70 protein-coding genes (2 of these 70 cut by a window edge) are annotated in these 53675 nt (G+C 69.3%); 61 read left to right on the top strand and 9 right to left on the bottom strand.

Annotated elements, in window-relative coordinates:
• The 30 genes from ACFOYY_RS08775 to ACFOYY_RS08630 form a co-directional block, all read left to right on the top strand.
• Window positions 1-130 carry the 3' portion of a hypothetical protein gene (locus tag ACFOYY_RS08775; RefSeq protein ID WP_386189207.1) on the top strand. It extends 44 nt beyond the left edge of the window, so the window shows 130 of its 174 coding nt (coding positions 45-174); the start codon falls outside the window, past its left edge; it ends in the stop codon at window positions 128-130.
• Window positions 131-216: 86 nt separating this feature from the next.
• Window positions 217-822, top strand: a complete 606-nt coding sequence (locus tag ACFOYY_RS08770; RefSeq protein ID WP_386189205.1) for a hypothetical protein — start codon at window positions 217-219, stop codon at window positions 820-822.
• On the top strand, window positions 819-1067 hold the full coding sequence (locus tag ACFOYY_RS08765) for a hypothetical protein (protein ID WP_386189203.1): 249 nt from the start codon (window positions 819-821) through the stop codon (window positions 1065-1067). Before ACFOYY_RS08770 ends, ACFOYY_RS08765 begins: the two co-directional genes overlap by 4 nt.
• A gap of 1 nt (window position 1068) precedes the next feature.
• The gene (locus ACFOYY_RS08760; protein ID WP_386189201.1) at window positions 1069-1263 is read left to right on the top strand and encodes a BldC family transcriptional regulator; all 195 of its coding nucleotides are present in this window, start codon (window positions 1069-1071) and stop codon (window positions 1261-1263) included.
• On the top strand, window positions 1263-1688 hold the full coding sequence (locus tag ACFOYY_RS08755; RefSeq protein ID WP_386189199.1) for a hypothetical protein: 426 nt from the start codon (window positions 1263-1265) through the stop codon (window positions 1686-1688). Before ACFOYY_RS08760 ends, ACFOYY_RS08755 begins: the two co-directional genes overlap by 1 nt.
• Window positions 1685-1906 carry a hypothetical protein gene (locus tag ACFOYY_RS08750; protein WP_386189197.1) on the top strand — a complete coding sequence of 74 codons (222 nt, stop codon included), beginning with the start codon at window positions 1685-1687 and terminating at the stop codon, window positions 1904-1906. Before ACFOYY_RS08755 ends, ACFOYY_RS08750 begins: the two co-directional genes overlap by 4 nt.
• Window positions 1903-2088, top strand: coding sequence for a hypothetical protein (locus ACFOYY_RS08745; protein WP_386189195.1), 186 nt, complete (start codon window positions 1903-1905; stop codon window positions 2086-2088). Before ACFOYY_RS08750 ends, ACFOYY_RS08745 begins: the two co-directional genes overlap by 4 nt.
• Window positions 2081-2521 (top strand): hypothetical protein, encoded by a 441-nt coding sequence (locus ACFOYY_RS08740; protein ID WP_386189193.1) that lies wholly within the window; start codon window positions 2081-2083, stop codon window positions 2519-2521. Before ACFOYY_RS08745 ends, ACFOYY_RS08740 begins: the two co-directional genes overlap by 8 nt.
• Window positions 2518-2940: a hypothetical protein gene (locus tag ACFOYY_RS08735; protein WP_386189191.1), complete on the top strand. Its 423-nt coding sequence runs from the start codon at window positions 2518-2520 to the stop codon at window positions 2938-2940. Before ACFOYY_RS08740 ends, ACFOYY_RS08735 begins: the two co-directional genes overlap by 4 nt.
• Complete coding sequence (locus tag ACFOYY_RS08730) at window positions 2937-3371, top strand: hypothetical protein (protein ID WP_386189189.1); 435 nt, start codon at window positions 2937-2939, stop codon at window positions 3369-3371. Before ACFOYY_RS08735 ends, ACFOYY_RS08730 begins: the two co-directional genes overlap by 4 nt.
• Window positions 3368-3700 (top strand): hypothetical protein, encoded by a 333-nt coding sequence (locus ACFOYY_RS08725; protein ID WP_386189187.1) that lies wholly within the window; start codon window positions 3368-3370, stop codon window positions 3698-3700. The genes ACFOYY_RS08730 and ACFOYY_RS08725 overlap by 4 nt, the downstream gene beginning before the upstream one ends.
• Window positions 3697-4053, top strand: coding sequence for a hypothetical protein (locus ACFOYY_RS08720; protein ID WP_386189185.1), 357 nt, complete (start codon window positions 3697-3699; stop codon window positions 4051-4053). The genes ACFOYY_RS08725 and ACFOYY_RS08720 overlap by 4 nt, the downstream gene beginning before the upstream one ends.
• Window positions 4050-4880 carry a DUF2303 family protein gene (locus ACFOYY_RS08715; RefSeq protein WP_386189183.1) on the top strand — a complete coding sequence of 277 codons (831 nt, stop codon included), beginning with the start codon at window positions 4050-4052 and terminating at the stop codon, window positions 4878-4880. Before ACFOYY_RS08720 ends, ACFOYY_RS08715 begins: the two co-directional genes overlap by 4 nt.
• 165 nt (window positions 4881-5045) lie before the next feature.
• Window positions 5046-5285, top strand: coding sequence for a hypothetical protein (locus ACFOYY_RS08710; protein WP_386189181.1), 240 nt, complete (start codon window positions 5046-5048; stop codon window positions 5283-5285).
• Window positions 5286-5531: 246 nt separating this feature from the next.
• Complete coding sequence (locus ACFOYY_RS08705; RefSeq protein ID WP_352009295.1) at window positions 5532-5831, top strand: hypothetical protein; 300 nt, start codon at window positions 5532-5534, stop codon at window positions 5829-5831.
• A 95-nt stretch (window positions 5832-5926) separates the two neighbouring features.
• Entirely contained in the window at window positions 5927-6505 is a 579-nt protein-coding gene (locus ACFOYY_RS08700) for a hypothetical protein (RefSeq protein WP_386189179.1), read from the top strand.
• An 11-nt stretch (window positions 6506-6516) separates the two neighbouring features.
• Window positions 6517-6732 carry a hypothetical protein gene (locus ACFOYY_RS08695; RefSeq protein WP_386189177.1) on the top strand — a complete coding sequence of 72 codons (216 nt, stop codon included), beginning with the start codon at window positions 6517-6519 and terminating at the stop codon, window positions 6730-6732.
• Window positions 6729-7526 (top strand): hypothetical protein, encoded by a 798-nt coding sequence (locus ACFOYY_RS08690; RefSeq protein WP_386189175.1) that lies wholly within the window; start codon window positions 6729-6731, stop codon window positions 7524-7526. Before ACFOYY_RS08695 ends, ACFOYY_RS08690 begins: the two co-directional genes overlap by 4 nt.
• Window positions 7527-7550: 24 nt before the next feature.
• Window positions 7551-8210: a hypothetical protein gene (locus tag ACFOYY_RS08685; RefSeq protein WP_386189173.1), complete on the top strand. Its 660-nt coding sequence runs from the start codon at window positions 7551-7553 to the stop codon at window positions 8208-8210.
• An 88-nt stretch (window positions 8211-8298) separates the two neighbouring features.
• The gene (locus ACFOYY_RS08680) at window positions 8299-8451 is read left to right on the top strand and encodes a hypothetical protein (protein WP_386189171.1); all 153 of its coding nucleotides are present in this window, start codon (window positions 8299-8301) and stop codon (window positions 8449-8451) included.
• Between the two features lie 192 nt (window positions 8452-8643).
• Window positions 8644-11391 (top strand): AAA family ATPase, encoded by a 2748-nt coding sequence (locus ACFOYY_RS08675; RefSeq protein ID WP_386189169.1) that lies wholly within the window; start codon window positions 8644-8646, stop codon window positions 11389-11391.
• Window positions 11388-11759 (top strand): hypothetical protein, encoded by a 372-nt coding sequence (locus tag ACFOYY_RS08670; RefSeq protein ID WP_386189167.1) that lies wholly within the window; start codon window positions 11388-11390, stop codon window positions 11757-11759. Before ACFOYY_RS08675 ends, ACFOYY_RS08670 begins: the two co-directional genes overlap by 4 nt.
• A 96-nt stretch (window positions 11760-11855) precedes the next feature.
• Complete coding sequence (locus tag ACFOYY_RS08665) at window positions 11856-12554, top strand: hypothetical protein (protein ID WP_386189165.1); 699 nt, start codon at window positions 11856-11858, stop codon at window positions 12552-12554.
• A 55-nt stretch (window positions 12555-12609) separates the two neighbouring features.
• The gene (locus ACFOYY_RS08660) at window positions 12610-12984 is read left to right on the top strand and encodes a PadR family transcriptional regulator (protein ID WP_386189163.1); all 375 of its coding nucleotides are present in this window, start codon (window positions 12610-12612) and stop codon (window positions 12982-12984) included.
• On the top strand, window positions 12981-13457 hold the full coding sequence (locus ACFOYY_RS08655; protein WP_386189161.1) for a hypothetical protein: 477 nt from the start codon (window positions 12981-12983) through the stop codon (window positions 13455-13457). Before ACFOYY_RS08660 ends, ACFOYY_RS08655 begins: the two co-directional genes overlap by 4 nt.
• Window positions 13458-13583: 126 nt before the next feature.
• A complete protein-coding gene (locus ACFOYY_RS08650; protein WP_386189159.1) occupies window positions 13584-14087 on the top strand; it encodes a hypothetical protein in 504 nt (167 codons plus the stop codon).
• Complete coding sequence (locus ACFOYY_RS08645) at window positions 14080-15339, top strand: PBSX family phage terminase large subunit (protein ID WP_386189157.1); 1260 nt, start codon at window positions 14080-14082, stop codon at window positions 15337-15339. Before ACFOYY_RS08650 ends, ACFOYY_RS08645 begins: the two co-directional genes overlap by 8 nt.
• An 84-nt stretch (window positions 15340-15423) precedes the next feature.
• The gene (locus tag ACFOYY_RS08640) at window positions 15424-16005 is read left to right on the top strand and encodes a WDGH domain-containing protein (RefSeq protein WP_386189155.1); all 582 of its coding nucleotides are present in this window, start codon (window positions 15424-15426) and stop codon (window positions 16003-16005) included.
• A gap of 3 nt (window positions 16006-16008) precedes the next feature.
• A complete protein-coding gene (locus tag ACFOYY_RS08635; RefSeq protein ID WP_386189153.1) occupies window positions 16009-16236 on the top strand; it encodes a hypothetical protein in 228 nt (75 codons plus the stop codon).
• Between the two features lie 318 nt (window positions 16237-16554).
• Window positions 16555-18132, top strand: coding sequence for a hypothetical protein (locus ACFOYY_RS08630; RefSeq protein ID WP_386189151.1), 1578 nt, complete (start codon window positions 16555-16557; stop codon window positions 18130-18132).
• A 23-nt stretch (window positions 18133-18155) separates the two neighbouring features.
• Here ACFOYY_RS08630 and ACFOYY_RS08625 read toward each other — a convergent pair whose 3' ends face one another.
• Entirely contained in the window at window positions 18156-18557 is a 402-nt protein-coding gene (locus ACFOYY_RS08625) for a hypothetical protein (RefSeq protein ID WP_386189149.1), read from the bottom strand.
• A gap of 162 nt (window positions 18558-18719) precedes the next feature.
• On the opposite strand from ACFOYY_RS08625, the gene ACFOYY_RS08620 reads away from it, so the two are divergent.
• From ACFOYY_RS08620 to ACFOYY_RS08610, 3 genes are all read left to right on the top strand, one after another.
• On the top strand, window positions 18720-18992 hold the full coding sequence (locus ACFOYY_RS08620; protein WP_386189147.1) for a hypothetical protein: 273 nt from the start codon (window positions 18720-18722) through the stop codon (window positions 18990-18992).
• A gap of 124 nt (window positions 18993-19116) precedes the next feature.
• Window positions 19117-20892: a phage minor capsid protein gene (locus ACFOYY_RS08615; protein ID WP_386189145.1), complete on the top strand. Its 1776-nt coding sequence runs from the start codon at window positions 19117-19119 to the stop codon at window positions 20890-20892.
• Window positions 20889-21029, top strand: coding sequence for a hypothetical protein (locus ACFOYY_RS08610; protein WP_386189143.1), 141 nt, complete (start codon window positions 20889-20891; stop codon window positions 21027-21029). Before ACFOYY_RS08615 ends, ACFOYY_RS08610 begins: the two co-directional genes overlap by 4 nt.
• On the opposite strand, the gene ACFOYY_RS08605 is transcribed toward ACFOYY_RS08610, so the two are convergent.
• The gene (locus tag ACFOYY_RS08605) at window positions 21026-21391 is read right to left on the bottom strand and encodes a DUF732 domain-containing protein (protein ID WP_386189142.1); all 366 of its coding nucleotides are present in this window, start codon (window positions 21389-21391) and stop codon (window positions 21026-21028) included. The two genes, ACFOYY_RS08610 and ACFOYY_RS08605, sit on opposite strands and share 4 nt — an antisense overlap.
• 251 nt (window positions 21392-21642) lie before the next feature.
• Here ACFOYY_RS08605 and ACFOYY_RS08600 point away from each other — a divergent pair, with 251 nt between their 5' ends.
• From ACFOYY_RS08600 to ACFOYY_RS08480, 25 genes are all read left to right on the top strand, one after another.
• Complete coding sequence (locus tag ACFOYY_RS08600) at window positions 21643-22281, top strand: hypothetical protein (protein ID WP_386189140.1); 639 nt, start codon at window positions 21643-21645, stop codon at window positions 22279-22281.
• Window positions 22282-22299: 18 nt separating this feature from the next.
• On the top strand, window positions 22300-23505 hold the full coding sequence (locus tag ACFOYY_RS08595; protein ID WP_386189138.1) for an SU10 major capsid protein: 1206 nt from the start codon (window positions 22300-22302) through the stop codon (window positions 23503-23505).
• On the top strand, window positions 23505-23816 hold the full coding sequence (locus ACFOYY_RS08590; RefSeq protein WP_386189136.1) for a hypothetical protein: 312 nt from the start codon (window positions 23505-23507) through the stop codon (window positions 23814-23816). Before ACFOYY_RS08595 ends, ACFOYY_RS08590 begins: the two co-directional genes overlap by 1 nt.
• A complete protein-coding gene (locus tag ACFOYY_RS08585; protein ID WP_386189134.1) occupies window positions 23816-24172 on the top strand; it encodes a hypothetical protein in 357 nt (118 codons plus the stop codon). Before ACFOYY_RS08590 ends, ACFOYY_RS08585 begins: the two co-directional genes overlap by 1 nt.
• A gap of 92 nt (window positions 24173-24264) precedes the next feature.
• The gene (locus ACFOYY_RS08580; protein ID WP_386189132.1) at window positions 24265-24531 is read left to right on the top strand and encodes a hypothetical protein; all 267 of its coding nucleotides are present in this window, start codon (window positions 24265-24267) and stop codon (window positions 24529-24531) included.
• A gap of 20 nt (window positions 24532-24551) precedes the next feature.
• Window positions 24552-26042, top strand: a complete 1491-nt coding sequence (locus tag ACFOYY_RS08575; RefSeq protein WP_386189130.1) for a hypothetical protein — start codon at window positions 24552-24554, stop codon at window positions 26040-26042.
• Window positions 26042-26425 carry a hypothetical protein gene (locus ACFOYY_RS08570; protein WP_386189128.1) on the top strand — a complete coding sequence of 128 codons (384 nt, stop codon included), beginning with the start codon at window positions 26042-26044 and terminating at the stop codon, window positions 26423-26425. The genes ACFOYY_RS08575 and ACFOYY_RS08570 overlap by 1 nt, the downstream gene beginning before the upstream one ends.
• Window positions 26425-26739, top strand: a complete 315-nt coding sequence (locus ACFOYY_RS08565) for a hypothetical protein (protein WP_386189126.1) — start codon at window positions 26425-26427, stop codon at window positions 26737-26739. Before ACFOYY_RS08570 ends, ACFOYY_RS08565 begins: the two co-directional genes overlap by 1 nt.
• Before the next feature lie 11 nt (window positions 26740-26750).
• Window positions 26751-27104 carry a hypothetical protein gene (locus ACFOYY_RS08560; RefSeq protein ID WP_386189124.1) on the top strand — a complete coding sequence of 118 codons (354 nt, stop codon included), beginning with the start codon at window positions 26751-26753 and terminating at the stop codon, window positions 27102-27104.
• A complete protein-coding gene (locus ACFOYY_RS08555; RefSeq protein WP_386189122.1) occupies window positions 27101-27538 on the top strand; it encodes a phage tail terminator protein in 438 nt (145 codons plus the stop codon). Before ACFOYY_RS08560 ends, ACFOYY_RS08555 begins: the two co-directional genes overlap by 4 nt.
• A gap of 16 nt (window positions 27539-27554) precedes the next feature.
• A complete protein-coding gene (locus ACFOYY_RS08550) occupies window positions 27555-28025 on the top strand; it encodes a phage tail tube protein (RefSeq protein WP_386189120.1) in 471 nt (156 codons plus the stop codon).
• Window positions 28026-28040: 15 nt separating this feature from the next.
• Entirely contained in the window at window positions 28041-28553 is a 513-nt protein-coding gene (locus ACFOYY_RS08545; RefSeq protein WP_386189118.1) for a DUF7426 family protein, read from the top strand.
• A 355-nt stretch (window positions 28554-28908) separates the two neighbouring features.
• Window positions 28909-32190 (top strand): phage tail tape measure protein, encoded by a 3282-nt coding sequence (locus ACFOYY_RS08540; RefSeq protein WP_449343613.1) that lies wholly within the window; start codon window positions 28909-28911, stop codon window positions 32188-32190.
• A 20-nt stretch (window positions 32191-32210) separates the two neighbouring features.
• Window positions 32211-32471, top strand: a complete 261-nt coding sequence (locus ACFOYY_RS08535) for a hypothetical protein (protein WP_386189114.1) — start codon at window positions 32211-32213, stop codon at window positions 32469-32471.
• Window positions 32472-32473: 2 nt separating this feature from the next.
• Window positions 32474-32902, top strand: coding sequence for a hypothetical protein (locus ACFOYY_RS08530; RefSeq protein WP_386189111.1), 429 nt, complete (start codon window positions 32474-32476; stop codon window positions 32900-32902).
• A 28-nt stretch (window positions 32903-32930) separates the two neighbouring features.
• Window positions 32931-33335: a hypothetical protein gene (locus ACFOYY_RS08525; protein WP_386189109.1), complete on the top strand. Its 405-nt coding sequence runs from the start codon at window positions 32931-32933 to the stop codon at window positions 33333-33335.
• A 49-nt stretch (window positions 33336-33384) separates the two neighbouring features.
• Window positions 33385-35217 carry a phage distal tail protein gene (locus ACFOYY_RS08520; RefSeq protein WP_386189107.1) on the top strand — a complete coding sequence of 611 codons (1833 nt, stop codon included), beginning with the start codon at window positions 33385-33387 and terminating at the stop codon, window positions 35215-35217.
• A 528-nt stretch (window positions 35218-35745) separates the two neighbouring features.
• Entirely contained in the window at window positions 35746-37050 is a 1305-nt protein-coding gene (locus ACFOYY_RS08515; RefSeq protein WP_386189105.1) for a hypothetical protein, read from the top strand.
• The gene (locus ACFOYY_RS08510) at window positions 37047-37457 is read left to right on the top strand and encodes a hypothetical protein (protein ID WP_386189103.1); all 411 of its coding nucleotides are present in this window, start codon (window positions 37047-37049) and stop codon (window positions 37455-37457) included. Before ACFOYY_RS08515 ends, ACFOYY_RS08510 begins: the two co-directional genes overlap by 4 nt.
• Before the next feature lie 323 nt (window positions 37458-37780).
• Window positions 37781-38101: a hypothetical protein gene (locus tag ACFOYY_RS08505; RefSeq protein ID WP_386189101.1), complete on the top strand. Its 321-nt coding sequence runs from the start codon at window positions 37781-37783 to the stop codon at window positions 38099-38101.
• 126 nt (window positions 38102-38227) lie between these two features.
• The gene (locus tag ACFOYY_RS08500; protein WP_386189099.1) at window positions 38228-38881 is read left to right on the top strand and encodes a peptidoglycan recognition protein family protein; all 654 of its coding nucleotides are present in this window, start codon (window positions 38228-38230) and stop codon (window positions 38879-38881) included.
• 52 nt (window positions 38882-38933) lie between these two features.
• Window positions 38934-39200 (top strand): hypothetical protein, encoded by a 267-nt coding sequence (locus tag ACFOYY_RS08495; RefSeq protein ID WP_386189097.1) that lies wholly within the window; start codon window positions 38934-38936, stop codon window positions 39198-39200.
• A gap of 435 nt (window positions 39201-39635) precedes the next feature.
• A complete protein-coding gene (locus ACFOYY_RS08490; protein WP_386189095.1) occupies window positions 39636-40004 on the top strand; it encodes a hypothetical protein in 369 nt (122 codons plus the stop codon).
• Window positions 39988-40530, top strand: a complete 543-nt coding sequence (locus ACFOYY_RS08485) for a DUF6879 family protein (protein ID WP_386189093.1) — start codon at window positions 39988-39990, stop codon at window positions 40528-40530. The genes ACFOYY_RS08490 and ACFOYY_RS08485 overlap by 17 nt, the downstream gene beginning before the upstream one ends.
• A gap of 5 nt (window positions 40531-40535) precedes the next feature.
• On the top strand, window positions 40536-41375 hold the full coding sequence (locus tag ACFOYY_RS08480; protein ID WP_386189091.1) for a helix-turn-helix domain-containing protein: 840 nt from the start codon (window positions 40536-40538) through the stop codon (window positions 41373-41375).
• Window positions 41376-42657: 1282 nt separating this feature from the next.
• On the opposite strand, the gene ACFOYY_RS08475 is transcribed toward ACFOYY_RS08480, so the two are convergent.
• Both ACFOYY_RS08475 and ACFOYY_RS08470 read right to left on the bottom strand, forming a co-directional pair.
• On the bottom strand, window positions 42658-43005 hold the full coding sequence (locus ACFOYY_RS08475; protein ID WP_352012623.1) for a hypothetical protein: 348 nt from the start codon (window positions 43003-43005) through the stop codon (window positions 42658-42660).
• Window positions 43006-43249: 244 nt separating this feature from the next.
• Complete coding sequence (locus tag ACFOYY_RS08470; protein ID WP_352012624.1) at window positions 43250-44212, bottom strand: LysR family transcriptional regulator; 963 nt, start codon at window positions 44210-44212, stop codon at window positions 43250-43252.
• A 451-nt stretch (window positions 44213-44663) separates the two neighbouring features.
• Between ACFOYY_RS08470 and ACFOYY_RS08465 the strand changes: the two genes are divergently transcribed.
• Entirely contained in the window at window positions 44664-45323 is a 660-nt protein-coding gene (locus tag ACFOYY_RS08465; RefSeq protein WP_352012625.1) for a restriction endonuclease, read from the top strand.
• A 176-nt stretch (window positions 45324-45499) separates the two neighbouring features.
• Complete coding sequence (locus tag ACFOYY_RS08460) at window positions 45500-46126, top strand: response regulator transcription factor (RefSeq protein ID WP_352012626.1); 627 nt, start codon at window positions 45500-45502, stop codon at window positions 46124-46126.
• A 389-nt stretch (window positions 46127-46515) separates the two neighbouring features.
• Here the strand turns inward: ACFOYY_RS08460 and ACFOYY_RS08455 are convergent, their stop codons facing one another.
• Entirely contained in the window at window positions 46516-47862 is a 1347-nt protein-coding gene (locus tag ACFOYY_RS08455; protein WP_352012627.1) for a sensor histidine kinase, read from the bottom strand.
• A 207-nt stretch (window positions 47863-48069) separates the two neighbouring features.
• Window positions 48070-49629 (bottom strand): 4-hydroxyphenylacetate 3-hydroxylase family protein, encoded by a 1560-nt coding sequence (locus tag ACFOYY_RS08450; RefSeq protein ID WP_362772130.1) that lies wholly within the window; start codon window positions 49627-49629, stop codon window positions 48070-48072.
• Window positions 49630-50221: 592 nt separating this feature from the next.
• Here ACFOYY_RS08450 and ACFOYY_RS08445 point away from each other — a divergent pair.
• Window positions 50222-50632: an SgcJ/EcaC family oxidoreductase gene (locus tag ACFOYY_RS08445; RefSeq protein WP_352012629.1), complete on the top strand. Its 411-nt coding sequence runs from the start codon at window positions 50222-50224 to the stop codon at window positions 50630-50632.
• 60 nt (window positions 50633-50692) lie between these two features.
• On the opposite strand, the gene ACFOYY_RS08440 is transcribed toward ACFOYY_RS08445, so the two are convergent.
• The 3 genes in view from ACFOYY_RS08440 to pdhA are tightly spaced (at most 27 nt apart) and all read right to left on the bottom strand, a layout consistent with a single transcriptional unit that may run on beyond the window.
• On the bottom strand, window positions 50693-51946 hold the full coding sequence (locus ACFOYY_RS08440; RefSeq protein ID WP_386189088.1) for a dihydrolipoamide acetyltransferase family protein: 1254 nt from the start codon (window positions 51944-51946) through the stop codon (window positions 50693-50695).
• 2 nt (window positions 51947-51948) lie between these two features.
• Window positions 51949-52926: an alpha-ketoacid dehydrogenase subunit beta gene (locus ACFOYY_RS08435; protein ID WP_362772126.1), complete on the bottom strand. Its 978-nt coding sequence runs from the start codon at window positions 52924-52926 to the stop codon at window positions 51949-51951.
• Window positions 52927-52953: 27 nt separating this feature from the next.
• On the bottom strand, window positions 52954-53675 hold the 3' portion of the coding sequence (pdhA, locus tag ACFOYY_RS08430) for a pyruvate dehydrogenase (acetyl-transferring) E1 component subunit alpha (protein ID WP_386189085.1). The gene runs 412 nt beyond the window's last position; the window shows 722 of its 1134 coding nt (coding positions 413-1134); the start codon falls outside the window, past its right edge; it ends in the stop codon at window positions 52954-52956.

Below are 53675 nucleotides of genomic sequence, written 5' to 3'. Positions count from 1 at the left end.
GGTCCGGAAGCAGGACATCCCGGCAGCGGCGGAGAACGCCCACACCGCGTACATGACGCAGATGTCGCTGAAGGCGGCAGCCGCGCGTAGCAGGAAGGCCGCCGAGCGCAGCGTGCGCCGGTCGGCGTAACCGGGCGGCCCGGGCCGGGCCAACGGCCGGGCGCCCGTAGACCCAACCCCACCAATCCGATTCCACGAAAAACGAAGGGTCAGGCCATGCCTGAACACTACAGAACTGATGAGCTCGTCCGCGTCATCGTCGAGGGCCGCGTCACCCACTTCGTCGCCGACGAGGCCCCGGGCGAGCTGACCGTCGCATTGCAGACCGCGACCGGCCTGTACGACGTGACCGTCCCGACCGACGTCGCGACCATCGAGCGGTTGGTCCCGGCCGACGGCGTCCCCCGGCTCGGGGAGATCTGGCGAGACCGTTACGGCTGCGACTGGTTCGCTCGCCGAGACGCAAACACGGTCGCCCTGCAGGCCGCGACCGGCCCGGCAGAGCCTTGGGTGCACGTCAACCAGACGTGCGGCCCGTTGACGAAGGTCTACCCGGTGTCCGTCATCGTGCTTGACGGCGGTCAGCCTGTCGAACCGGAGCAGCCCGCCGTCGAGGTGGCCGCCGACGTCGAGACGCCCGAGCTGCGTGTCGGCGACCGGTGGCGGGACCGGGAGAGTTGCGTGTGGCGGGTAGTCGAGACCTACGGCCAGCTGATGCTCGCCTGCGACTACACCGGAGAGCAGCAGTGGTGGGAGGGCGTCAGCGCGGGATACGGCCCCTTGGAGCGCGTCACCGACACCACCCCCGGCGGTGAGGGATGACGTTCGGCGACCTCACCCCCGGCCTCCTCGCCCGGATCCCGGCCCCGCCGGACACCCTCACGCCCGACAGCGTCCTGCCGCCCGCGGTGCAGATCCTGACCCACCCCACCCCCTGCCGCCGCCGCGGCTGCCGGGCGGTGGAGGTGATGGCGCGGCTGCAGGACGGCGGCCGCCCCCGCCTGTACCACCGGCTCCCCGGACGGCCGGTCGTCCTCATCACCATCGCGCAGACCGAGGAGGTCTGACATGTCCGACACCCCTGACCGCCTGCTCACCCCGGCCGAGGTCGCCCGAATGTTCCACGTCGACCCGAAGACCGTCGCCCGGTGGGCGCTGGCGGGAAAGCTCACGTCCTTCCGCACGATCGGCGGCCACCGCCGGTTCCGCGAGGCCGAGATCCTCGCCCACATCGCCTCCACCCAGCAGACCAAGGAGTCCTGATGTTCTCCCCCCACACCATCACCCGCATGACCGAGCAGCTGCGTCAGCTGCAGGACGAGGTGAGCGCCACCGAGCAGGAGCTGGAGAAGAAGAAGGCTGCTGTGTCCGAGTGGTCGGAGTTGCTCGCGTACGCCGAGCAGCACCCGGCGCTGCTCCCGCCTTCGGTTGACCGGTGGAAGGAGGCGTTGCACGGGGGTACCACTCCCCCGGCTGCCCCCGGCCCGGACGACCAGCTCGTCGCGCCCCAGCAGCGGGGAGGACCGTGGTGCGCGTGCGGCCTCCCCGGGCTGCCCGGCATGCGGCACACCGACGGGGCCGAGTGCGTCCCGCTCGCCCCGCGGCTGCCCGCGACCGCGGTCCTCCCCACCCCGGGGCGGGCGCCGTTCGAGCCGTACGTCCCGTCGGCTGACCGGGAGCAGGCGTGACCACCCCGAAGATGCCCGGCCGCCGCCCGCTGGCGTGGCTGCTCGCGACCGTCATGGTGCACCTGCTCGCGGCCTGGGCCCTGACCCGGCTGACCCGTGCGCTGCACGACTGGTCCCACGCGATCCCCCCGATCGGGTACGGCGCGGCCCTCCTGGTGCTGGTGCTGCCGGTGCTCACCCTCGCCGCCGTGGCCTACACGTCCAAGGACGCGTCGTGACTGCCGCCCTCCCCCTCATGCTCGCGCTGGCCGCCGCCCTCCTCGGGGTGGCGGCGGCCCGCCGCGGCCACTGGCTCCACGCCACCCTGTGCGGCACCGCCTGCCTGCTCGCCGTGTACGTCGTCCTGCTCGTCGGCCTGCCGGTGCTCGCCTTCGCTGCCGAGGAGGTTGGTCGTGGCTGACCTGTCTCCTGTCGAGCAGATCCGCGCTGCCGCCGCCTGGCTCCGCGCGCAGGACCAGCAGCTTCCGGGCGGCCGGTGGGACTTGCACGAGGACCTCATCCTGACCGGCATCACTTCGCGAAGCGTCGTCCTCACCGACGCCGCCGACCGCGACGGCATGGACGCGCTCGTGCTGTCCGGGGAGTGGACCGGGGAGGAGCTCGCCACCATCCGTCTGCTGACCGTCTTGCGCGGCGCGCTCGACCCGTTCGGCGAGGTGCTGGGGCAGATCGCTGACGGCATGGACGACTACGGCGCTTACGAGCGGTACGCCGGGACCGGCCTCACTGGCCCGGACCGGCAGCGGGTCGTCGCCGACGAGAACGGCAGGGTTCGCCACGACTGGACCGCTGCTCTCGCTGTGGCCCGGACGATCCTCGGGACCACCCGATGACCGCCGCCGACCTCACCACAGGCCCGGCGGCGGGCGCCCGCACCTGGACCATCACCCTCCCCGCAGGGCTGCAAGTCATGAACGCCAACAAGCGGATCCACCACATGCAACGGGTGAAGCTCACCCGCACCCTGCGGGAAGCCGGAAAAGCCGCGGCCGAAGCCGCCCAGATCCCGCAGCTCGCGCGCGCCCACGTGTTCGGTGTCTTCTCCCCGCCGGACCGGCGGCGCCGCGACGTCGGCAACCTCTACCCGTCCTTCAAGGCCATGATCGACGGCCTGGTCGACGCCGGGGTCCTGCCGGACGACGACGACCGGCACCTGGTCGGCCCGGACATGAGGATCGGGCCCGTCGTGAAAGGCGGCCAGCTGCAGCTGCTCGTCATCGAGCTGCCTGCCCCCGAGGCGGTGGACCAGTGATCCCCCTCATTGCCGACCTCGTCGCCCTACGCCGTACAGCACAGATCCAAGGCCAGGAGCTCGCGCACACCCTCGGGTTGGGGGCGAGTGCCGGTCCGTCGATGGTCAGCCGGTGGGAGTCCGGGCAGGCGATTCCTGTCGTCGGCCACGTCATCGGGTACGCGCACGCCGTCGGCCACCAGCTCGTCGTCGTGCGTGACGGCGAACCGGCAGGCGCCCTCGACGAGGTGCTGTCCGACCTGGCCGGGCTGCGTACGGCGGCCGGCCTGTCGCGGGCTGTCGTGGCTGAGTGCCTGTGGATCACCGCCCCGTCGGTGGCCCATCTGGAGCGTACGGCCGGGCCGCGCACTCAGCTCACCTCTCTCCTGCGGTACCTCGGCGCGCTCGGCTGCACTCTCGCCCTGGTGCCGTTCGAGGCGGTGGAACGGTGAGACGCCCACCACGCATTATCACCTGCGTCTGCTGCGGTCAGCAGGGTCCCTCGCAGGGCCGCGGCCTGATCCGGGCGTGCTACCAGCGCCACCGCAGCACCGGCGTCCTCGACCGGTTCCCCATGCTCGGCAAACCGCCGGTCCAGGCCGGGAAGGCGGCTCGGGAGGCGCGGCTCGCCCGGCTGGAGGACTACGCGGACCTCCTCGCCTGGGGTGCCTCATGGAAGGAAGCGGCCGCCCGTGTCGGGGTGTGCCGCCGTACCGCTGAGCGGTACAACGCCGCCCTCCGAACCCTCGAATCCGAATCCCCCGAAAGGAAATCAGCGTGACCACACCCGAGCAGGTCAGGCCGTTCGCCGACGTCCTGCGTGACATCCGGAACGGGCAGGTCTCCGACGAGGCCGCGGCCGCGATGCAGCAGCTCGTCGCCGCGGTCCGCGAGCACGGCAAGAAGGGCACCGTGACCCTCACTCTCACCGTGGAGCCGATGAAGGGCAACGAGGCGGCGCTCATGGTGGTCGGCGAGGTCACGGTGAAAGCCCCCAAGGCACCTCCGCGGGCGGCCGTCTTCTTCGCCGACACCGCCGGAAACCTGCTGCGCGACGACCCCCGGCAGGCCGCGATCCCGGGCCTGCGCGTACTCGACAAGACCACCGACCAGCCGAAGGACATCGCCAAGTGACCACCCGTACGGAGAACGACGCCCTCATCGACGCCCTGACCGACGCGCAGATCTCCGAGCAGCTGAACCCCGGCGGGTTCTACGCCTTCAAGCTGCGCGACCGGGTCGAGACCATCGACCTGCGTGACCCCGACGAGACGCGGCCCGCCCGGAAGAAGGGCACCGTCCGCGTCGACGACCTGGCCAGCTTCGTCCACTACTACCGCAAGCACTGCGACGCCCAGTCCGAGGTGTACGTCGACATTCAGGCTGGGGTCATCACTGCCGTCCTCGACGCCCACGAGGGGTGGGTCAGCGAGGAAGAGCGCGGTTACATGCCGCGATGGGGTGAGCACCGCCTCACCCTGCGCCTGGCCGAGACGGACGCGTGGCGGAGGTGGGCCGGCCTGGACCGGCAGTTCCTCAAGCAGGCCGCGTTCGCGGACTTCATCGACGACAACCGCGCCGACATCCGCAAGCCGACGGCGGCGGACATGTTGGAGCTCGTTCAGCAGTTCCAGGCCAAGACCAAGGTGACGTTCTCCTCGGCGACTCTCCTGGCCAGCGGGGACAGGCGCCTGACGTTCGAGGAGGAGACCACCGCGGGCGGCGGCGCGAAGGGCTCCATCGAGGTGCCCTCGACGCTGGAGCTCGGGATCGCGCCGTTCGAGGACAGCGAGCCCTACGTGGTCACCGCGCGGTTCCGGTACCGGATCCAGGGCGGTGCTCTCTACATGGGCATCTGGCTCGACAACGCGACCGACGTGCGGCGTGACGCGATCCGGACCGTCGTGGCGAAGCTCCAGGAGGAGCTCGGCATCGTCGTGATGCGGGGCACGCCCGCGTGATGAGCACCACCAGCACTCTGCCCCCCACCGGCCTGCTCGGTGGGGGGCTTCCTCCTGCTCTACCCAGAGACGCGCAAATCACTGTCGCGACTCGCGTCGGCACCCGGGTCACGACGACCACGTGGCCGGTGTGCGTCGGTGTCGCGGACTTCATCACACGCTTGCTTGGAAAACCTGGAGACCCTGATGATTCGTGACTGGTTCCGCACCCGGGCCGCCCTGATCCGCCGCCTCGACGCGGCCGACCGCCTCCTGGAAGAGGCGCGCGAGGAGGCTGCCAAGGAGGCCTCCGTCTCGGGCTCGCATCGGAAGACGGTCCTGATGCAGGCGGCCACGATCCGCACCTTGGAGGCCCGGCTCGACCTCTTGCAGCGGGCGAACATGGCACGCGACCGTGTCCGGTAGGTGTTGGCCGTTCAGGCACCGGTGGGTGTCGGTCCCGATCGTGGCCGGTGGCCGGCCAGTGCAGCAGCGGTGCGCGCGGTGCGGCAAGACGAGGGTCCGCGTCCAGTAGTGCCCGGTTTCGCACATCCATCCGTGTAGCAGGATGTAGCAAGTTGTAGCGTCTTGAATCGTGTTGGAGCGTGATGTAGCGTGTTTCCTGCAGGCGCCGATCAGCGCCTCCCTTCCCCCGGATCCCAGGAGCCCGCCATGCTCGCGCAGCGTCTCACCGTCCCCCAGCTGCTCGCCTCCGCGCCTGTCAGTCGGTACGCCGCCGAGCTGACGGGATGCGCCGAGTACGGCGTCAAGGGCATCTTCCGCGACGGCGACGGAGTGCTGGAGGTGCGGGTCTACACCGCCCCCACCGGCGCCACCCCCTGGCGTCGTGAGCAGGCCGTCCAGCAGGTGGAGACGGCGCTCCAGCACCAGCGGGCCCGGGGCCTGCTCGACGACGCGCAGCTCGTCACCCGGGTGCAGGGCGGCCCGTGGCGGCCCGCGATCGCTATGTGACCCCACCTTTGGCACGGGGGGTTTCCGGGGAGCACGAGACCCCGCCCCGCAGACCCCCGCCCCCCTTCTTCAGCGAACCCAGGAGCCCAGAAGCAATGACCACCACGACCAGCGGGTTGGAGTACGCGGCCCGCTACACCCACACCTACCGGGACGGCCGCACCGTCACCATCACCAGCATCCACCACGAGACCCCCGACGACCAGGAGTGGGCGCTTGAGCGGGTCGCCGAGATGGTGCGCGCGCAGCAGGCGCTCGGCCACCCCGTGAACGCGCACCTGCTCGTGCGGCGCGCGGCGACCGACTGGAAGCCCGCGCAGATCACGCCGATCAGCATCGCGGACCTCACGAAGTCGCAGCACGACGGGTGGGCGTGCGTCACCTGCGGAAAGCAGCGCGTCGTCGAGGAGCCGATGGTGCCCGCCGGGCAGGTCCCGGCCGTGGACGGCGGCCCGTCGTGGACGTTGTTCCGGTGTGTGGACTGCCCTCCGCGTGAGGTCATCGGCACGCTCCCCACCCCGACGGCTGTCGACCCGGCGAGCGTCCCTGACGAGCTCGTCGAGGTGGTTCTCCGGCAGCGCGGCCTGGCCGCGCTGTTCGCCGACACGGGGAAGATCCGCGTCGAGCTCGCCGAGATCCTGACCGTCGCCCACCGTACGGCCGGTGTCCGATGACTGCCCGCAGCATGATCACCCTGACGGAGATGCAGCCCGACGGGTCCGGAGTCGTGGTGACGTGGCTGATCTCGACGCACGACAAGGAGGGGTTCAGCACCGTTCTCCGGGACCTCCTCGGCGCCCCGGACGCTGAGACGATCGTCTCCGCAGAGTCGGCGGCGACGTACGCGAAGACCGTGCAGACCACGCCGGGCACCATCACCACGTTCCGGGACCCGGCGTGAGCATCCCGCCGCGCGTTCAGGCGCTCGCCAACGAGCTCGACGGCCTCATCGAGGGTGCCATCAACAACCAGCCACGCACCCTGCAGACCCGCATCGGCCCCAGCGAGTTGGGCATCCCCTGCGACCTGCGCATCGGCTACAAGCTCGCCGGGCACCCGGCCGTCAACACGAACCAGCCTCTGAGCTGGAAGGCGTGGATCGGCACGAACGTCCACAACGGTCTGCAGGAGCTGCTGGAGCGCGCGAACTGGGCGTTGCCGAACTGGCACACCGACGGCCAGTCCCGGTACGCGCTGGAGGAGCGCGTCACCGTCGGCCAGATCAACGGCGACGACATCTCCGGCAACTCGGATCTGTACCTCGACGGGGTCGTGTGGGACTGGAAGGTGCCGGGCGGCAACACCCTTCGCGAGTACAAGAAGCGCGGCCCCGGCGAGCAGTACCGCGTCCAGGCGCACACGTACGGCCTCGGGTGGGAGCGTCTCGGCTTCCCCGTGACCGACGTCGCCATCTACTTCCTGCCCCGCGACCAGGAGTGGAAGCAACGCTTCCTCTGGTCGGAGCCGTACGACCGGACGGTCGCGGAGGCGGCCCTGTCCCGCGCGGACGGCATCGCCAAGCTCGTCCAGGCCCTGGGCCCGGCCGCGTTCCCGCTGTTGAAGCGCCGCGAGGCCTGGTGCCGGTCCTGCCCCTGGTTCCGGCCCGGGGCCATGAACCTCCCGGACGGCTGTCCGGGTGACCCCGACGCCCTCACCGAAGCCGCGTCGGAACTGCAAGACCTCATCGCTCAGTAGCAACGAATCCAAGGAGCACAGATCATGACGACCCCGTTCACGATGGACGCCAACGCCTTCCTCATGGGAGGCGGCATCCCGTCCGCGCAGTTCCCCAACCAGGCGTTCGGCACCACCGTCAGCGGCCCCATCACCACCCCGCCGACCGTTGAGCAGCAGAAGGACCTCGACAGCGGCGAGCCGAAGGTCTGGTCGGACGGCAAGCCCATGATGCAGATGGTCGTCACCGTTCAGACGTCCCTGCGTGACCCGCAGATCGTCGACGACGACGGCCAGCGGAAGTTCTACATCAAGGCCAAGCTCCTCGACGCGGTGCGTACCGCTGTCCGCCAGTCGGGCGCCCGGGGCCTGGAGGTCGGGGGCGTTCTGTCCATCACCTACGTCGCTGACGGTGAGGTGAAGAAGCGCGGCCACAACCCGCCGAAGATCTACACCGCGACGTACATGCCGCCGTCGGCCGTGCAGGCAAGCGACTTCCTTCAGGGTGCCCCGCAGGCTCCGGCTCCGGCTCCGCAGTACGCGGCCCCGGCGCCCGCGCCCGCCGTTCCGGCCCAGCCCGCCCAGCCCGCGCCCACCCCGGCGGCGGGCGCCGCGTGGACGCCGCCGCCCGGCCTGGCCCCCGAGCAGGCCGCCGCGCTGGCCGCGCTCGACCCGCAGCAGCGGGCCGCGCTCGGCTTCGCCTGACCCTCCTGAAACCCCGGTGCCCGCCCTTGTGGCGCGCGAGGCCGCGGGGCGGGCACCGGCCCCTCCCTTTACAAAGAAAGGTTCCACCGTGAGCGACGTCCCTGAGTGGGTGGCTGGCCTGACTCCTGAGGAGCTCGAGGCGGTCCACGCCGAGGAGGAACACGACGAGTGGGCGGAACGCGGCGAGGACATCGAGGTCGACGACTTCAACGACGACTACTACGACCGGCACGCCTCCTGACCCTCCTGATCAGCCCCCGCGCGCCGAAAGGGGAAGCGGCGCGCGGGGGCCTCTCCGCATCTCTCCCCTGCCCGACCAGCAGACGCCCAGGGTGCGAGTCCCTGGGGCGGGCACTCAGCACCACCCGCACGACCGAGAGGGGCCCACCATGCGCACCACCCACAGGACACCTCTCCACGGCGAGGCGACCGCGTGACCACACCTCCCCCTCTCCTCACCACCGCCCAGGCCGCGCACACCGCAGGGCTGTGCGTCATCCCCACCGCAGTCGACGGCACGAAGCGGCCGTACCCAGGCGGCGGATCCTGGGAGCACTACAAGACCACCCGGCCCACCCCGGAGCAGCTCGCCGAGTGGTTCGGACAGCCAGGCCTGTATGACGGTCTCGGCTACGTGTGCGGCACCATCTCCAGCGGCCTCGAGCTCCTCGAGCTCGAGGGGCGGGCCGTGCAGGAGGGCTACCTCGGCCGGTACGCGCGCCTCCTCGAAGACCACGGCCTGGCCGAGCTGTGGGAGCGCATCACCGGCGGATACCTGGAGATGACCCCGTCCGGAGGGCTCCACATCCTTCTGCGCGTCGACGGCGCCCCGAGGAAGAACACCCGGCTCGCCCGTCGGCCGGCCACCCCTGCGGAGCTCGCCGCGTGGCGGGTCGAGCAGCAGGCCAGCGTCGACGCCGAGCAGGACCTGCAGGTGCGGGCCAAGCGGCAGGCCCGCCTCGACACCGTCACGCGGGGCGAGCAGGTCCCCCAGGTCCTCATCGAGACCCGCGGTGAGGGAGGGTTCGTCGTGGCCGCGCCCAGCGCGGGCCGGACGCACTCGAGCGGCCGCCCGTGGGTGCTCGCCCGGGGCGGCCCCGCGACGATCGCGGTCGTGACCGAGGACGAGCGGGACGCGCTGCACGCGGTCGCGGCCATGCTCGACGAGATGCCCGTCGCAGCCCCGACCGCACCCGCGGCCTCCTCTGCGGGCGTGAACCGTACTGCGGACCACGGTGATGTGGTGCGGCCCGGCGACGACTTCAACGCCAAGGCGTCGTGGCGGGAAATCCTCGAACCGCACGGGTGGAGGCACACCCGCAACTTCGGGCGGTCGCTCGGCTGGACCCGGCCCGGCAAGTCCCGCGGCATCTCGGCGACGACCGGGACTAACGACGGCGACAACCTGTACGTGTTTTCCTCGTCGACGGAGTTCGACACGGAGACGCCGTACTCGAAGTTCTCCGCGTACGCGCTCCTCGAGCACGGAGGGAACCACGCGGCCGCGGCGTCCGCGCTGCGCGCGCAGGGGTACGGCGGAGCGATGCCGGAACGGGACGAGACGGCCGAGCTGTACGCGCTGATCGCCCCCACCACGCCGAGTGCCTCGGGGCCGCCCCCTTTCGCAGGGGGCGCTGAGGGGGCGCTGGCCACCGTCCACCACCTCCCCGGCGCGGCCCCGGAGCAGGAGGAGCCGATCACCGCCGAACAGGCCCAGGCGCTCGCGTTCGAGCGGGAAGTCGAGGCCGAGCTCCGGCGGCTCCGCGTCCGCGAGGAAGCTGCCCGGCGGGCCAAGCGTGCCCGCGCGGGCACCGTAGCCCGGCCTCCCATCGTCGCCCTGGACGAGTTCCTCTCCGTCCCAGACGAGCCCGCCCAATACCGCCTCGACGGCCTGTGGCCGATCGGCGGCCGCGTCGTGCTCGCCGCCCAGTACAAGGCGGGCAAGACGACCATGATCGGTAACATCCTGCGGTCCCTCGCCGACGGCGTGCCGTTCCTCGGCCGCTTCCCCGTGCAGCCGGTCACCGGCCGCATCGTGCTCCTGGACGACGAGCTCGACGAGCGCATGGTCCGCCTGTGGTTGCGTCGCCAGGGCATCGAGAACACCGCGGCGGCCGCGGTCGTGTCTCTCCGCGGCCGCCTCTCCTCGTTCGACATCCTCGACCCCGAGACCCGCTCCGAATGGGCGGCCGACCTCCGCGCCTTCGGGGCGTCCGTCGTGGTGCTCGACTGCCTCGCCCCGATCCTCGACGCCCTCGGCCTCTCCGAGGACAAGGAGGCCGGTCGATTCCTCGTGGCTTTCGACGAGCTTTTGAAAGAGGCGGGCGTTTCTGAGGCCATTGTTGTGCACCACATGGGGCATTCCGGTGAGAGGTCCCGGGGAGCTTCCCGGTTGCGTGACTGGCCGGATGTGGAATGGCGTCTCGTCCGCGAGAAAGGCGATGACGGGGAAATGGATCCGGCGGCGCCCCGGTATTTCTCGGCGTATGGCCGGGATGTTGAGGTGCCTGAATCTCTGCTCGCCTACGACCCGTCGACGAAGCGCCTGGAGCTCGCCAGTGGCAACCGGCGTGACGCCAAGACCCGGGGCACCTCGGACGCCATCATCGAGGTTCTGACGCTCTCCCCGGGCTCCTCCGGGCGGCAGATCGAGGACGCGATCGCGGGTGAGGAGCACCCGCAGAAAACGATCCGTGAGGCGCTCAAGGCGCTCGTCTCCGCGGGCCGGGTGCGTAAGTCTCCGGGTGCGCGCGGTGCTCATCTCCACTGGCTTACGGCCGGTTCGAGCGCGTCACAAGATCACCAATCCGGGTCTTCGGCATCGAGTGTCAATAGTGTTTCCGCAGGTCAATCCCAGTGCGTCAGCGCGTTGATCTTCGATGCGTCAATAAGCGAAAACGATCTTCCCTCCAAAACGAGTGCGTCACAAGATCAACGCACTAAAACCGCAGGTCACAACGCCAGTGCGTCAAGCGCGTCAGCAGTGCGTCACACACTGGGCGGTGAGTGCGTCAGTGCGTCCCCCCTAAAGGGGGACGACGCACTGACGCACACTCCACCGCCCGCCCCCGATCCCCGAGACCCCAGCGACCTCCTCGCCCAACCCGCCTGGGTCCTCATCGACGGGCAACGCGTCAACCCCACCACCGGCGAGATCCTCAACCCCGAGGAGCGCCCGTGATCCCGGCCTGGCTCCTCGCCCGCTCCGGCGGCCAGCTGCGCACCGCGGGCATCACCCAGTGCCCACGGTGCTTCGCCCCGGTCCTCCGAGGCCTCGACGCCGAAAAATGCGCACTCCCCGTCCGAGCCGATATCGGCCCGATCGACGAAATGGGCGAAGCGATCGCGCTTCTCCAAGGCCGCGCGACGTACGACCTTGTCGGCAACGCGCAGAAAAAGGAGCTCGAGCACCGCTATGAGTGGCACATAAGAAATCCCCGCCGATATCCGGTACTCGCCGCACATAAATGCGGCTCACCCCTGCCCGCTATTCCTGCCCGCGCGCCTGAAATCCTCACGGAGGCCGAAAGCAATGACGCCCCCTTCTGAACCCCCACCACCCCGACGGTCGTAGGACGCGACGTTAACCACCGCCGCCCGCCACCATCGCTCCCGTCCGATCCGAACCATCCAGGGGGACCTCCCGTGCACCACCTGCCGACCGTCGTCGCCACCGACCTCGAATGGGCCTCCTTCTACGCGGCCGACCTCGTCGAGGCACGCTTCCCCGGCACCCCCAGGCCACCCCGCCCCAACCTCATGACCGCCGAGGCCCGAGAGCTCCGCGACCAGCTCGCCCGCGTCGAGCGCATCGAGCGCGTCGCCGTCATGCCCGGCGAGCACCCCGCCCCTGTCGACCTCGACGTGGTGACAGCGCTCAACAACCTCGCCATCGAGGCCTACACGTGCGCCGCCATGGTCGCCCAGGCCATCATGTGCCCCAGGCCCGCGCCGCCGGCCACCCTGCAGACCAACGTCGGGCCGCTGCTCGACTTCGCCGCCCGCCACCTCGTCGAGGCCGACTTCGTCGACCCGGGCCTGGCCGAAGACCTCGCCCCCCGAGCCCGCCGCATCGTCAACACGCTCGCCCACCACCTCGACCTCTGGCCCGACGGACACGTCCTGCGCATCACCTGCCCCTGGTGCCCCAAAGACGGCCCCCAGGCGGTCGGAGACGGCCAGTGGACGCTGCGGGTGCGGATCATGCCCGGCGATCAGATCGCGATCGTCTGCGAGGGTTCCTGCGAGCCTCCGGGCAAGGACGTGACGACCTGGTGGGGCGGGCGGCCGTGCTGGCCGTTGTGGGACTGGGCGTGGCTCGCCAAGCGACTCCAGGCCGCCTGAAATCAGATCCCCGAACCCCGCACACTCCTTATCCGACCTAGGTAAGGTAAGGGGTGTGGAAGGAACCAGCGGACCCGTCCGCGTCACCAAACCCCTGCTCGACGTCCTCGAAGCCCTGATACAAGCCCACCGTCAGGGCTACGAACTGCACGGCTGGGCCATCATCAAGGCCACCGGCCGAACCGGCCCCACGATCTACGGCGTCCTCGACCGCCTCGAAGACCTGAGGTGGATCGAAGGCCACTGGGAAGACAAGAACCCCGACCCCACGAAGCCGCCCCGCCGCTTCTACACCCTCACCGGAATCGGCGCCCCCGCCGCCCGCGCACTGCTCGCCGAGCGACGCCCTGAAGCCCTCCAACCGCGACCCGCAACTGGCAGCGTTTTCCGCGGCCTACTCGGCACGATTTTCACTGGAGGAACCCGGTGAGCGGCTGGGAAATCTTCCTCGGCATCGCCCTAGGCCTCATCGTCAACGAAGCCTGCGAACTGTCTCCCTGGGCGGCCCGGAGACTGGTTCAGTGGTCCGCCCGCGTGCGCTACCCCAACCCCGAGCGCGCCGAGACGCGCGCAGCCGAACTAGTGTCATTGATCGAGGAGCGCCCTGGAAAGCTTTTTAAGCTTTGTACAGCCCTCGGGTTTTTCGCCCAAGCAATAATCGCACTAACCCGCCAAACGAAAGCAAAAAACATCCCCCTTGCCATAATTGCAATTACATTAAAGAGGTTTCCATTTATCCTAATGGTCCTACCAAAAAGGCTCGAAAAGCGCACAATAGATAGAGTAATTACACACGTTATCACCACCTCTCTAGAAAGGTTCCCAATAGAAGAAGCGAGCAAGGAATACTTTGCCTACCGGAAGATTTTTATAAAATACTCCAAGCTAAGGGAAATTCGCTAAGCGTCGATGGCCAAACAGGCTTGACACCATGCCTGGGGATAACCCATGATCGGAGGCACGCGCAGCATGCGCACACACGGCCCCGCCACCACACGGGGCCTTCGTCATGTCCGGGGGTGAGCACGTGTGCCCCCACCCATCGACCCCACCACCCGCGCCGCCATCCTCAACGACATCCGTGCAGGCGAGAAGTCCTGCCGAGGCATCGCCCGCCAACACGGCGTCAGCGATGCCACCGTCCGCAAGATCGCCAAAGACGAACAGATCGTAGACGCGTTCTCGCGCGCGCAGACGGAAAAAGCTACGCGTGCGCGCACGGCCGACATGAAGACCCGCCGCGCCGAGCTCGCCGAGACACTCCTCGCTGACGTCGACCGGCTCCGGGCCCGCGCCTGGTCGAGCTACCGGTACTACGAACGAGGCCCCGAAGGCCCCGAACTCGTCACCCTCGACCTGCCGCCGCTCCGGGAAACCCGGGAGGCGTACACCGCGCTCGGCATCGCGATCGACAAGCACGACAAGCTGATCAAGATGGACTTCGATAACGGCGCGTCCGAAGCCCGCAGCATGCTGGGCGCCCTCGCTGAAGGCCTCCGCATCGCCTACGAACAACTCCCGGCCGATGAGTGACATCGACCTGACCCAAGTCACCAGCGCACTGTCGCCGAAGCAGATCCGCTCCGTCGTCGAGGCCGAGGCCCGCATCAACCTGTGGGAAGGCTCAGTTCGGTCCGGTAAGACGATCGCGTCCCTGCTGAAGTGGCTGATGTTCGTCGCGAACCCGCCCCGCGGCGGCGAACTCGTCATGGTCGGCCGCACCCGCGACTCCATCTTCCGGAACGCCTTCGGGCCCCTCACCAACCCCGACATCTTCGGCACCCTCGCCTCCCAGGTGCACTACAACAACGGCGCCCCCACCGCCACGATCCTCGGCCGCACCGTCCACGTCCTCGGCGCCAACGACGCCAAGGCCGAACCGAAAGTCCGCGGCATGACCGGGGCCGGCGCCTACGTCGACGAAGGCACCACGATTCCGAAGGACTTCTTCGACCAGCTCAACGCCCGCTGCTCGGTGCCCGGCGCGCGCCTGTTCGTCACCACGAACCCCGACAACCCCGCCCACTGGCTCCGCAAGCAGTACATGCTCCGCCCCACGGAGACGAGCCTGCGGTCCTGGCATTTCCAGCTGGACGACAACCCGCACCTGCCCGCCGAGTACGTCGCCACCCTCAAGTCGACGTATGTCGGCCTGTGGTACCGGCGGTTCATCCTCGGCCACTGGGTGCAGGCCGAAGGAGCCGTCTACGACATGTGGGACGAGCAGCGCCACGTGGTCGACGTCCTGCCGCAGATCGTGCAGTGGATCAGCGTGGGCGTGGACTACGGCACGACGAACCCCTTCGCCGCGCTCATGCTCGCCCTGGGCGTCGATGGCCGCCTGTACCTGACCCGTGAGTACCGGTACGACTCCAAGCTCGCTCACCGCAGCCTGACCGACGCCGAGTACTCCCAACGCCTCCGGGCCTGGCTCGCCCAGGGCGAGCACCCGCAGTACGTCGTGGTCGACCCCTCCGCGAAGAGCTTCCGCGTGCAGCTGCACAACGACGGGATCGTCTCGACGCTCGGCAACAACGACGTCGTCGACGGCATCCGCACCGTCGCCAGTCTCTTGGCGACTGGCCAGCTGCTCGTTCACCGCTCGTGTGAGGGGTGGATCGAGGAGGTCGCCGGGTACGCGTGGGACGACGAGAAGGCCGAGGACGGCGAGGACGTTCCGATCAAGGCGGACGACCACAGTCTGGACGCGGGCCGGTACGGGATCTTCACGACGCGCGCGGTCTGGCAGCACCAGTTGCGCGAGCCGGTCCTGCCCGCAGCGTGAGCACTGCTCTACTCAGCCGTAACTTGTGGGAATGTCCATTCCCGTGGCTTTACTTTTCCATCCCCCTTCACTGATGGAGCACCCATGAGTCAGACGCCGACCGTCGGCCAGACCGTTCACTACGTCAGCTACGGCACTCCGGGTGGCGAGTACCCGAGCGTCTGCCGGGCCGCGATCGTCACCGAGGTCTCCAGCTACGCACCGCCCCAGCACGCCGACGACGACATGCAGGCGCGCTGCCACCTCGCCGTGATGAACCCGACGGGCATGTTCTTCAACGAGGTGGACTACGGCCCGCAGAACGTACCGGGCACGTGGCACTGGCCGGAGAGCGTCGACGAGCCGGGCCAGGTCGAGCCGGAGCCCGAGGTGTGGAATCCGTACCGGGAGCGGGCCGCGCTCGTCGCCTACCTCGCAGCCGTCTACCCCTCGGCCATCGTGCCCAACGCCGACCCGGACGAGCCGAACTGGCCTGTCATCTACGTCACCACCCCGCAAGGCCAACTGTCCTGGCATCTGTCCAGCGACGATCTCGACCTGTTCCCCCACGTCCCCGTACTGGACGCTGATCAGTCCCCGGCCTGGGACGGTCACACGACGGCGGAGAAGTACGAGCGCCTGGCGCGCCTCGTCGAGGCCGTGTCGAACGTCCCAGGCAAGGCCTGAGAGATGGCACCCGACTGGGCTTCCCTCGGCGAACCCACTGAGCTCACCGACCTCCCACCCGAAGTGCGCGCCCTGGTCCACGCCGTCGACCAGATGCGTGCCCAGTGGGCCGAGGCTGACGACACCGTCCGGTACGAGCTGTGGCGGACCGTGCACGAGGCGAACGACGTCGTGTGGGATCGTGGGGCACACCGCCGTGAGCGCGACGGCGTACCCCACGACTCCGACTAGACCGGCCAACCCCCCTTCGGGTGCAAGTCCTCGGTGACCTCGATCACCCGGGTGGGGGTGTCGATCGGCACCGTGCGGACGACCTCACCGTGACGCAGGAACCGGCGAAGACCGGCCGCCGTGTCGAGGACGACGCGATCAGCACGGACGCTTTCGGTCCGTCCCGGGATTTCCTGGATGTAATACGTTTCCAATTTGTGAATCTCCGTAGTTCGGATTTTTCGGGTTACTAGAATTCTCTCACGGCGATTCCGAGAAACGTTAGCATCGCATGTTTCAGCAGGTCAGAAGGCATGAGAATGCGAAGGGAAGTCCGCGATGCCGCTGCCGAGCGGCGGCACATGGCCGCCCCAACACCTCAACCCCATCTACCAGCACTACGGCGTCCTCGACGCCTGGTATCGGGGCGACGACGACGAGCTCGCCGACCTGTACGGAGCGCAAGGCGTCGGCGCCCGGCCAGCTAACCGCCCCGGCCAGTACCGCGGGGGCGTGGTCGGTGCCTTGAGCCGTTGGTTCTGGGGGCAGCCCACCCCGGCCGGGGAGAAGCGCACGAAGCTCCACGTGCCGGTCGCCTCGGACATCGCCACCATGTCCAGCGACCTCCTCTTCTCCGAACCCCCGTCGCTCACCGTCGAGACCGTGGCCACGCAGGAGCGGATCGAGGAGCTCGTCGAGGACGGGCTCCAAGCCACGCTCCTCGAAGGGGCTGAGGTCGGGGCCGCGCTCGGCGGCTACTACCTGCGCGCCGTCTGGGACACCCAGGTCGCCGAACGGCCGTGGCTCGCCGTCGTGCACGCTGACGCGGCCGTCCCGGAGTGGCGGTGGGGCCGCCTGTCCGCGGTGACGTTCTGGCGTGTGGTGGAGCAGGACGACCAAACCTGCCTCATCCACCTGGAACGCCACGAGCCCAAAGTCATCCTCCACGGCCTGTACCGTGGCCGCCCCGGATCCCTCGGCGACCCCGTGCCGCTCACCGACCACCCGGAGACCGCCGGACTGCAGCCCGTGGTCCAGACCCGCATCGACAAGCTCACCGCCGTGTACGTCCCCAACATGAGGCCGAACAGGACCTGGCGGAATTTCCCGGCGGGCGCCAACCTCGGCCGCTCGGACTTCGACGGGCCGGTCCTCGGATTGATGGACGCGCTCGACGAGACGTACACGTCGTGGATGCGGGACGTGCGCCTGGCGAAGGCCCGCCTGATCGTGCCCTCGTCGTACCTGCAGTCGAACGGCCCCGGACGAGGCGCGTCCTTCGACCTCGACCGCGAACTGTACGAGACCATGTCCGTGCTCGGCGGCGACGACCGCATGGAGATCTCAGCGCAGCAGTTCGGGATCCGGACCGTCGAGCACCGGGACACGGCCGCCGAGCTGCTCGCCGCGATCCTCCGCTCCACCGGGTACTCGGCGCAGTCCTTCGGGCTCAGCGGGGACGTGGCCGTCACCGCGACCGAGGTCTCCGCGAAGGAACGCCGGAGCTTGACCACCCGGGGGCGGAAGGCGGTCTACACCGGCCCCGCGCTGGCCGACGCCGTCGAGATGCTGCTCCTCCTGGAGGCCGCGCTGTTCTCCTCCGGCGTCGCTCCAGAGCGGCCGACCGTGGTCTTCGGCGACAGCGTCTCCCCCGACCTCGCGCAGCTCGCCACCACCGCCGAACTGATGAGGCGCGCGGAGGCCGCCAGCGACGAAACCCTCGTCAGAATGCTGCACCCCGACTGGGACGAGACCGAGATCACCGCCGAGGTGGAACGGATCGCCGACGCCCGACCGGACCCGGTCGCTGACCCGTTCGCCTTGCCGGGCGAGATGACGGGCCCAGACGACGGCGAGGATCCGGAGGCGGAAGGGCAGGGCGGGCCTCCTGGCCAGCAGGGCAGGCCCGGGGAGTGATCCCCGGGCCGTGGCCTGATCTCCTACTCCTCCAGGGTGGCGAGGGCGGCAGCGATGCCCAGTTCGGGGGTCGCCCAGGCGGTGCCCTCCTCGTCCTTGATGGTGGTGACGTCCACGTCGTCGTAGCTCATCCAGCACCCCTCACCGTCGAAGATCATGCGGGTGGCGGGGTGGCGGATCCGGATGCCGCCGTGGTCGCACGGCGCGATTTCCAGCTCGCCGACCATCTCGATGTCGGCGAAGGGGTCGTTCGGCCGACGGTCGCGCTGGTTGGCGGCGGCGTAGATGAGGCGCAGCTCGACGGGCGACAGAGTGTGGCGAAGACTGGCGAAGAACTCGTCCCGGCTGCCCTCGTCCCAGCTGATCAGGGCGGCGATCATGGCGGCCTGCTGGGCGGTGGTGAGGGCCTCGGTCTCGGTGGTCATTTCGTGCTCCCGGTGTGGTGTGGTGTCCCTGCCGACACCCATGACACTACCAAATTTGGTGGAGCGAGCAACCCAGATCTGGTGGAGCCGAGAGGATGTTACCTACTCGTGATCAACCCACATTCGGGTTGACCACGCCACCAAATTTGGTACGCTCACCGCGTGACCAAGAGACACGACATCGTCGGATACGCCGAGATCATCGAACGCGTCGCCGCCGACTACGGCACCGACCTGGGCATGGACACCGTCCGCTCCTGGGAGAAAGCCCGCCGCGCCTGGGACGCGAAAGGCCGGCCAACCCGCTCCGGCGCCCGCCCCCGCGAGATCCCGCTCCCCGACCCCGTGACCACCGTCAACGGCGTCCCCGCCTGGAGCTGGAAGCAGGTCTCCGACTGGCTGATCACCAGCGGACGCGTCACCCCCCAGGAGTAACGCCCCGAAAAGGTCCTCCGACCCGTTCGCCTGACCTTTTTCCCGGATCCGGGAAAAAGGCAGGTCAGGACCATTTTCGGGACCTCCCGAAAATGGTGGCCAGCTTGTCGAGGAGGTTCTCCTCGTGGCTGTGGACCAGGACCTCCTCGACCAAGTCGCCTCCTCCGTCGCCGACCTCTACCGGGAGGTCGAGGCCTCGCTGATCCGCACGGTGGCCGACGAGCTCAAGCGCGACTTGATCGCGCCGACAGCCGAGGTGAAGTTGGACGCGGTCCGGAAGCTCCGGGCCGCCGGCCTCGCCGTCTACGAACGGCTCCAGAAGACCAAGAGCGCCACGATCCGGGAGGCGATCCGGCAGGCGTACCGGGACGGCCGCGCCTCCGCGCTGACCGGCCTGCCCGTCAGCAAGACCACCCGCGACGATGCCCGCCAGGCGCTCACCCAGACGCCCGGCGCCGCCATCATCGAGAACATCGCGGCCGCCCTCCACCGTGACCTCGGCGTCGTCGAGGGCAACATCCTCCGGAGCGCGGAAGACGCGTACCGACGAGTCCAGGCCGCGACCGCAGCCCGGATCGCGCTCGGCACCGCGACCCGACGTCAGGCGTCACAGGCCGCATGGCAGCGTCTCGTCGACCAAGGGATCGTCGACTTCACGGACCGCGCGAACCGCCGATGGAAGCTCAGCAGCTACGCGGAGATGATCGGCCGCACCAACGCCCAGCGCGCCGCCGTACAAGGCCAGATGGACCGCCTGCAGACAGCCGGGATCGACCTGGTGGTCATCTCCGACAACACGCAGGAATGCCGCGTGTGCCGTCCCTTCGAGAGCAAGGTCTTGAGGCGGAACCCCGGGCCGATCGGGAAACTCCGCATCCCGCACGCCACGAAGGACGGCGAGACCGTCGAGGTGACCGTCGTCGCGACACTCGACCAGGCCCGCGCGAAGGGCCTATTCCACCCGAACTGCAGGCATTCGGCGTCGGCGTACCTTCCCGGCGTCACCAAGCTCAAGACCGCGACCGCCGACCCCGAGGGCGACCTCGCCCGGCAGAAGCAGCGCTACCTGGAGCGGCGCATCCGGGCCGCGAAGGAGCAGCAGCTCGCCGCGCTCACCCCGGAGGCGAAGAAGGTCGCGGCCGCCAAGGTCCGCACCGAGCAGGCTCGGCTCCGCGAGCACCTCAAGGCTCATCCCGACCTCAAGAGGTTGCCCTACAGGGAGCAGGTCGGAGCAGGCAACACCCCACCCCCCGGCGGACCGAAGGGCGGCCCCGTCGCCGACATGCCACCCACCCCGCCGAACATCCCGGCCCCGCCGAAACCCCCCGCGCCCGCGCCCGCGCGGCTCACCCCCGACGAGGCACGCCGCATGCAGAACGACATGACCCGAGACCGGGCGTGGACCGCAGCCGAACGCGAGGCCCTGGAGGAGTACACCGCGGGCTGGGCGGGCGAGATCAACGGCCTACTGCGGTCCGGCCGCGGCAAGGACCCGACCGTGAAGGCGTTCACCCGGGCGGTCGCGTCCTCGATGCGGCCCCTCCCCCGCCCCGCACTCCTCTACCGGTACGTCGCCCCCGACGCGTTCGGCCGCGGCCGCACCCGGGCCGACCGGCTCGGCGACCTCGTCGGCAAGACGCTGCAGGACAAGGGGTTCATGTCCACCTCCATCGCGAAGGACGGCCACACCGACCCGGCCGGGCAGATGCGGCTCGCCGCCCGCCGGCCAGTCCTCATGGAGATCTCCGCACCCGCGGGCACCCCGGCCGCCTACGTCGACGACCTGTCCGCCCACCCCGGCCAATTGGAGATGATCTTGGCTGCGGGCACGAAGTACAAGGTGGTCGAAGTGGTTGAGGAGGGCGAGCACACCGTGGTCAGGGTAGAAGTAGTGCCATGACGACGACGCCCCGCCCGCACGGTGACGGTGAGTCCGCCCTCACCAGCGACGAGCCGGAGCTGCTCGACGTCGACGAGCACGGCGACGCCCTCGACGACCCCGAGTACCGGGAGCTCCTCGGCCTCGACGACCTCTAACGGCACCAGGCCTTCACGGCCTCGACGATCTGCCGCGCCTGCTCCTCGCTCACCGTGACCGCCCCGGTGAAACGGACCTTGGCGTTCGCCGCGACCTGCGCTGTGGTCTTCTTCTCCAGGATGTCCAGGCAGGTGTCCCGGCCACGACGGACTGCCTGATCCTCCTTCTCCACCAGGCCCGGATCCACCGACCTCAGCGCAGCGAGGTAAGCGTCGCGCTCGGCGCCGTCCGGCGTCGGAACACGGGGCACCGTAGGCAGTGTCGCGCTCGGCGAGGCGTTCACCGGCGGCGGCTCTTCCTGGCTGTTCCCTCCGAGGAGGAAGACCAAGAGCACGAGGACGGCGAGGGCGCCGATGAGCACCGCGCAACCCATCAACCTCGTGTTCGGCGCCTTCGGCGGCTGGCCGTACGGCTGTGTGCGCGGTAACCCAGGCGGAGGCCCCTGCGGGGACTGTTGAGGGTGCATGCCGCGCACCATACGCCCCACTTCGAACTTCCCGTCGTCATCTCATGGCGACGGTTGCTCAACCGAGACCGCCCGGAGCGGTCCACCACCACCCCGGTCGGCCAGGTGCCGGCCATTCCCGCCCCGCGCTCCCCAGGAGGGTCCGCATGACCACACCCACCCCGCCCCCGGCCACCGACCCGGGCCAGCCCGCACCGCCCACCCCCGGCCAACCGGCCGCGCCCGCGGTCCCCGCGCTGACGACTCCCCCGGCCCCGGCCGCGCCGCCGGTCCCGCAGCCACCCACGTGGATGCCGCCCGTACCGAACGCTCCGGCCGACGACGCCGAGGACCTGGCGAAGCTCCCTCAGAAGTGGCAGAAGCACATCCGTGACCTACGGGACGAGTCCGCGAAGTACCGGACGACGGCCCGCTCCGAGACGGTGCTCCGCCACGCGTACACCACCGCGACGGCGCACGGCGTCAACCCCGACGCCCTCCTCGGCTCCGTCGCCTTCAGCGACCGCGCCAAGCAGCTCGACCCGAACGCCGAGGACTTCCCGACCCGGCTCGCCGAGGTGATCCAGGCCGTGCTGCAGGCAAACCCGTGGATGGCCGCCCAGCAGGCCCCGGCCACTCCGACCGCCCCGCCCGTGCCGCCCCAGTCCGGCGGCGACTTCTCCGGCTCCGGCGGCAGCGTCCAGACGACCATCGACCAGCAGATCGCCGACGCCGAGAAGCGGCGCGACTTCGTCACGGCGATCGCGCTCAAGCGGCAACGCGCCGCCCTTCAGACACCACAGTAAACGATCTAGGAGACCACCATGGCGGGCACGATCACCGGCCTCGCAACCAGCTTCGACCTCCCCAACTACACCGGGGAACTTTTCTCTCTGACGCCGGATGACACCCCGCTGCTCTCCTCGATCGGCGGCCTCACCGGCGGCGGCCAGACCACCTCAACCGAGTTCGAGTGGCAGGAGTACGACCTGCGCGACCCCGGGCAGCGCACCCGGCTGGAAGGCGCCGACGCTCCCACAGCCGAGGAGCGCAAGCGCGGCAACATCACCAACGTCGTGCAGATCCACCAGGAGCAGGTGGCGCTCACCTACACCAAGCAGGCCGCCACCGGCCAGCTCGCCTCCCCCCAGTCCGCGCCGTTCAACCACCCGGGCGGCGGCCCGAACCCGATCACGTCAGAGCTGGACTGGCAGGTCGCCCAGATGCTCAAGCAGATGGCGCTCGACGTCAACTGGTCGTTCATCAACGGCACCTACTCCAAGCCGAACAGCAACAGCACGGCCCGCAAGACCAAGGGCCTCCTGCAGGCGATCCAGACGAACCGCATCGCGAAGGGCACCGCAGTGACGGGCGCCACCTCCGCGACCGACACCGTCACCTCGACCGGGCACGGCCTCGTCGACGGCGACAAGATCGTGTTCACCGCCGTGGGGGCCGCGACCGGCATCATCCCCGGCCGCGCCTACTACGTCGACCAGCAGACGACCGACACCTTCAAGGTGTCCACGTCCAGCGGCGGAGCGGCGATCACCCTCGGCACCGCCACCGGCATCGCCTTCACCAAGCCGTGGACGACCGCCCTGTCCGCGGACAACATCAACGACGTGCTGCAGCTGGCCTACGACAACGGAGGCATCAGCGAGCAGGCCACCGCGACCCTGCTGTGCAACTCGATCCAGAAGCGGGCCATCACCAAGGCGTACGCCGACGCCTACGGCAAGTTCCAGGAGAGCTCCCGCACCGTCGGCGGCGTCAACGTCACCACCATCGTCACGGACTTCGGCACGCTGAACGTGATGATGGACCGGCACATGCCGCAGGACACCATCGCCGCCGTCAGCCTGGAGCAGCTGATGCCGGTCTTCCTCAACATCCCCGGGAAGGGCGCCTTCTTCGAGGAGCCGCTCGCCAAGACCGGCGCGGCCGACAAGGTCATGCTGTACGGCGAGGTCGGGCTCAAGTTCGGTAACGAGCGCGCCCACGGCCTCCTGACGGGCCTGAAGATCTGATGGCCACCTACATCCGTACTTCCGGCGGGCACGTGGCCGAACGTGTCCAGCCGGAACCCGGGTCCGCCGAGGAAGCTCGCCTCGACGAGCTGGTCGCGGACCCGACGTCCGGGTGGCGGCGGGTCGAGGTCGTCGAGCCGCCCCGGGACCCCGAGGTGCTCACCGGCCGCCCGGCTCAGTCCGCGCCCAAGGCGACGTGGGTGGAGTGGGCGGTCGGGCACGGCATGGACCGGTCGGTCGCTGACGGCCTCACCAAGACTGACCTCATCGGCCTGGCCGACCAGATCGACCCCGACCCTGAGGAGGACTGATGGCGCGTACGGCCATCACCGCCAGCACGGCCCTGACCGAGATGGGCGTCGATCCGACCGCGGTCGACGGCCCCATCGAGGCCACCGACGGCAACAGTTTTCCCTGGCGTGAGCACCGGCTGCTGTATGTCATGAACGGCGACGACGCCTCGGTGACCCCCACGTTCTTGACCCCGGGCACGGTCGGACGGCAGGCGCTGCCGATCGGCGACCTGACCGCCAACGCGATCCCCGCCGGCGCCTACCGGATCTACGGGCCGTTCGGTCCGGAGTTCCGGCAGTCCGACGGCACCGTGCACGTGGACTGGGTGGGCACCACCCCGGCCAGCATCACGGCGGCGGTGCTCGACGCCTGACAGGCGTCCCCTAATCGCGCGGGTGGGCGGTGCTGGAGGGGGGCCGCCCGCCCGCGTACCAACCTCCCCCTCGAATCCCGAAAGGACGCTCTGTGCGCCTGACCGACCCCGTCTCCACCATGGTCGCCACCGCCATCACCAACCAGGCCGCCCCCAGCGAGGTGGTCGACCACGAGGTGATTTTCGGCCTCGCGGGCAGGCCCGGCGGCGTGGACCCGGAGCTGACCATCGTCATCGTCGGCGAGGACGACGGCGTGCGGGTGATGGCTCCGCCCGCGACCATCCACAGCGCAGTCACCACGCAGGCTGCGATCGACGACATCGTCGAGGACGCGCTGGCCTGGATCCGCGCCCGGTAACACCCGACTGGAGGTGTGCGGTGACCACCATCACCAACACGGTCAAGGACGCCAGCGGGGCGCCGGTCTCCGGTGTGCAGGTGACCGCGCACCTCGTCGCCGCGTCGGGCTTCCTCGCCGGGGGCGGGGAGATCGTCAAGGAAGTCTCGACGGCCTCCGGCCAGGACGGCGCGTGGAGTCTCACGCTCACTCCCACGGAGTCGCTCGCCTACCCGGACGGCGCCCACTACGTGGTCAGCGAAGGCCTTCGGCGGCACACCATCACTGTCCCCGCCACAGGGGACCACAACCTTGCTGACGTGCTCGTTTCGATCCCTGGCGTCCGGGCCGACGTGGGTCTCACCGTGTCTGCGGGAGACGCCCGGTACGAGCTGGCGGCGCGACGCGGACAGCCCTCCGGGTATGCCTCGCTGGGATCAGATGGTCTCGTTCCCACGAGCCAGCTGCCCGCCGGAAGCGGAGGCGACGCGGTCTCCTCCGTGAACGGGATGACTGGCGTCGTCACCCTCACGGCCGCCGATGTAGGGGCCGCAACCGCAGGTCACACGCATAGCGGGCTGTATGATCCGCTCGGCGCAGCCACGACGGCGGTGACCACACACGAGGCCGCCGCTGACCCTCACCCGCAGTACGTAACGGCCTCCGAGGGGGCCACCGCGTACGCCCCGACGGCCCATTCCCATGCAGGTGGGGACATCACCTCGGGGATTCTCGCGGTGGCTCGGCTCCCGGTCGGGACGACCTCCGGGAACGTCGCTGCGGGAGACGACTCGCGGATTATCGGCGCCGTGCAGCGGTCGCTCGTCACCGCGAAGGGTGACCTCCTCGCGGCGACCGGGAGCGCGGCGATCGCCCGTCTTGGCGTCGGCTCGGACGGGCAGGTGCTCACCGCCGACGCTGCGCAGACGTCCGGCCTGAAGTGGGCCGATCCCCCGAGCGGCGGTGGCGGGTCGGGTGGCGGCCCCGTCTACCCCTTGTCCGCGTACGGTCTGCTCGCTGCGACCGGCGACCCCGAGACCTTCATGTTGGGGTCCAGCGCCTCAGCCAACACCATCCTCGGCGGCCGGTTCGAGATCCCCGCCGGGGTGACCCTCACTCGCCTCTGGGCGGCTGTGCGGGCGGGCGGCACCTACACCCCGTCATCCGTCCCGAACCGGATCGGCCTCTACACCGACGAAGGGGTCCTGGTCGGCGCGACCGCCGATGACTCCACGTTGTGGACGGCCGCCGGATGGCGCGGCGGTCCCATCGTCGGAGGGCCTATCGCAGCCCAGAGCACGCCCCGCATGGCCTACATTCTGCTGATCTTCGGAGGTATGGCCGACTTGGTCATGCCGTACCCGAGCTCGGCAAACGACGCGCAGACGTCGTGGTTCTGCCGAGGCCCATCCGCGTCGGGGCCGCGCCGGGCTTTCTATGTGGGCGCGGGCGGCGGAGACCTCCCCGCGAGCTTCAACCCGGCCAGCTACGGCACGGAGACCACTTACTTGTCACTCGCAGGGGGGAACTGATGTCGTACGCGACCGTGGACGACCTCGCCGCCTACCTCTCCACGCCCCCCACCAACGCCCACCTGCTCCTGACCCGAGCGTCGCGCGTGGTCGACCAGGCGCTGCTGTGCGCCGTCTACGACTCGGACGACGCCGCGGTGCAGGCGGCGCTCCGGGACGCCACGTGCGAGCAGGTCGCCGCGTGGGTCACGGCTGGGGAGGACGGGTCCGGCGTCACCCCGATCTACAGCACCGTCACGATCGGGTCGGTGACCCTGGGCGGCCGATCTTCGGGCGGCGGCACGAACAACGGAAGCGCCTCGTCTGGCCTCGCCCCGCAGGCCTACGCCGTACTCCAGGCCGCCGGGCTCACCGGCCACGCACCCCAGACCTGGAGCTGCTGATGGGCGCCATCCCCGACTGGCTCCTCCGCCACCAGGTGCTGATCGAGCCCCTCACGGGGGAGGGCCCGTTCGGCCCCGAGTACGGCGAGCAGACCCTCGTCCGGTGCTTCGTCGACGCCAAGCGCCGCCTGGTGCGCGACGCCGAGGGCGCCGAGGTCATCAGCGAGACGACCATCTTCATGCCGCTCGACACGACCTGTCCGGCCGGGTCCCGGGTCGTCATCGGCGACCGCGCCAGCACCGTCATCACGGCGGCGCGGCGCGACGGCGGAGGCCTGCCGACCCCGGACCACCTTGAGGTCGTACTCCAGTAGGGAGGCCCGTGATGCCGCAACGCTCTCAGCTCAAGCTGGACGGGCTCGGCAAGGTCGACCAGGCCGTGCACGAGGCCGCGGCCGACGGCCTGGAACTGTGGATGGAGCACAACCTTCAGGTGAGCCGCGATCAGGTGCCCCACGAGGAGGGGACTCTGGAGCGGTCGGGAGTCGCGTCCGTGGATCGGGCCAGCCTGACCGGCGCGGTCTCCTACGACACCCCGTACGCCACGATCCAGCACGAGCGCCTCGACTTCCAGCACGACGGTGGCCGGAAGGCGAAGTACCTGGAAGATCCGTGGGACTCCGAGCAGCAGACCGGCCTGGAGATCGTGGCTGCGCAAGTTCGGCGGGCCATCCAGTGAGCTGGACCACGAATCTCCTCACCGCGGTCGCCGAGCAGCTGCACGCCGCGGGCGCCGGCGTCTGGCGGCTGAACGGGCCAACGTACGGCTCCGGAGAGGTCGCGATCGTGTTCGGCCGCCTCCCCACCGAGCCCGATCGGGCCATCGCCCTCGCCTGCTACGGCGTGGACCAGGACGCCGACGACCCGGTCAACACCGACGGCACGATCGGCGTACAGCTTCGGTTCCGCGGCACCAAGGACCCCCGGGTCGTCGACGACATCGCCGACGCGTGCTTCGACGTCCTCCAGGGCTGGACGGCCCCGGCCGCCGGGATCCTCCTGTGCACCCGCCGTATCCAGGCCCCCATGGGGGTCGACGGACTCGACCGGCGGGAGCGGGCCGACTCCTACCGGCTCCTCGTCCACCGCCCCACCAGCAACCGCCCCGGATAGGGAGAGAGATCACACCATGGCCACTCAGAGCCTTCTCGCCAGCGCATGGGCGCTGGAAGTCAACACCGGCACCAGCGGCGCCCCCACATGGACGCGCGTCAAGGGCATGACCAGCTTCAAGGAGACGATCGAGTCGACCGTCGAGGACGACTCCGACTTCGACAGCAACGGGTGGGGCAGCGACCAGGTCACGCAGCGCAAGTGGAAGCTGGAGTGCGAGGGCAAGCGGAAGCGCGACGCCGCCTCCCCGAGCAGCTTCGTCGCCGACCCTGGCCAGCAGGCCATCCTCGACGCCGGAAACTTGGTCGGTGTCGGCTCCAACATCGAGATCCGGTACTACCGGCGCGATGGAGCCCCTGACGCGTGGCAGGGCCTGGTGTCCGTGCAGTACGGCGGTGGCGGCGGACCGACCACCGGCCTGGAGCCCTTCAACTTCACGCTCGGCGGCCAGGGCGCCCGCACCGCGATCACCAACCCCGCAGCGTAAGAAAGGCCCCCTCCTATGCCTCGCTTTCCCGAACTCGACGCCTCCCTGGGCGAGACGCTCGACCTGCCTGTCCCCCTCCCCGCCCGTGGATCCCGCCCGGCGGGGCAGACCAAGGTCTACCAGGTCAAGCCGATGGACGCTGACACCTGGGCGCGCTTCACCGCGCACTTCACCGGCGTACGCGACAGAGCCGCCGCTGCCCAGAGCGACGACGAGGAGATCCTCGACGACCGGTCTGAGGCCGCTTTCCTCCGGCGGTCTCTCGGTGCCGTGTATGACGAGCTGGTGGCCGACGGCGCGGCGTGGCCGCAGATTCGACGGTGTGGCGCGACCGCCCTGAACTGGCACCTGCACGGCGAGGAGCGGGCCATGGAAGTGTGGCAGGGCGGCCTCCCAAAACTGACGTCGACCTCGGAGACGACCGACGAGGAGACCCCGGCGGCGGCCCCATCGACCCCGTCACCGGCATCCGGGAGTGGTACGACCCGGAGCCGCAGGACAGCGGGATCACCTGGGAAGATCTCCTAACCCGTTGGGCCCTGATCGAGGCTGACCTCCACCAGACGTACGGGGTGGATCTGGGCGAGCCTGGCCTGCTCCGTGCCCGGACCGGGGCATGGCTGCGCGTCCGCGTCTTGGGTCTGCTGACTGAGCCGAAGAGCCGCATCTTCCGGGTGTTGCGCGCCGAGCGCGAGCCTGGCGCTTCCACACCGCCCTCTACGGCGGAGTTCGACGACGACTGACCTCGAGGGGGTGATCCCTCGTGGCTCTGACCGTCGGCGAGCTCGTCGCTTACGCCCAGCTCGACAAGAGCGACTTCACCAGCGGCACCAGGGCTATCGGCCAGGACCTGTCCAAGCTCCAGTCGAGCACGACGTCCTCCATGGCCAGCATGGAATCCACCGTCGTCCGATCGCTCGACGAGATTGAGCAGGCGATCCGCGACGGGCTCGACCCCTCCGAGGCGATCCGCGAGCTCGACCGGTTCGAGTCCGCGCTCGACGCCAGTTTCGACGAGATGCTCGACGAAGCCGATGCCTTCGCGGCCGAGCTCGACGCCGCGATCGACGCGGCCTTCGACGAGCTCGACGACGTCGCCCAGGAGGCAGGGAAACGTACGGGCGATCAGCTCGTCAACTCCCTGCAGGCCGGGGTTCGGGACGTCGACCGTGTCGGCCGGGAAGCCGGGGAGCAGCTCGTCGACGGCCTCGACGACGGCCTCGACGAGGCCCGCCGGGTCGCACGCCGTCGCGGCGAGCAGTCGGGTGAGGAGTTCGGCGACGGCACGGAGGACTCCGGCCGGCCACGCGTCGCCGCCGCTGGGGACGGCTTCATGTCCACCCTGAAGGGTCTCGGGTGGGCGGCCGCGGGCGCCGCGATCGGTGAACTGCTGATGTCCGGCTTCGAGTCGGCGCTCGACGCGGAGGACGCCAAGGCCAAGCTGATCGCTCAGTTGGGGGCGACGGGTAAGGAGTCGGAGAAGCTCGGCAAGGCGGCCGGCGCCTTGTACGCGCAGGCGTACGGCGACAGCATGGACGAGGTCGCCGAGGCCCTAGGCGCGGTCGGATCCACGCTGGTGGACGTCGGCAAGGTCAGCCAGGCCAGCCTGCAGGCCACCACCGCCAAGGCGCTCGACCTGGCGAAGATCTTCGACATCGACGTCAACCGATCGGTCGCGTCGGTCGGGATCCTGATCAAGACCGGGATGGCGAAGAACGCCTCCGAGGCCTTCGACCTCATCACCGCCTCCCTGCAGCGGGTCCCGGCTGCGGTCCGCGAGGACCTCCTCGACGCCGCCGACGAATACTCGGTGTTCTTCAAGGGCCTCGGAATTTCCGGCGAGGAGGCTTTCGGCATCCTGGCCAAGGCGGCCGAGGGCGGCACGATTCAGCTCGACAAAGCTGGCGACGCCCTCAAGGAATTCCGCATCCGGTCGGTCGACATGTCGGCCTCCAGCGTCGCTGCGTACAAGACGCTGGGCCTCAACGCGGAGGACATGTCGAAGAAGATCCTCGCCGGTGGCCCCAGCGCGAAGAAGGCCTTCCAGCAGATCCTCGACGGCATCCTCAGCATTCACGACCCAGTGAAGCGGGAACAGGTCGCCGTCGCGCTTTTCGGCACGCAATTTGAAGACCTCGGCAACATCGACGCGTTGGCCGCGCTCCGCCCGGCATCGAACGCCTTGGATGATGTCGGTGGAGCCGCGAAGCGGGCCGGTGACGCGCTGCACGACACAGCGTCGAATCGCATCGAGGAATTCAAGCGAGGCATTTCCCAGAACCTGACCAATTTCCTCGGCGGGGGNGGGCCCTCCCCCGACAAGGTCAGCGCGGGGTTCGAATTTTCTGGCGCTCTGGACAAACTTCAGGAGTGGGCCGGGAAAGGTAAGGAAATCTGGGATTCCGTCACTGGGGATATTCAGGAATGGGTGACGGAAAATCAGGCGACGATCCAGGAATGGGGGGCCACCCTCCAGGAGGGGATGGCGTCAGTCGGCGAAACCGTAGACGACGCCCTCGCCATTGCGAAAGAGCTGTGGGACGAGTACGGCGACGACGTGATCGCCACCGTCACCTGGCTGGTAGACACCTTCCTCTCGATTTGGAATGGCTTCTGGGGCACCGTTTCCGGGGCGATAAAAATTGCCAAAGGCCTCCTCACCGGGGACATGGAGGAGGTGAAAGAGGGCCTCCGCAAAATCTGGGACTCCCTATGGCAGATGGCGGAGGACCAGGTAAAGCGCAGCATCGCCGCAATCAAGTCGAGCGCCTCGAAGGGCTGGGAAGACCTGCGCTCCGACACGGTCGCCGTGTGGAATCGCATGACGAAAGCCATTAATGACGGCGTGCAGGACGCCATCAAGTACGTGCAGGGCCTCCCCAAGAAGATAAACACAGTTTTCGCGAATGTCGGGAATTGGCTTCTCCAGGCCGGGCGCGACCTGATCCAGGGCATGATCAACGGTGTCCGGGCGAAAGCCGGGGAGCTTGCGGACTCCGCGAGAAACGTCGTGAACAGCGCGGTCACGGCCGCGAAGAACGCACTTGGAATCCATTCCCCGTCCAAGGTTTTCGAGGAAATCGGCCACTGGACCGTCAAGGGTCTCATCGTCGGCCTGACGAAGGAAGGCGAGAACGCCAAGTCGGTCGTCGAGAAGATGGTCGAGGACATCAAGAAGGCCTTCAAGGGCAAGCCTGAGGTCGCCGATGGCCTGCTCGACTTCGTGAAGGGCGGCAACGACTCGCTCGCGGCCCTGGCGAAGCAGCGCGAGGAGCTCGTCGCGAAGCTGGCGGCGGCGAAGGAGTACGCGAAGACCGTCGCCGGGTCGGCTGAGGAATGGGCGTCGATCACCGGCCTGAAGGCCGAGGATCTCACCGGGGCCGGGGACATGGCGTCCCAGCTGCAAAGCAAGGCGTCCGCGATAAACAGCTTCGCGAACGACATTCAGGCTCTCGCCAAAAAGGGCCTGAACAAAAAAGTCTTGCAGGACATCATTGACGCAGGCGTGGAAAAGGGCGCTTCTTTCGCGGAAATGCTGGTCGGCAGCGACGGCTCCGAAATCAAGGCGCTCAATAAGGCGCAAGCTGCGGTGGACAAGGCGTCCAAGAAGCTCGGGAAATCGTCGGCTGACGCCCTGTATGACGTCGGCAAAAAGTCGGGCGAGGGATATCTCAAGGGCTTGCAGGATTCCCTGAAGAAGCTCGACGCGGAAATGGCGAAAATCGCGAAAGCCCTTGTCGCGGCCATCAAGAAGGAACTCAAGATTAAGTCTCCGTCGCAGGTGATGGCGGAGATCGGCGGCTACACCGTGGACGGCCTGATCCAGGGCATCCAGGCCCGGGAGGGGGCGGCCACGGAGACGCTCACCGCGCTGGTCACCAAGGCCGTGGCCGGCGCCTCCGCAGCGTCCACGCTGGGCGGGGACTCCGTCGCGAAGGCCGCGAAGGCGTCGACGACGAAGATCCCCATCAACAACATGGTGGCCGGATCCAACGCGGGCGACTACGCGGTCGGCAAGGACGCCGGTTCCCCGACCGGCACGTACGGCGGCGGCGGCGTGAAGGTCGAGATCAACACCCCGTCCATGACGGTCCGCGAGGAGGCCGACGTCCACAAGATCGGGGCGCAGGTCGGCTTCGATTTCCTCTCCCGAGGCAACATCTGAAACCCCCAAGGAGGTTCGGCGTGGCCGGACTACAGGCGTACACCCCCGCCGACCTGGCTCGGCTCCGGTCCGTGCAGGCCCGCCCCCGAGGGTGGTCGCACCGGGTGAAGCCGAAGGCGCGTGAGTACCGGGACACCCAGACCGGGCACTGGATCAAGGTCATCACGAACGAGGACGGCAACAAGATTCGGATGCGGTGGGCGGGCCAGGACGCCCACGTCATCCTCCCCCACATCCGATTCAACCCGTGGACCGGTCTGGTCCGTGAGGAGCGCGACTGACCATGGCGAAACGAATCGTGAGGCGCGGCAGCCAGCAGATACGCGCCGAGCTGGAGCTGCTGGAGGCGCTGGAGCCGATCGCTGATGAGCACCAGGAGGCGAAGGAGGCGTACCGGGCCGCCCTCGCCTCCGGTGACCGGGAGGCGATCGAGGCGGCGAAGGAGCGCAAGCTCCAGGCGTCGAACCAGCTAAACGAGACCCGCACCTGGCTCAGACGAGAGCAGGAGATTGTTCATCTCGCCGCGACGATCGTCGCGATCGAGCAGCGGCTCGCCGGGCCGATCCTCGACCAAGACGGCGAGGAAGACGCCGCCCAGCGCGCTGAGCTGGAGGCGGCGGTGGGGCAGGCGCGCTCCCAGCTGGAGCGTGCGCAGGCTGAGGCGGCCGTGGTCCGGCGGGAGCTGGCCGCACTGACTGGGGCGGAGGCCTGACATGCCGAGTGGGATCTACCTCCCGACGATGGAAGACATCTGGGACAGCACCCAGCTGGCGCTGGATTTCGACGCTGAGACGCATAAGTGGGCGCTCTACACGTCGAGCCGGTCGCCTGACTACAACGCCAACACCGCGTACTCGTCGACGAACGAGATCAGCGGCACGGGGTACACCGCGGGCGGCAAGGTCGTCACTGGGACCGCATTCTCCCGGCCAGGCGCCGGAGTGTCGAAGTACTCGACCGACGCCGTCCAATGGACCAGCTCCACGCTCAGCGGCGTCCAGCACATCGACATGTACGCCGACGCCCTCGCCGGGGACAACCTCATGGTCGGCATCGCCCTCGCCGTCCCCGTCAACACGAGCGACGGGACCCTGCTGGTCACCCCGCACTCTTCAGGGCTGTTCACGGTCGACTGGACCCCGTAGCTTCGCCGAACTCTGCTCATCGCTCATCTCAACGTGAAGGAGGTGGGGGATGACCGTCGGCATCGCCACCAGCCCCGCACTTGTGCAGCGGTGGACCACTGGAACGCTCACCACCGCGGCCTTCAACGCGGCGGCACAGACGGTCCTGGTGGCGTGTGTCGCGGCGTTCAACGCCGCCCCCACCGTCACGTCTGGTGGCGGCCTGACCTGGACCCGACGCGTTCAGCGCGTCTACTCCGGCGCCTACCACGAGATCTGGACAGCTCCCTGCGCGGCCGGGGCCTCCGGTATCACCGCGTCCGTTACCGGGTCCTGGAGCGGGGCCGCGCTCAAGGTCTACGTCGTCACCGGGGCGAGCCTGGCCACCCCGGTGGGGGCGACCGGAAACAACTCGACGGCCGTCAACAACTCGAACGTCGCCGCCTACACCTCAACAGGTGCAGGAAGCCGGGGCTTCCTGGTCGCCGTCGAATACACAACGGGCAGCCCGACTTCGACGGATGATTTCACGGCATTCGGCGACTCCAGCCACTTCTGGGGGCTGGTCGCGGCCAAGGCCGCCAACACGCCAACGGCTGGGACCAGCGTCACGTTCAACCTCGACGCAGCCGGATCCGGGACGGCCGACTGGCAATGGGCCGCCATTGAGGTCCTCACCGGCTCCGTGGACGCGAACGTCACCCCGGACCCCGTCACCGCAACCGCCTCCGTGCCTACCCCGACTGTGGCATATGGTGCGGGCGCCCACCCGGACCCCGTCACCGCCGCGGCGACGGTCCCTGACCCGGGAGTGTCCGCAGGGGTGAATGCTCACCCGGACCCCGTCACCGCGACCACCACGGTCCCGACGGTGTCCGTCAGCACGGAACCGACCGAGCTCGTCTCGGCCGGCCCCGTCACCGCGACCACAACGGTCCCGGCCCCGGGAGTGTCCGCAGACGCGAGCACCACCCTCACCGCCGTCACCGCGACCACGGCGGTCCTGGCCCCGACAGTGCGGGTGGACGCGACCGTCATCATGGGCGTCGTCGCGGTCTCCGCCTCAGTGCCCGGCCCGGTCGTGGATGCGCCGATCCTTCCGGGCGACAAGGTGACCAGGGCGGGCCAGGCTGAGTGGCAGGGATTCCTGCTTGGGTCCGGAACGCCGTACAGCTGGCAGGAGCTGACCGGGTGGCGCACCCTGCCCCCAGTCGTGTCCGGCAACGTCGACCAGCCGCTCGGCCACGGCAGCTATGACGGGCAGCCGTACCTGGCCGAGCGCACCGTCACCTGGGCGACGCTCATCAAGGCGGCCCGGACCGAGATCGGCCGGACCGTGCGGGACCTCGAGCTGGCGACCGGCATCTCCACCACGGAGGACCCCGGGTCACTGGTCATCTGGGACTTCGATGATGACCAGCCGTACCTGGTGTACGGGCACCTGACGCAGCGGGAGCCGGGCCCCGTCAACCGGCAGGCGAGGCTCGGATTGTCCCGGGGCGTCATCCAGTGGGTGTGCTCGGATCCGCGCCGGTACTCGGTGGTCCGGTACTCGGCGGTGATTCCGCTTGACGTCGAGACGGCGGTGCTGAACGACGGCAACACGGACACACCGGAGATCCTCCGGATTCCGGGGCCCGCGACAACGCCGCAGATCGACAACCTGACGCTCGACCGCGTGGTCGGGTTCGACATCACGGTGCCCGACGGGCAGACGCTGGAGATCGACACGAAGCACGGCACGGTCGTCCTGAACGGGGACGACGAGCTCTCCACCCTCATCGAAGGCTCCACGTCGATCAAGGATTTCGTGCTCGGTCCCGGCCCCAACACGCTCCTGTACTCGACCGCGTCCGGCGGCACCGCAGGTGCCGCCGTCCTGTGGCGCCACGCCATCGCCTGACCTGGAGGAGGTGTCGTGTCCGCTGACCCCCGCGCCATCAAGGTGACCGAAGTGGCCGGCCCGTACGACCTGGCCGACGCCCCCACTGGTATCCAGGCGGGGGACCTTCTTGTCGCGGTCATCACCGTGGAGAGCCACGCGACAGCGCCCACCATCACCGGGGGCGCCCCGTGGGTCTCGGTCCACCAAGTCGATGAGCGCGACCTGAAGACGTATCTCTTCACGCAGGTCGCAGGCCCCACGAACCCCTCGGCCTACCAGATTACGCAGGATGCGTCGTCGAGCGGGCTCGCCACCATCCTGCACCTGCGCGGCGCTACACCTGCTGGCCTCACGCTGGTGTCCGACACGTGGAACAGCACTTTCACCTACGTGGGGGTGTGGGGTCGGCCAGCATCTCCTGGGGCGGCTGGAGGAGTGGAGGTGCGGTATGCCGCCACGTACCGTATCTCCACCCCTGGCCCGACGTGGATCGTGGGGAGCGGCTACGAATCCCGGCAGTCCGGTAGCGGCCCCATATTTTCCTGGGTGGGCGCGAAGGGGCTGGTGTCCAGCGCGGACCTGCCCCAGCTGCAGTTCTCGTCCAGCACTGTGTCAGCGTGGACCACGTACACGCTGGTGGTGCAGCCCGGCGCCACGGTGCCGTCGACGCCGCCTGTTCCGGCGTTCACCCCGGGGCGCGGGTCCGCGCTCTACAGGTATACGGCGCACGACTTCCTGACCGGCGAGTACCGCGACGACCTGTACCCGCAGGGCGTCACCTACGACAAGAGGATCAGCGAGGCCGGTGCTTTCTCCGGGACCCTGCCGGTCCCCAACCGCAGGGTCGCCCAGGCCGTACGGCGCGTCATCCCCCTCACCCGCTCCGACCTGACGACCGGGCCCGGCCGGATCGAGATCCGCATCTGGCGGGACGGGGTCTTGGCCGGGAGGTATTGGCTGCACGGGGCGAGGGTCGCGCGCGGCAGGGATGGGAAGGTCTCCGTGCATCTGCGCGCCAGCACCTTGGACTCGTACTTCTTCTCCGTCCGCGTCCGCACATCGCTGTCGTACTCGGGCAACCAGATCACCAACGCGAGGGCGTTGCTGACGCACGCGCAGGCGCAGCCCGGAGCCAACATCGGCTTGCAGCTGCAGGGCGGGACGGGCGGCGGGTCCCGGGCGTTGGAAGTGAAGCCGGACTCCGGCACGTCGTACGGCCGCATCCTTCAGGAGTACGCCAGGACCAGCGACGGGTTCGAGTACACCCTCATCGAGGAGGTCGGTCCGGACGGAGTCACGTCGACCTGGGTGTGGGGCGCACCGAAGATCGTCAGCGACACGGTGCACGTCTTCACCGAGTCCCCGCACGGCGGGGAGATTGACCAGTGGTCGATCGACATCGACGCGCTCAGAGGCGGTACGGACTGGGACGTGCGCGGCGGCACCCCTGAGGGGGACGCGACGGAGGACCGGGCCCCGGTCTACTCGACGACGAAGACCACCGCTCACCGTGCGGCCGGGTGGCCCCGCATCGACCACCTCGTCGACCACCCCACCCAGTCGACGGACACCAGCACGCTGAACGCGTACGCGGATTACTGGGCTGACCGTGCGGGCGGCGCCGTGTGGGTCCGGTCCGTGACCGTCATCCTCGGCCGTCACTCCAGCCTGAACATGAACAGCCTCGGCGACCTCGCCCGGCAGGTCATGACCAACGTCTGGCACGAACGCGTCGACGGAGGCGCCGGATACGACGCGTCGGAACGCATCATCGGCATCGCCGTCACGCCCGCGGAGAAGGGCGTCGGCAAGGACATCGTTCAGCTCATCTTGGAGAGCGAGGCCACATGACGGACCTGTACGGCACGGACCTGTCGCGCATCATCCAGGACCTGCTGAAGCGCATCGAGCGCCTGGAGGCCGCCCAGAGGTCCGGGCCGGGCCTGACGGTCGGCAAGGCGTCCGGCCCGTTCAACCTGCCGTCGGGCAGCGCAGCGACTCCGCCCAGCGGCGCCAATCTCATCTACGACGGGTCGATGGTGCGGTACGTGGACTCCTCCGGCACCAACCGGCCGCTCGGGATCGTCCAGACGACGACGCCCCAGTACCCGACCTCCTTCACCAGTCCGGCGTCGATCGTCAGCGCACCCACCGCGTCGAACTACAACGCGTTGCGCGCGGACGCGGCGATGCTGCAGGTGTGCCTGCGGGACGTCATCAACCGGGGCGCCGCGATCCCGCTGTGGCCGTCCCCCTGAGCCGGGAGGGCGCCCGTGTGGAGGGTGCGCTTCCGAGGGATGCGCGGGCGCTCTCCCACCCCCGATGACAGATCTGTCATCGGCCTTTCACACCGTCTGACCTGGCGGAATGCCTTCCCGGGGCCATCCCCGATGACAGATGACAGATCTCCCCCTGTTATCGCCCCACGTGCGCGCGCACGCGTACGCGTGAGGGGGGAACCCGGCGGAACCTGTCATCCGTCACGGCCACCCTGGCATCCGCGCGTTCCTGCACGTCAACCCACTTACCACCGTTGTGACGGATCGCACGGATCCGTCACCCCCTCCAAACGGGAGCCCATGTGACCGAGATCCTGGCCGTCTGCGTGGCACTGGCCACCCTTGCCGGGGGCGCTGCCGTCGTCGTCAAGTTCTTCGGCCTGGTCAAGCGCGTCCACGACTGGCTGGACGACTGGCAGGGAGAACCGGCGCGCCCTGGGGTCCCGGCCCGGCCGGGCGTGATGTCCCGCCTGGAGGCGATCGAGGCGCGCACCGAGGTGATCGAGGCGCAGTTGAAACCGAACGGCGGCTCCTCGACGCGCGACGTCGTCAACCGTGTGGAGGCGAGCGTCCGCCGCGTCGAGCACGCCCTCACCACCCCCGACTTCCCTCCGGAGGCATGAACCATGGCCCAGATCATCAGCCGCGCAGGGTGGGGCGCCCGACCGCCGTCCCAGCGGCTCGTCCGCATCGCTTCCACCCGGGGCGTGAAAATTCACTACACAGGCGGACACGTCCCTACTGACATTGTGACCGACCACCGTCGGTGCATTGAGCTCGTCCTGTCGATCCAGCGGATGCACATGGCGGGTGGCAGGGAGCAGCCGTACTCGGACATCGGGTACTCGATGGTGGCCTGCCCGCACCGGCGGGTGTTCATCGGTCGTGGCCCCGGCTACATCCCGGCTGCGAACGGGCCTGGCCTCAACAGCCAGCACTACGCGGTGCTCGCCCTCGTCGGCAGCACGGGTTTCACGCAGCCGAACGACGAGCTGCTGCACGCCGTACTCGACGCCGTTGACTACCTGCGGGAGCACGGCGGCGCCGGCCGCGAGATCCGAGGTCACCGGGACGGTTACGCGACGTCGTGCCCGGGCGGCCCGCTGTACGCGTGGGTCCGCGCTGGGGCGCCGCGGCCCGCCGAGAAGAAGCCCGCCCCCACCCTTGAGGAGGCCTTGGTGAAGAAGCTCCCCGTCCTGAAGAAGGGCGACCGCGGCTGGGACGTCAAGACCATGCACTACCTGCTGCTCGCGAGGGACTACGCGCTCGATCCGAAGATCGACGACACCACGTTCACCTCCGCCCACGAGCAGGGCGTCCGCGGGCTGCAGGCCGCGGCCGGGATCACCGTGGACGGCATCGTCGGCCCGGCGACGTGGCCGGTGCTGCTCCGCATCGCCTGACCATCCATTCCTGGCCGTCGAGGTGGCGGCCACGACCTCCTTGGAGGGCTTCATGAAGGACGCGAACAAGCGGTCCATCCGGACCGTCCTGCAGACTGCGGTCGGCGTCGCCGTCGCGCTCCCGATGATCGTGGACGCGTCCGGGGTGCCGGAGGCGCTGCCCTGGGTCGCCGGGGCACTCGCGGTCGCCGGTGGTTTCGCGCGGGTGATGGCGCTGCCGAGCGTGCAGGCCCTGCTCCCGTCCTGGCTGCGTACGGACGGCGGTACGTCGGGGTATCACCCGGGTGTGCATTCCGATCGGGATCTGCGCGGCCTGTAGTCTTGGCGGTCGGGGTCCGGCTGTGCGGCCAGCTCGCCGGGCCCCACTGAGTTCTGTACAACTGAATGATTTCGAGGGTTGTGGCCTGCAAAGCCGCAGGTGAGCAAGTGTGGTCCCCGCGTATGCGGGGATGGTCCCTGCTTCTTGGTCAGCGCGTCCACTGCCTTACTGTGGTCCCCGCGCATGCGGGGATGGTCCGATCGTTGCGTCTACCCAGATCGCGTGCTTGCCGTGGTCCCCGCGCATGCGGGGATGGTCCCTGCTTGTAGTAGTCCGTGATCTTCTCCAGCTTGTGGTCCCCGCGCATGCGGGGTTAAAGCCCCCGCCCGTTCTCCTCGTGAGAGCGGGCGGGGGCTTTTCGTCGTGTTGGCCGCCGTTGAGCAGCGCCGCGTGGGATGCTCCCGATCAGGTTCCTCTACGTTCGGGAGGCGTCACATGAAGATCACGTTCCTCGGCAAGGACCCCGAGAGCCAGGACGATGAATGTCCAAGCCTGTACGACACCGACGCCGGCACCTACCTCGTGCAGGGGTGGCAGACCTCGAACCCGGCTGTCGTGGAAGTGCCGTGCCGCCTGATGACCCGCATGGCCAACAGCGGCCAGCTCGACTCCCCCAGCGACGGCCAGCCCGTCGAGATCGTCCGCACCAGCCAGGACACCTACCTGATCCGTGGACGCCAGGTGACGGACCCCGAAGCGCGTCTCTCCCTGCAGCCGGTCGCGGAGTTCGAGACCGTCATCGAAGTGGCCCTAGGGCTGCGCGACAAGGTTCGGGAGGAGTACGCCGATGCAGCTGGAGCGTGACGAGTGGCGGGCCCGGTTCGCCAACGTGAAGCACGGCGCGTTCCACCTGGAGCTGCGCGACGTCTACGGCGTCCCCGCTGAGTCGGGCCCCTTCACCCGGTGGTTGGCCGGGATCCCGGAGACAGACGAGGAGATCACGGCCCGCCGGAGCGGGTGGGGGGCTCTCGTGCAGGGCATCACCAGCACGGGCCGCACCGTCCGGCGCGTGAGGGTGGTCACCGAGCCGCACACCGACTACATCCGGTGGGAACACGAGGGAACCGCCTTCAACGTGGAGTTCGGCGAGGACATCCGGTGGCTTCCCCGCCACCAGTTCCCGACCGACCTCGCCCTGCCCGTGGAGGGGCACGACTGGTGGCTCCTCGACGAGACCTCCGTCGTGGTCAACCTGGTCGACGCCGAAGGCCGCGCGGCTGGGATGGAACTCGTCGAGGACCCAGCCGTCGTCGCTGACTGCGTGCGGGTACGTGACCTGTTGTGGCCTCTGGGGATCCCGCACGCCGACTACAAGCCGGTCACCGCCTGACCCTGATGTCCAAGCAGGCTGAGCAGGCCCGGCAAGCGCTCGGCGCCCGCCTCCGGGAGATCCGCAAGGACGCGCACCTCACGGGGCGGGCGCTTGCTGCATTGGCCGGGTGGCACCCGTCCAAAATTACGCAGCTGGAGCTCGGCAAGCGCGGGCCGTCCGAGAAGGACCTGCGCGCTTGGGCCCTGCACTGTGGTGCTGAGAATCAGCTGGCTGACCTGATCGCCACGGTGCGCGGCATCGACTCCGCCTACGTCGAGTGGCGGCGGCAGCTTCGCACGGGCCTCCGGCGCCGTCAGGAGGCGAGCGCGTCGCTGTATGAGCGGGCGGCCCTGCTACGGATCTACCAACCGGGCGTACCGCCCGCACTGCTACAGACGGCCGAGTACGCGGAGGTGGTTCTCCGGTCCCGGCAGCGGTTCCGGGACCTGCCTGACGACGTCATGGCGGCGGTCGCGGCACGGATGGACCGGCAACGGGTGCTGTACTTCGGGGGGCGCCGGTTCCTTGTGGTCCTGGAGGAGCAGGTGCTCCTCACGCGGTTCGGCGACGACAAGGTGATGGCCGGCCAGTTGGACCGTCTACTGGACGTCATGGGCATGCAGCGGGTCAGTCTCGGCATCATCCCTGCGGCCGGGCCGCGGCTGATCGGGCCGGGCGAAGGGTTCGTGGTTTTCGACAACGAGCTGGTGCGGGTGGAGACGACGAGCGCTCAGTTGACGGTCACGCAGCCTGCGGAGGTCGCCGTGTACGCGCACGCGTTCGCGGCGATGCAGGCGGCAGCGGTGTATGGGGCGGAGGCCCGGGCCCTGGTGGAGGTTGCGCGGGCGAGGCTGTCAATTTAAGTCAACGTCCTTCAGGCCGGACGCCTCCCGGCCGTAGCGTCCTGACCATGGGCGATGACCTCCAGCACCCCCAGAAATTCCACGGCCGTCGGCGCCGTACACGCGACCTCCCGGAGCCCCCGGCCCCAACCGACCAGAGGTGGCCGGCCATCCACGCGTCGTGGTCCGGGATCGTGACCATCTGGGCCCTGCCCGTTCCCCGTCAGGAGTCTGCGCCGTCGGGTGAGCCCCGGTGAGCCGGGCCGACGACCAGGAACGGTTGCGGCTTCTCCTGGGGCCGTACGACCCGTGGCGCGCGTACAAAGTTCGTGTCCCCGACGACCTCTCGCAGGTCCCAGGCGTCCGGAAATGTAAGCACTGCGGGCGGAAGATCGTGTCCTCGTCCTCGGCGCTGGGGCGGCTGTGGGTGAGCGCCCGCGCCGTGGCCTCCTGCTCGACGTCCCCGGACGGGGGACACGAGCCCGCGCCCGACTGACCAGACTCCCGGCTCCTGTCTCGCTTGCCAGGGCCGGGCGGCGCCCTGGGCTCTTCTGGAGGGGAGACCCCCGGGGGCGCCTCATGCGGCCCTCCGTGCAGCATCACCTGCACGGGGGCCGCACCTTTTTGACGGTTTACTCCCCAATATTTCGGTGCGTACTGGTGGGGGCGACCAGGGGGTATTGTGGGTCGCGCATAGGTGGTGGTACTGATAGCGCCTTGCTATGGAGTGACCAGGCGTTCATCTCTTGACAGAGGACGGGCGCGTATTCACTGGTCAGCGGACACCCGTTACCCATCGGATGAGCGGCTGAAATCATCGGTGTCATATTCCGGCCGACGGTCGCGCGACCAGGCCGTTCTTGAGTGTCCGCAGGTCATTCCCCATCCCGCGAACATCAGGGGTGGCGCCAAAGACCTCCGGCACAACCGGAGTCAATGTCGTTGTCAGGCCCGGTCATCGCCCACGGGAGAACGACCGGGCCGGTCAGCGCCCCGAGGCCAATGACCACACGAACCACCGGGGGGTACGGCGGAGCGGCCGGGATACGGAGAGACTGCGCCCCGCACCGTGGACACGCCGCGTTGACAACAGTATTAAATAGGAAACCTTCCTGTGCAATGAATAACGGCGGTCCGTTTCGGACACACCTTTTCCATCCGGGCCGACCACCGCAAAGACGGGCGCCGTTTCCCGGGCCGGGTTTTCCCCGGGCCGTCCGGGCGGCCTCCACGAAAAGGTCCGCCCGGAGGAAAAGAGAAGAGGGCGGCGCCGCACGGTCGCGGGCCGCCCTCTCGAATCCGGCTAACGACAGGTTTCGTATTCCAGCGCCGGAGCGTACATCCAGGCCAGACGGCCACCGGCCAGGTAGACGGCACGTCTGCCATTGACCTGGTTGGGCTTCATCACATAGGAACTTGGCCCGGTAACGGGGGAATCATCCGCCTTCGGATCCTGATAGACCAGCTCGGCGCCCATGTAACTGACGTACACACTCGACCCGCCATGACCTGTGTTGACCTTGTAGATGTTGACGGTGCAGGGGGCCGCCTGGGCGGGAATGGCCGATACGGTGGTCAATCCGCTCCCGAGAAGCGCCGCGACGGCGGCGGCCGTCGCGGCGCTTCGGAGCGATGAGCGATAGAGCTTCATTGATCCTCCGGAATCGTGTTCTGAGCCGCTGATCACTGCGGCGTTTCCACGATGTCAGAACATGAGCAGCAGCGGTCTAATCCCATGGTTTGTGGCCTCAAAAGCATCGGCCACATCCTTCTCGGCACGCTCATCCGGAAGATGAAAATCTTTCCCCTTGATATGATACGTCTTCACTTTTCCAATTTTTTCACTCGAACCAGATTTGCCGCATGAACCCCATCAAGACGACCGGCATGGGACACTACGGAAAACGCAGGGGCTGTCCGTGGCGTTCGAGCCAGGCCGCGTAGACGGGGACCTTCAGCGCCTCGCTCCAGTACCTGCGGATCGCACTGCTGATCAGGGAGACCACGTGCTCGGCCAGCGGACCGTGCCGGGTCCAGGCGATGATGTAGCGGAACAACATGGGGGTGCCCACCAGCGGGCGGACCACGATCCCCGGGTGCGGCTGGTAGATCGCCTGGAACATTCCCACACACCTGCCCGCTCTGATCAGGTCGTAGGCCAGGGCGGGACTGACCGAGAAGTTCAGCCTGGGGGCGAAACCGTGCTTCCTGCAGGCGTCCCAGAAGTGCTCCCTGTGACCCACCTCCGCCTGCGGGGGCATCGCCCAGTCGTCGCCGGCCAGGTCGGCCAGGTCGATCTCCTCCTGCCGGGCCAGCGGATGGGACTCCGCGAGCCCGATGAAGATCGGTTCGATCACCGGGATCTCGTACACCACCCCGGGCGGCGGCGTCAGCTCGTAGCCCGGATAGTCACCCAGGACGGCCAGTTCCAGCCTGCCCGTCTCCATGAAGGAGTGCAGGGTGTCCATGCACTCCTCGGTACGGATGGTGAAGTCCACCCCGGGCACCAGGTCGTACATGCAGTTGCTGACGTATCCCGCCAGCGACATCGGCGCACAGCCGACCCGCACGAGAGGTTTCCCCGTACCCCGCTCGACGTAGTGGCGCGCATCCCGTTGCAGGGTGCCGAAGGCGTGCAACAGCGAACTCGACCGCTCCAGCATCCATCCGCCGAGCGCGGTCGGGCGGCTGCCCTCGTGGGCCCGTTCGAACAGCTGGCCGCCGAGCATGCGCTCTATGCGCTGCAGCTGACCGGCCAGCGCGGGCTGGGACAGTCCGAGGGAGGAGGCCGCCTTGGAGATACTGCCGTGCTCGGCGATCGCATGGATGACCCGAAGATGGCGCATTTCCATGTCCATGCGGCGATGATAGGGAGAAACCCTACCATTTTAAATCAAAATCCAATAGCGATTTCACAGGGTTCCAAGACTGTGCACATCTTTCCGGGTCAAACGAGAGAGCGCTCCCCTGTCCGCCGCCGCCCCGCGCGCCCCGGCACCCCCCCACCGCGCGGTACGGCGGCACCGCCACCTCGCCCCCGCCGGGCCGTACCGGGACCCGATCCGGGCGGCGCCCCTCGGGGCCACGGGGCGGCACCCAAATGAAGTTCGCGTTCTCTCCATAAGCCTTATATGGCGAACTATCCGCTCTTTTATGGTTTTTCCCTTTCGTACGGCCTCGCCAACGCGATCGGTCCCCGGGGGACTTTCTTCCGCGAAAGGGGGAACTCTCCCTCCTCTCATGACCGTTTCTGTCGGAGACGTCGTTCACACTCACTGCTTCGACCCCCTGACGACGGGAGCTGACACGATGGCGGACCGGCGACCGGCCGGAAGAAGACGACCCTCGGGCGCGGGAAAGCGCGGGAAGGGAGGCGAGACCGGTCTCCTGCTCTGGCTCTTCGGCGCCGCGCTGGTGTTCCTGCTGCTCAGGGCGGCCCTGCCCTTCCTGCAGCGGAACTGGCCGTGGTTCGTGGCCGCCGCCGTCGCCGCGCTCGTCCTGGCCACGGCCTTCGCCGTGGCGCGCGCCAGGGCGACGGCCGAGCGGGAGCGCAGGTGGTTCCGGGAGAACTCCGAGCTGGAGCGGGTCGACCGGCTGACGGGGGCGGAGTTCGAGAGGCTCACCGCGGAACTGCTGCGCCGGGACGGCTTCCGTCATGTCAGGCTGCTCGGCGGCGCGGGCGACCGGGGCGTCGACCTGACCGCGATCGGCCCCGGGGGCCGCCCCTTCGCCTTCCAGTGCAAGCGCTACACCGGCAGCGTCGGCGCCCCCCAGGTCCGCGACTTCCTCGGCGCGCTGGCCCACGCCTTCGCCGGGCACACCGGCGTCCTGGTCACCTCCGGCCGCCTCACCCGCCCCGCCCTGACCGAGGCGAACCAGGGCGGGCTGATCCTCGTCGAGCGTGAGCGGCTGGCCGCCTGGCTCGGCGGCGAGGCCCTCCTGCCCGGCCGTACGGCTCGCGGGGGCTGAGCCCTCCCACCGGGCGTGACTCAGGCGCTGTATGCCTTGGTATATGTCATATTTCTCACTTCGACTGGCGTAATGATCTATGTTAGTCAGGTCGAAAAGTAAGGACATAATGGGATTTTGACGCGTTCATATCACGGCGAGACCACCCCGTTTCCTCGGTGCCGGGAAGGGCAACCATGATCGCGGTTTCAGTGGTCGACGACGACCGGATGCTGCTCGACGGACTGACCGCCTGGTTCTCCGGAGTCCCCGACATACGCCTGGCGGGCACCGCCCGCACGGTCACAGAACTGCTCTCCAGAGGACACGCCCCCGCCGACGTGGTGATCCTCGACCTGCTCCTGGCCGACCGCTCCGACCCGATCGGCAACGTACGCAGGATCGTGGCCACGGGCAGCCGGGTGCTCGTGGTGAGCGTGATCACCTCACCGAGCATGGGCTCCCAGGTCGTCAGGGCCGGGGCCGGTGGATACCTCACCAAGGACCACGACCTGAGCGTGCTGACCTCCGCCGTCCGCGAGGTCGCCACCCGGGGAAGCACGCACTCCCCCGAACTGGCGCTCTGCTGGCTGTCCGACCGCGCTGCCGACCGCCCCGTGCTCTCCCCCCAGGAACGGGCCGTACTGCTGGCCTACGCGTCGGGGATGACGCTGTCCGCGGCGGCCCGCAGCGCGGGAGTCCAGCCGGGAACCGCCAAGAACTACCTCGACCGGGTCAAGGAGAAGTACCGCAGAGCGGGCAGACCCGCCTACACCAAACTCGACCTCGCCACCCGGGTGAGGGAGGACGGCTGGTTGAGATAGCTGTGTCTCTTTGCTCCGCCTTCGGCGGCGCGGGTTGTGTCTCTTTGCGACGCCTGGCGGCGTCGCGGGCTTGGGCGCCCCGAGTCGGCGCTTTCCCTCGTCGCTGTGTCTCCTTGCTCCGCCTGACGGCGTCGCGGGGCTTGGGCGCCCCGAGTCGGCGCTTTCCCTCGTCACTCCGTCGCTTCGCTCCTGCGTTCCTCAGTCCAAGCACCGACGCGCCCAAGCCGGACGCTCCTCATACTTGGCGCCGGTAAAGCACAAGGTCAAACCCTCGCGCACGGCACCGGTACGGCACAAGCCGACGCTCCTCACGGGCGAGGGGATCTCTTGAGGGTCCGTCTGGAACGCGGGCCACTTGGTGGGGGCGCGACGGGGTCGTGCACCGCGGGTCAGCCGTGTGCGCCGCGGTCACTCTGACGCCCGGCCCCTCCGGGCCCGGTGGGGGGCCGGGCTCCGTCTCGGTTGACGTGACCGTCGAGGACCGGCCCCGCCCCGCTCCCTGCCGGGTCACCGGGCCAGACCAGTTCGACGCAGGTGCCCTCGCCTTCGGCGGACAGGACGGTGACCTGACCGCCGACCTCCCGCATGCGGCCGGCGACGGAGGAGGCGAGCCCGAATCCCGGGGCTGTGGAGGCCGGGTCGAAGCCTCTCCCCCGGTCCACGACGCGCACGGTCACCCGACGGCCCCGGCCGTCCTCAGGAACGTTCCCGTGCGCGTCCTCGCCGATGACCGTCAGCCAGGCCTCCTTCGTCGCCGAGTGCAGGGCCACGTTGTTGAGCGCCTCCTGGGAGGCGTCCGCGAGAGCGGAGACGACGGCCGCGGGCACCCGCTCGGGCAGGCAGGCCGCGGCGTAGCGGACCCGCAGCCCGAGCCCGGAGGCCCTGGTGATCACCTTGGCCAGGCTGTCCTCCAGGCGGGCGGCCGTTCCGGTGCCCTCGCGCCCGATGAGCAGCCTGACGTACTCCGCGTCGGCGGCACAGCGCAGCCGTACCTGCTCCTCCCTGTGGTCGAGACCGCCGCGGGCGATGGCCGTCAGGGTGGTGAGCACCGTGTCGTGCAGCCGCCGGTAGTGCGCCAGACGCTCGGCGGAACGCGCCTGGTCGGCGACGTGGCCCGTCTCTGTGGCCAGCCGCCGGTCGGCCAGGTCGTCCAGGCGGTTCGCCTGCGCCCGCAGGTAACGGTGGATGAAGCAGACGATGACCGCGAACCACAGGTAGGAGTTCAGGCGCACCGCGATGTCGATCGGCAACGGGTACCTGCTGCCGAGGTCGCCCGCGTGCGCCACCAGGTAGGCCAGTGCGGGCGGCAGCAGCGCCCACGCCCACGCGAGGGACTCCGCGACCGCCCCGGTCAACGCCCCCGTGGCCATGAGGGCCGACGACGACCAGTTCGCCGGGGCTCGGGAGTCACCGAGGCAGTTGGCGCCGACCGCCGGCAGGAGCCCGCAGGTCACCGCGACGTCCGCGGCCACCGCCCAGCGGGCGAACCAGCCCCGGCGCCGGGTGGTCACGACCAGTGCGGCGTTCCAGGCGACCGCGACGGCCAGCAGGACCACGTTCAGCGCGGCGCTCCGGTAGAGGCGGTCGGCGCTGAAGACTCCCGCGACGGCGGGCACCAGGTAGCTCGCGCGCTGCAGGACCAGCAGCATCACGACGAACCGGTTGACCCGATCCCGTCCCGGCCGGGCCGCGAGGTACTCGGAGTCACGCCAGCCAAGGGAGCATGAGCGCCGCACCCGTTCTCTCCACTCTCCCCGGCGCCGTTCCGGGGTCCGCCGACCGTCACACCCCCCGTCACACCCCCGTGTACTTCCCCGTCAGTCTTCACCGAAGACGCGGCCCGCGCCATGCGGAGGGCGTGGCCACCTCAGGCCGCGCCGCCCGCGGAACGGTGCGAACCCACGGTTGTCCCGGTCCGGGCGTGTCCGGACGGCGCGGCGGGGTCAGCCGTTGAGCAGGTCGTTCCTGGCGTGGCGCAGGTCGTCGAAGGAGGACAGGTCGGGGACGGTCCAGCCGTTCAGGTCGTACTCCCCGAGGCACCGCTCGACGAACGCCTTGTAGTCGTCGATCTGCCCCGACGCGCCCTGCCCGAGCAGCAGCTCGACGCGGGTGCTCTCGTGGTTGCCCGCGTAGTTGAGCTCGTACAGCTCGTGCCGGCCGCCGAACTCGGTGCCGACCGCGTCCCACAGCAGCTTCATGACCTTGACCCGCTCGACGGCGTCCACCCCGTTCGAGCCCCGGACGAATCTGTCCAGGTAGGGACGGATGTCCGGGTTCTTGAAGTCGTCGGCGCTGGAGTTGACGTAGATCAGCCCGCTGGCGACGTCCTTCAGCACGATCTCCCTGATCCTGGGGTAGCCGACCTGCATGAACCACCGGTAGGCCATGCCGTACTGGGGGTTGGGCAGCACCGCGCCGTTGCGCCACGGGACGGGGTTGCGCGCGGCGGCGTCCGACAGCGCCCAGAAGAGGTTCCGCCAGGCCAGGACCTCGCCCATCCTGCTCTGCACGCCCCGGAAGTCCCTGGTGCCGGTGATCTCAAGCGCCTTGGCCAGCAGGCCCGCGATGAACTCCAGTTTCACCGCCAGGCGGGTACAGCCGTGGAAGGTGAAGCGCTCGATGAAGCCGGAGTGCCCGGTGAACAGCTGGACCTTTCCCACGTCGCCGTAGACGAAGACGTTCTCCCAGGGGATGAGGACCTTGTCCAGCACCAGGATGGTGTCGTTCTCGTCGAGGCGCGAGGAGAGCGGGTAGTCGAAGGGACTGCCCATCACCGCCGCGGCGGCGGTGTAGGAGGGGCGGCAGATCAGCTTCATCCCCCGCGCGCCCATCGGCACCGTGGCCACCAGCGCGAACTCCCGTCTCTTGATCGGCAGTCCGTAGTGGGCGATGAAGTTGTAGTGGGTGAGCGCCGAGCCGGTGGCGACCACCTTGGCCCCGCTGACGACCAGGCCCGCGTCGGTCTCCCGCTCCACGTGGACGAAGACGTCGGCGACCTCGTCCGGCGGGCGGCTGCGGTCGACCGGGGGATGGACGATGGCGTGGTTCCAGTAGAGGACCTTCTCCTGCGACTCGGCGTACCACCGGCGCGCGTTGTCGGCGAAGGGCTCGTAGAAGTCGGCGTTCGCGCCGAGCGTGCCGAGGAAGGAGGCCTTGTAGTCGGGGCTGCGGCCCATCCAGCCGTAGCTCATGCGCGCCCACTCGGCGATGGCCCGCTGGTCGGCGACGAGGTCCTCGGCGCTGTGCGGCGTGGTGAAGAACCTGTGGGTGTATCCGCCGCTTCCCGTGTCGGTCGGCGCGGTGAGGACCTCGCGCCTGGCCGGGTCGTGCAGCGCGTCGTAGAGCCGCGCCGTCATCCGGATGGGGTTGCGGAAGGCCGGGTGGGTCGTGGGGTCCTTGACGCGTTCGCCGTACACGTAGATCTCACGGTCGTCGCGCAGGCTCTCGATGTACTCCTCACCGGTCAGCGGGCGGGTCACGGGGCCTGTCTGCTCGTCTCGCACCTCGACTCCTCGGGGAAGTTGTGGGCGGCGCCGCGGAACTCAATGGTGACACCCGGTGGTGGCGATGCCTTTCTCCCAGATTGCGCTGATCACCGCGGTTCTCCCGGACAGCGCAATCCGAGAGATGCGGGGCCCCGGGGCCGGGTGGGACGGTCGGAGGGTGAGCACACCGGAGGCGGTCGCCGCCATCGCCGGTGGATGACAGTGGATGACAGGGGCGTCCGGCTCCGGGCGGTTCCCGACCGTCTCATGGGGACCACCGTTCTCCCGCCTTCCGTGACCGTACGAGCGGCACGCCTCCCGGTTCTCATCCGCTAGTTCCCAGCTGGTTCCCAGGAGGAAATGGTGCTGACCGCCGACGTTCCCGCATCAGGACGGCCGACCGGCCGCGTGTCCGAGTCGCCCCCGGCCCGGCGGGAGGACCCGTCCTGTCCGCCGGGGGACGACAAGGAGACGGAGGGTGTGACCTGGACCCTGGCACGGAGGAGGGCGGCGCGTGCCCGCGCGTGCCCGTCCCCCGCCTGGGAGATTCCGGACGAGGCCGCCTGAGACTTCCCGACGACCATCGGACAGCCAGGAGAAAGGGAGAAACATGACAACGACCAGCCCCTCGGACGCTGACAGGGCCGCCGTGGCGGCCGTCCCCCAGCGCGTCGTCGACGCGTGGGCCGAACACGACGCGGAGGCCTTCGCCGGCGTCTTCACCGAGGACGGGAGCATGATCCTGCCCGGCCTCTACCGCAAGGGCCGTCAGGAGATCCACTCGTTCATGGCGGAGGCGTTCGAGGGCCCGTTCAAGGGCACCCAGGTGACCGGGCGCCCGATCGACATCAGGTTCCTCGGCGAGACGACCGGGGTGCTGATCACGCAGGGCGGCGTGCTGGCTCCGGGTGAGACCGAGGTCTCCCCGGAACGCGCCATCCGGGCCTCCTGGCTGGTCGTCAAGGAGGACGGCCAATGGCGGCTCGCCGCCTACCAGAACAGCCCCGTCAACCCGGCCTGACCCGCTCGCGCGGACGCCGCCCGGCCCCACGGCCGGGCGGCGTCCTCGTGCCGGGGCCGGTCAGGACCAGGCGAGCATCAGGAGCGGATCCTCCAGCATGGCGCCGATCTCGCGGAGCACCGTGGCGCCCAGTTCGCCGTCCACGATCCGGTGGTCGAACGACAGCGCCAGCGTGGCGACCCTGCGTACCGTGACCCGTCCCTCGTGTACCCAGGGCATGTCCCTGATCTGGCCGAGCGCGAGGATCGCCGACTCACCCGGCGGCAGGATCGGGGTTCCGGCGTCCACCCCGAAGACGCCCGTGTTGGTGATCGTGACGGTTCCCCCCGACAGGTCCCCGGGGGTGGTCCCGCCCGCCCGCGCGGTCTCGGTCAGCTCCGTCAGGGCGCGGGCCAGGGCGGGCAGCGACAGGTCGTCGGCTCCCTTGACGTTGGGGACGATCAGCCCGCGTTCCGTGGCGACGGCGACGCCGAGGTTCACCCGCCGCCAGAGCGCGATCTCCTGGGCGGCCTCGTCCCACGAGGAGTTGATCATCGGGTTGCGCCTGACCGCGATCACCAGCGCCCTGGCGACGGGCAGCAGCGGCGAGACCCTGGTCCCGGCGAAGTCGGCCAGCCCGCGCAGCCTCGTGACCAGCTCCGTCATCGCGGTGACGTCGACCTGCAGCCAGGTGGTCACGTGCGGGGCGGTGAACGCCGAGCGCACCATCGCCTCCGCCGTGCGCCTGCGCACCCCCCTGACCGGGATCCGCTCCTGCCCGCCGCCGGGCTCCGGGTCCGGTACGGCCGCCGCCCGCCGGACGTCCTCGTGGGTGACCGATCCTCCCGGGCCGGTCCTGGCGAGGGCGGCCAGGTCGACGCCGAGGTCCTTGGCCAGTCTGCGGACGGTCGGCTCGCCCGCGCCACCGTCTCCGCTCCCTCCGGGCCTTTCGGATCTTCCGGGCCTTTCAGGGGCGGTCCGCCTGCGCGGTCTGCGGCTCGTCGCGCCCGGCATGGCCCCGTACCCGACGAGCACGGGAACCCGCTCCTGCTCCCGAGAGGCGACGGGCGGGGCCACCCGGGGGGCGTCCCCGCCGACGGCCACGGTGATGAGCGCTGTGCCGACCTCGACCGTCGTGCCCTCCTCGACGAGGAGTTCCCCCACGACGCCCGCGAAGGGGCAGGGCAGCTCGACGACGGCCTTGGCCGTCTCGATCTCAAGGATGATCTGGTTGACCCGCACGGGCTCGCCGGGGCACACGTGCCACCTGACGATCTCCGCCTCGACGAGCCCCTCACCGACGTCGGGGAGCGCGAACCGTCTCAGCTCACTCATGCTCACCAGGCCATGGTCCGGTCGACGGCGTCGAGGACGCGGTCGAGGTCGGGAAGGTAGTGCCGTTCGAGGCGCGAGGGCGGGTAGGGCGTGGAGAAGCCGCCGACCCGCAGCACCGGGGCCCGCAGGTCGTAGAAGCACCGTTCGGTGATCCTCGCCGCCAGCTCCGCGCCGTACCCGCTGAACACCGGGGCCTCGTGCACGACGACGCACCGGCCGGTCCTGCGCACCGAGGACAACACCGTCGCCTCGTCCAGGGGACTGAGCGAGCGGACGTCGACGACCTCGACGGAGCGGCTCCCGTCGGCCTGGGCGGCTTCGAGACAGGTCCGTACGGCCGGGCCGTAGGCCAGCAGCGTCACGTCCCGCCCCGGGCGGGCGACCACGGCCCGGCCGAGGGGCACCGCCCCCGACGGGTCGAGCTCGACCGGCGCCTTGTCCCAGTAGCGCCGTTTCGGCTCGAACAGGATCACCGGGTCGGGGCAGGAGATGGCCTGCTGGATCATCGTGTAGGCGTCGGAGGGGTTGGAGCAGGCGACCACGCGCAGGCCGCCGGTGTGGGTGAAGTACGCCTCGGGGGACTCGCTGTGGTGTTCGGCGGCGCCGATGCCGCCGCCGAACGGGATCCGGACGACGACGGGAAGTTCGAGTGTGCCGAGGGAACGCAACCGCATCTTGGCGAGCTGGGTGGTGATCTGGTTGAAGGCGGGGAACACGAAGCCGTCGAACTGGATCTCGCACACCGGGCGGTAGCCGCGCAGCGCGAGCCCGATGGCCGTGCCGACGATGCCCGACTCGGCCAGGGGCGTGTCGATGACCCTGCTCTCGCCGAAGTCCTTCTGCAGGCCGTCGGTCACCCGGAAGACACCGCCGAGCCTGCCGACGTCCTCCCCCATGACGAGGACCCTGGGGTCGCGTTCCATGGCCTTGCGCAGGCCCTCGTTCATCGCCCGGGACAAAGACAGGGTCTCAACGCCCACCGTCGTGCCTCCCTTCGCGTGTCTCCCTCATCGCGGCGTGTCCTCGAAGGAGGCGAGGTAGGCGGCGAAGGCGGCGCGCTCGTCCTCGACCAGCGGGTGCTCGGCCGCGTAGACGTTGTCCCACAGCTCGTCGAGGTCCGGATCGGGCAGTTCCCGGCACCGGGTGCGCAGGTCCGCCCCGATCCGTTCCGCCTCCGCCTCGACCTCGGCGAGGAAGGCCTCGTCCGCGGCGCCGCAGGCCAGCAGGTAGGTCCTGACCCGTTCGACGGGGTCCTTGAGCAGCCAGGCCTCGGTCTCGGCGCGCGGGCGGTAGCGGCCGGGGTCGTCCGTCGTCGTGTGGGCCCCCATCCGGTAGGTGAACGCCTCGACCAGCGTCGGCCCCTGCCCGCTGCGCGCGTTGTCCAGCGCCCTTGCGGTCACCGCCAGGCAGGCCAGCACGTCGTTGCCGTCCACCCTGACGCCGGGGAAGCCGAAGCCGTCCGCGCGCCGGTGCAGCGGGACGCGTGACTGCCGCTCGGTGGGTTCGGAGATCGCCCACTGGTTGTTCTGGCAGAAGAACACGATCGGCGCGTTCTGCACGGCCGCCCAGGCGAACGCCTCGTTGACGTCGCCCTCGCTGGTCGCGCCGTCGCCGAAGTAGGCGATCACCGCGTCCTCCGCGCCGTCGCGCTGGACGCCCATGGCGTAGCCGGTCGCGTGCAGGACCTGGCTGCCGATGACGATCGTCGGCAGGTGCAGGTTGTGCTCCC

The organism is Streptosporangium jomthongense (assembly GCF_042650425.1).
Taxonomy (GTDB): Bacteria; Actinomycetota; Actinomycetes; order Streptosporangiales; family Streptosporangiaceae; genus Streptosporangium.
Note: the sequence above shows the minus strand (reverse complement) of the source record. Positions and strands in the feature narration are given on the sequence as shown.

What these genes read in the sequence shown, in the direction of transcription:
- ACFOYY_RS08770 (WP_386189205.1), top strand. Translation starts at nt 217, where the DNA reads ATGCCTGAACACTACAGAACTGATGAGCTCGTCCGCGTCATCGTCGAG.
- ACFOYY_RS08765 (WP_386189203.1), top strand. Translation starts at nt 819, where the DNA reads ATGACGTTCGGCGACCTCACCCCCGGCCTCCTCGCCCGGATCCCGGCC.
- ACFOYY_RS08760 (WP_386189201.1), top strand. Translation starts at nt 1,069, where the DNA reads ATGTCCGACACCCCTGACCGCCTGCTCACCCCGGCCGAGGTCGCCCGA.
- ACFOYY_RS08755 (WP_386189199.1), top strand. Translation starts at nt 1,263, where the DNA reads ATGTTCTCCCCCCACACCATCACCCGCATGACCGAGCAGCTGCGTCAG.
- ACFOYY_RS08735 (WP_386189191.1), top strand. Translation starts at nt 2,518, where the DNA reads ATGACCGCCGCCGACCTCACCACAGGCCCGGCGGCGGGCGCCCGCACC.
- ACFOYY_RS08705 (WP_352009295.1), top strand. Translation starts at nt 5,532, where the DNA reads ATGCTCGCGCAGCGTCTCACCGTCCCCCAGCTGCTCGCCTCCGCGCCT.
- ACFOYY_RS08700 (WP_386189179.1), top strand. Translation starts at nt 5,927, where the DNA reads ATGACCACCACGACCAGCGGGTTGGAGTACGCGGCCCGCTACACCCAC.
- ACFOYY_RS08695 (WP_386189177.1), top strand. Translation starts at nt 6,517, where the DNA reads ATGATCACCCTGACGGAGATGCAGCCCGACGGGTCCGGAGTCGTGGTG.
- ACFOYY_RS08685 (WP_386189173.1), top strand. Translation starts at nt 7,551, where the DNA reads ATGACGACCCCGTTCACGATGGACGCCAACGCCTTCCTCATGGGAGGC.
- ACFOYY_RS08645 (WP_386189157.1), top strand. Translation starts at nt 14,080, where the DNA reads ATGAGTGACATCGACCTGACCCAAGTCACCAGCGCACTGTCGCCGAAG.
- ACFOYY_RS08640 (WP_386189155.1), top strand. Translation starts at nt 15,424, where the DNA reads ATGAGTCAGACGCCGACCGTCGGCCAGACCGTTCACTACGTCAGCTAC.
- ACFOYY_RS08635 (WP_386189153.1), top strand. Translation starts at nt 16,009, where the DNA reads ATGGCACCCGACTGGGCTTCCCTCGGCGAACCCACTGAGCTCACCGAC.
- ACFOYY_RS08630 (WP_386189151.1), top strand. Translation starts at nt 16,555, where the DNA reads ATGCCGCTGCCGAGCGGCGGCACATGGCCGCCCCAACACCTCAACCCC.
- ACFOYY_RS08625 (WP_386189149.1), bottom strand. Translation starts at nt 18,557, where the DNA reads ATGACCACCGAGACCGAGGCCCTCACCACCGCCCAGCAGGCCGCCATG.
- ACFOYY_RS08610 (WP_386189143.1), top strand. Translation starts at nt 20,889, where the DNA reads ATGACGACGACGCCCCGCCCGCACGGTGACGGTGAGTCCGCCCTCACC.
- ACFOYY_RS08600 (WP_386189140.1), top strand. Translation starts at nt 21,643, where the DNA reads ATGACCACACCCACCCCGCCCCCGGCCACCGACCCGGGCCAGCCCGCA.
- ACFOYY_RS08595 (WP_386189138.1), top strand. Translation starts at nt 22,300, where the DNA reads ATGGCGGGCACGATCACCGGCCTCGCAACCAGCTTCGACCTCCCCAAC.
- ACFOYY_RS08590 (WP_386189136.1), top strand. Translation starts at nt 23,505, where the DNA reads ATGGCCACCTACATCCGTACTTCCGGCGGGCACGTGGCCGAACGTGTC.
- ACFOYY_RS08585 (WP_386189134.1), top strand. Translation starts at nt 23,816, where the DNA reads ATGGCGCGTACGGCCATCACCGCCAGCACGGCCCTGACCGAGATGGGC.
- ACFOYY_RS08570 (WP_386189128.1), top strand. Translation starts at nt 26,042, where the DNA reads ATGTCGTACGCGACCGTGGACGACCTCGCCGCCTACCTCTCCACGCCC.
- ACFOYY_RS08565 (WP_386189126.1), top strand. Translation starts at nt 26,425, where the DNA reads ATGGGCGCCATCCCCGACTGGCTCCTCCGCCACCAGGTGCTGATCGAG.
- ACFOYY_RS08560 (WP_386189124.1), top strand. Translation starts at nt 26,751, where the DNA reads ATGCCGCAACGCTCTCAGCTCAAGCTGGACGGGCTCGGCAAGGTCGAC.
- ACFOYY_RS08550 (WP_386189120.1), top strand. Translation starts at nt 27,555, where the DNA reads ATGGCCACTCAGAGCCTTCTCGCCAGCGCATGGGCGCTGGAAGTCAAC.
- ACFOYY_RS08545 (WP_386189118.1), top strand. Translation starts at nt 28,041, where the DNA reads ATGCCTCGCTTTCCCGAACTCGACGCCTCCCTGGGCGAGACGCTCGAC.
- ACFOYY_RS08530 (WP_386189111.1), top strand. Translation starts at nt 32,474, where the DNA reads ATGGCGAAACGAATCGTGAGGCGCGGCAGCCAGCAGATACGCGCCGAG.
- ACFOYY_RS08525 (WP_386189109.1), top strand. Translation starts at nt 32,931, where the DNA reads ATGGAAGACATCTGGGACAGCACCCAGCTGGCGCTGGATTTCGACGCT.
- ACFOYY_RS08520 (WP_386189107.1), top strand. Translation starts at nt 33,385, where the DNA reads ATGACCGTCGGCATCGCCACCAGCCCCGCACTTGTGCAGCGGTGGACC.
- ACFOYY_RS08510 (WP_386189103.1), top strand. Translation starts at nt 37,047, where the DNA reads ATGACGGACCTGTACGGCACGGACCTGTCGCGCATCATCCAGGACCTG.
- ACFOYY_RS08495 (WP_386189097.1), top strand. Translation starts at nt 38,934, where the DNA reads ATGAAGGACGCGAACAAGCGGTCCATCCGGACCGTCCTGCAGACTGCG.
- ACFOYY_RS08490 (WP_386189095.1), top strand. Translation starts at nt 39,636, where the DNA reads ATGAAGATCACGTTCCTCGGCAAGGACCCCGAGAGCCAGGACGATGAA.
- ACFOYY_RS08485 (WP_386189093.1), top strand. Translation starts at nt 39,988, where the DNA reads ATGCAGCTGGAGCGTGACGAGTGGCGGGCCCGGTTCGCCAACGTGAAG.
- ACFOYY_RS08480 (WP_386189091.1), top strand. Translation starts at nt 40,536, where the DNA reads ATGTCCAAGCAGGCTGAGCAGGCCCGGCAAGCGCTCGGCGCCCGCCTC.
- ACFOYY_RS08475 (WP_352012623.1), bottom strand. Translation starts at nt 43,005, where the DNA reads ATGAAGCTCTATCGCTCATCGCTCCGAAGCGCCGCGACGGCCGCCGCC.
- ACFOYY_RS08470 (WP_352012624.1), bottom strand. Translation starts at nt 44,212, where the DNA reads ATGGACATGGAAATGCGCCATCTTCGGGTCATCCATGCGATCGCCGAG.
- ACFOYY_RS08465 (WP_352012625.1), top strand. Translation starts at nt 44,664, where the DNA reads ATGGCGGACCGGCGACCGGCCGGAAGAAGACGACCCTCGGGCGCGGGA.
- ACFOYY_RS08460 (WP_352012626.1), top strand. Translation starts at nt 45,500, where the DNA reads ATGATCGCGGTTTCAGTGGTCGACGACGACCGGATGCTGCTCGACGGA.
- ACFOYY_RS08445 (WP_352012629.1), top strand. Translation starts at nt 50,222, where the DNA reads ATGACAACGACCAGCCCCTCGGACGCTGACAGGGCCGCCGTGGCGGCC.
- ACFOYY_RS08440 (WP_386189088.1), bottom strand. Translation starts at nt 51,946, where the DNA reads ATGAGTGAGCTGAGACGGTTCGCGCTCCCCGACGTCGGTGAGGGGCTC.